This window comes from Candidatus Mycoplasma haematohominis, assembly GCF_902712995.1.
Classification (GTDB): domain Bacteria; phylum Bacillota_I; class Bacilli_A; order Mycoplasmatales; family Mycoplasmoidaceae; genus Eperythrozoon_B; species Eperythrozoon_B haematohominis.
The window spans coordinates 1-57,671 of sequence record NZ_CACTIB010000019.1; the positions used below are offsets into that span (position 1 = coordinate 1).

Annotated in this window: 37 protein-coding genes and 1 pseudogene (1 of these 38 running past the window's edge); 27 read left to right on the forward strand and 11 right to left on the reverse strand. The window is 31.6% G+C overall.

Features of this window, described 5'->3' with window-relative positions:
• The 6 genes and pseudogenes from H6411_RS02970 to H6411_RS02995 form a co-directional block, all read left to right on the forward strand.
• Positions 1-376: pseudogene (locus tag H6411_RS02970) on the forward strand (hypothetical protein); the annotation flags it as partial.
• Between the two features lie 128 nt (positions 377-504).
• Positions 505-1,179: a hypothetical protein gene (locus H6411_RS02975; protein ID WP_216083161.1), complete on the forward strand. Its 675-nt coding sequence runs from the start codon at positions 505-507 to the stop codon at positions 1,177-1,179.
• Positions 1,180-1,193: 14 nt separating this feature from the next.
• Positions 1,194-1,799, forward strand: coding sequence for a hypothetical protein (locus H6411_RS02980; RefSeq protein ID WP_216083162.1), 606 nt, complete (start codon positions 1,194-1,196; stop codon positions 1,797-1,799).
• 136 nt (positions 1,800-1,935) lie between these two features.
• Positions 1,936-3,996: an iron ABC transporter substrate-binding protein gene (locus tag H6411_RS02985; protein WP_216083163.1), complete on the forward strand. Its 2,061-nt coding sequence runs from the start codon at positions 1,936-1,938 to the stop codon at positions 3,994-3,996.
• A gap of 13 nt (positions 3,997-4,009) precedes the next feature.
• Positions 4,010-4,336, forward strand: a complete 327-nt coding sequence (locus tag H6411_RS02990) for a hypothetical protein (protein WP_216083164.1) — start codon at positions 4,010-4,012, stop codon at positions 4,334-4,336.
• Between the two features lie 183 nt (positions 4,337-4,519).
• Positions 4,520-6,595: an iron ABC transporter substrate-binding protein gene (locus H6411_RS02995; protein ID WP_216083165.1), complete on the forward strand. Its 2,076-nt coding sequence runs from the start codon at positions 4,520-4,522 to the stop codon at positions 6,593-6,595.
• A gap of 54 nt (positions 6,596-6,649) precedes the next feature.
• Here the strand turns inward: H6411_RS02995 and H6411_RS03000 are convergent, their stop codons facing one another.
• Complete coding sequence (locus tag H6411_RS03000) at positions 6,650-6,790, reverse strand: hypothetical protein (protein WP_216083166.1); 141 nt, start codon at positions 6,788-6,790, stop codon at positions 6,650-6,652.
• A gap of 149 nt (positions 6,791-6,939) precedes the next feature.
• Between H6411_RS03000 and H6411_RS03005 the strand changes: the two genes are divergently transcribed.
• Positions 6,940-8,691 (forward strand): iron ABC transporter substrate-binding protein, encoded by a 1,752-nt coding sequence (locus H6411_RS03005; RefSeq protein WP_216083167.1) that lies wholly within the window; start codon positions 6,940-6,942, stop codon positions 8,689-8,691.
• Between the two features lie 527 nt (positions 8,692-9,218).
• A complete protein-coding gene (locus H6411_RS03010) occupies positions 9,219-9,686 on the forward strand; it encodes a hypothetical protein (protein WP_216083168.1) in 468 nt (155 codons plus the stop codon).
• Between the two features lie 54 nt (positions 9,687-9,740).
• Here H6411_RS03010 and H6411_RS03015 read toward each other — a convergent pair whose 3' ends face one another.
• Genes H6411_RS03015 through H6411_RS03045 form a run of 7 tightly spaced genes read right to left on the reverse strand, consistent with a single transcriptional unit; the run spans position 9,741 to position 33,058 of the window.
• Positions 9,741-12,866 (reverse strand): hypothetical protein, encoded by a 3,126-nt coding sequence (locus H6411_RS03015; protein ID WP_216083169.1) that lies wholly within the window; start codon positions 12,864-12,866, stop codon positions 9,741-9,743.
• On the reverse strand, positions 12,856-14,949 hold the full coding sequence (locus tag H6411_RS03020) for an ATP-dependent helicase (RefSeq protein WP_216083170.1): 2,094 nt from the start codon (positions 14,947-14,949) through the stop codon (positions 12,856-12,858). The genes H6411_RS03015 and H6411_RS03020 overlap by 11 nt, the downstream gene beginning before the upstream one ends.
• Positions 14,950-14,968: 19 nt before the next feature.
• Complete coding sequence (locus H6411_RS03025) at positions 14,969-18,088, reverse strand: hypothetical protein (protein ID WP_216083171.1); 3,120 nt, start codon at positions 18,086-18,088, stop codon at positions 14,969-14,971.
• The gene (locus tag H6411_RS03030) at positions 18,088-21,546 is read right to left on the reverse strand and encodes a hypothetical protein (RefSeq protein ID WP_216083172.1); all 3,459 of its coding nucleotides are present in this window, start codon (positions 21,544-21,546) and stop codon (positions 18,088-18,090) included. Before H6411_RS03030 ends, H6411_RS03025 begins: the two co-directional genes overlap by 1 nt.
• Positions 21,547-21,570: 24 nt before the next feature.
• Positions 21,571-27,579 carry a hypothetical protein gene (locus tag H6411_RS03035; RefSeq protein ID WP_216083173.1) on the reverse strand — a complete coding sequence of 2,003 codons (6,009 nt, stop codon included), beginning with the start codon at positions 27,577-27,579 and terminating at the stop codon, positions 21,571-21,573.
• 12 nt (positions 27,580-27,591) lie between these two features.
• Positions 27,592-30,900, reverse strand: coding sequence for a hypothetical protein (locus H6411_RS03040; RefSeq protein WP_216083174.1), 3,309 nt, complete (start codon positions 30,898-30,900; stop codon positions 27,592-27,594).
• On the reverse strand, positions 30,890-33,058 hold the full coding sequence (locus tag H6411_RS03045; protein WP_216083175.1) for an ATP-dependent helicase: 2,169 nt from the start codon (positions 33,056-33,058) through the stop codon (positions 30,890-30,892). Before H6411_RS03045 ends, H6411_RS03040 begins: the two co-directional genes overlap by 11 nt.
• A 235-nt stretch (positions 33,059-33,293) precedes the next feature.
• Between H6411_RS03045 and H6411_RS03050 the strand changes: the two genes are divergently transcribed.
• From H6411_RS03050 to H6411_RS03130, 18 genes are all read left to right on the forward strand, one after another.
• A complete protein-coding gene (locus tag H6411_RS03050) occupies positions 33,294-34,124 on the forward strand; it encodes a hypothetical protein (protein WP_216083176.1) in 831 nt (276 codons plus the stop codon).
• 4 nt (positions 34,125-34,128) lie between these two features.
• Positions 34,129-34,944 (forward strand): hypothetical protein, encoded by an 816-nt coding sequence (locus H6411_RS03055; protein ID WP_216083177.1) that lies wholly within the window; start codon positions 34,129-34,131, stop codon positions 34,942-34,944.
• A 75-nt stretch (positions 34,945-35,019) separates the two neighbouring features.
• Complete coding sequence (locus H6411_RS03060; protein ID WP_216083178.1) at positions 35,020-35,592, forward strand: hypothetical protein; 573 nt, start codon at positions 35,020-35,022, stop codon at positions 35,590-35,592.
• Between the two features lie 134 nt (positions 35,593-35,726).
• Positions 35,727-36,779, forward strand: a complete 1,053-nt coding sequence (locus H6411_RS03065) for a hypothetical protein (RefSeq protein ID WP_216083179.1) — start codon at positions 35,727-35,729, stop codon at positions 36,777-36,779.
• Between the two features lie 237 nt (positions 36,780-37,016).
• Positions 37,017-38,213 carry a hypothetical protein gene (locus tag H6411_RS03070; RefSeq protein ID WP_216083180.1) on the forward strand — a complete coding sequence of 399 codons (1,197 nt, stop codon included), beginning with the start codon at positions 37,017-37,019 and terminating at the stop codon, positions 38,211-38,213.
• A 327-nt stretch (positions 38,214-38,540) separates the two neighbouring features.
• Positions 38,541-39,707 (forward strand): hypothetical protein, encoded by a 1,167-nt coding sequence (locus H6411_RS03075; protein ID WP_216083181.1) that lies wholly within the window; start codon positions 38,541-38,543, stop codon positions 39,705-39,707.
• A gap of 180 nt (positions 39,708-39,887) precedes the next feature.
• Positions 39,888-40,337, forward strand: coding sequence for a hypothetical protein (locus H6411_RS03080; RefSeq protein WP_216083182.1), 450 nt, complete (start codon positions 39,888-39,890; stop codon positions 40,335-40,337).
• Positions 40,338-40,498: 161 nt separating this feature from the next.
• A complete protein-coding gene (locus H6411_RS03085; protein ID WP_216083183.1) occupies positions 40,499-41,062 on the forward strand; it encodes a hypothetical protein in 564 nt (187 codons plus the stop codon).
• Positions 41,063-41,246: 184 nt separating this feature from the next.
• Positions 41,247-42,410 (forward strand): hypothetical protein, encoded by a 1,164-nt coding sequence (locus H6411_RS03090; protein ID WP_216083184.1) that lies wholly within the window; start codon positions 41,247-41,249, stop codon positions 42,408-42,410.
• 344 nt (positions 42,411-42,754) lie between these two features.
• On the forward strand, positions 42,755-43,894 hold the full coding sequence (locus H6411_RS03095) for a hypothetical protein (protein WP_216083185.1): 1,140 nt from the start codon (positions 42,755-42,757) through the stop codon (positions 43,892-43,894).
• A 63-nt stretch (positions 43,895-43,957) separates the two neighbouring features.
• The gene (locus H6411_RS05920; RefSeq protein WP_369408494.1) at positions 43,958-44,089 is read left to right on the forward strand and encodes a hypothetical protein; all 132 of its coding nucleotides are present in this window, start codon (positions 43,958-43,960) and stop codon (positions 44,087-44,089) included.
• 122 nt (positions 44,090-44,211) lie between these two features.
• Entirely contained in the window at positions 44,212-44,820 is a 609-nt protein-coding gene (locus tag H6411_RS03100; protein ID WP_216083186.1) for a hypothetical protein, read from the forward strand.
• Positions 44,821-45,012: 192 nt separating this feature from the next.
• Positions 45,013-46,188: a hypothetical protein gene (locus H6411_RS03105; protein ID WP_216083187.1), complete on the forward strand. Its 1,176-nt coding sequence runs from the start codon at positions 45,013-45,015 to the stop codon at positions 46,186-46,188.
• A 172-nt stretch (positions 46,189-46,360) separates the two neighbouring features.
• Complete coding sequence (locus tag H6411_RS03110; protein ID WP_216083188.1) at positions 46,361-47,608, forward strand: hypothetical protein; 1,248 nt, start codon at positions 46,361-46,363, stop codon at positions 47,606-47,608.
• Between the two features lie 163 nt (positions 47,609-47,771).
• Positions 47,772-48,887 (forward strand): hypothetical protein, encoded by a 1,116-nt coding sequence (locus H6411_RS03115; RefSeq protein ID WP_216083189.1) that lies wholly within the window; start codon positions 47,772-47,774, stop codon positions 48,885-48,887.
• Positions 48,888-48,890: 3 nt separating this feature from the next.
• Positions 48,891-50,018, forward strand: a complete 1,128-nt coding sequence (locus tag H6411_RS03120; protein WP_216083190.1) for a hypothetical protein — start codon at positions 48,891-48,893, stop codon at positions 50,016-50,018.
• Positions 50,019-50,021: 3 nt separating this feature from the next.
• On the forward strand, positions 50,022-51,158 hold the full coding sequence (locus H6411_RS03125) for a hypothetical protein (protein WP_216083191.1): 1,137 nt from the start codon (positions 50,022-50,024) through the stop codon (positions 51,156-51,158).
• Between the two features lie 3 nt (positions 51,159-51,161).
• Positions 51,162-52,283 (forward strand): hypothetical protein, encoded by a 1,122-nt coding sequence (locus tag H6411_RS03130; protein WP_216083192.1) that lies wholly within the window; start codon positions 51,162-51,164, stop codon positions 52,281-52,283.
• Positions 52,284-52,286: 3 nt separating this feature from the next.
• On the opposite strand, the gene H6411_RS03135 is transcribed toward H6411_RS03130, so the two are convergent.
• The 3 genes from H6411_RS03135 to H6411_RS03145 all read right to left on the reverse strand — a co-directional run bounded on the left by H6411_RS03135 (position 52,287) and on the right by H6411_RS03145 (position 57,287).
• On the reverse strand, positions 52,287-53,906 hold the full coding sequence (locus tag H6411_RS03135) for an MIP family Ig-specific serine endopeptidase (protein ID WP_216083193.1): 1,620 nt from the start codon (positions 53,904-53,906) through the stop codon (positions 52,287-52,289).
• 68 nt (positions 53,907-53,974) lie between these two features.
• Positions 53,975-55,606, reverse strand: a complete 1,632-nt coding sequence (locus H6411_RS03140) for an MIP family Ig-specific serine endopeptidase (RefSeq protein ID WP_216083194.1) — start codon at positions 55,604-55,606, stop codon at positions 53,975-53,977.
• A 67-nt stretch (positions 55,607-55,673) separates the two neighbouring features.
• Positions 55,674-57,287: an MIP family Ig-specific serine endopeptidase gene (locus H6411_RS03145; RefSeq protein ID WP_216083195.1), complete on the reverse strand. Its 1,614-nt coding sequence runs from the start codon at positions 57,285-57,287 to the stop codon at positions 55,674-55,676.
• 359 nt (positions 57,288-57,646) lie between these two features.
• Here H6411_RS03145 and H6411_RS03150 point away from each other — a divergent pair, with 359 nt between their 5' ends.
• Positions 57,647-57,671, forward strand: the start of a protein-coding gene (locus H6411_RS03150) for a hypothetical protein (protein ID WP_216083196.1). It continues 1,061 nt past the right edge of the window; the window shows 25 of its 1,086 coding nt (coding positions 1-25); it begins with the start codon at positions 57,647-57,649; its stop codon lies beyond the right edge, outside the window.

Consider the following 57,671-nt stretch of genomic DNA (forward strand, 5'->3'; position numbering starts at 1 on the left):
GGCTTCTAATAAAGAAAAAACAGGAAATAGTGCTTCTTTTGAAGAAATAGATATCAAGAAAGTTCAAGGTAACGAACCAGAATTAAGAAACAATAAGGGATATCACGTTAGCTACAACAAATATCACCTATGGAATGAAGGATTAAGAAGTCCTATAGCTTTGAATTTGTTGTTGGACAGCTTAGTTGATATTTTCCAAAGACAATATGATCCGGAATTTAAGGGAGTTAATAATGTAGGGACTGGAGCATCCAGCGGCACTAATGGCGATTACAAAGACAAATATAAGAAAGCTATGGATTGAGGAGATTATTGGAATAAATATTTCATAACGGGAACCAATAAAGAAAATACAGCGTCAGCCAAAACAAAATAGTAAAAGACACTTCTTAAGTGTTTAACGTACAGTTTTCGTTTCAGATAAAGTTAAAAATAACATATATGTAGTTTTTACCTATTTGATAAATAATTTTCTCTATAATCGATAAAGTTCTTATTCAAAAAATGAATATTTCTCAAGTATTAGCAGCTGTTAGTGGCGTTTCAGCTGTTACATCAACAGCAGTAGCTGGAGCTTCTTTAGGAGGATCTTTTGATAGCTCAAAAGTTCATAGAGAGAACGTAAATAAATTTAGATCTATTATTCAAAAGGTTTGTTCAGTCCTTAATTCAAATGAAGAAATCTTTTCTGATCTTTCTCAATTGCCAAGTGTTGTTTGATTTCGTAAAACTGAGTTTTTAGCCAAACCTTTTGACTATAGTTATGAACATCCGAATTCATATGATGAAGCGGGATTTACAAGAGAAGATATTCAATTGATGTGCACAAATTTAGATGAACACATTAAGAAAATACAGAATCAAGTTTTTAAAAATAGTGAATTAGCTAGTTTGATTTCTAGGATGGATAATAAGGTTTTGGAATTGATTTTATGAGGAGTTTTAGATGGAAGTTGTTTGTATTTGGATATTTTGAAAGAAATTAAAGTAAGCAATCCGGATCTCTATGCTAAAGCAGTTTCTATACAAGACCCAAATTTTAGAATCGATGAAAACATCTGTAGGTTTGTAGAAAAGAGCGCTAATTATGAACAGAAGAAGCAAAAGTTTAGATCGGATTTAGAGAGGCAAATTAACGGGTTTCTAGGAGCTCAAACAGAATCTCTGGAAACTAAATAACAAAGAATCGGATAATGAATATTTTTAATTTGATATCCATTATTTCAGGAGCTATAGCTGTTACATCAACAGCAGTAGCTGGAGCTTCCTTTGGAGGAGCTTTTAGTAATTCAAAAGTTGATGTAGAAAATACTAGAAACCTTAAGTCTATTATTGAATGAAGCTGTTTGGTTATCAATTCGAATAAAGATAAATTTGCAGAAGATAACAAAAGTAGAGAGGTTAAACATCTCTGTGAAAATTTAGATGAACATATTAAAGATTTAAGAACTTCTGATATTAAGGGTAGTGAACTAAAAAGTCAGATTTCTAGATTAAACAATAAGGCCTTGGAGACAGCTGTTTGATCGGCTCTTGAAGAGAAATGTTTTTATCACGAAATGCTTTCTATTAAAGCTTCAAAATTTGAAAATATGTCTTTTGGAACTGAACTTGGAGACAGCGCCCAAGAAGTATGTAAGTATGTACCTAAACCTAAGGATTATGAAGAGTTGAAAAAGGGGTTTATGGATAATTTGGAGAAGGAGGTAATTCAAGAAAATGAATTTCAGTCTATATTGAGTAGTGATTCTTATGAAGAAGAGACAGTTGGAACTATTTCAAGTGATCAACAGATATAATTAAACTATAAAAACTATCTTTAAATTTAGCAAATAGAGTTTTTTTGTTTGCATATTTTTCGTTCATTTAATTTCAATCTTTATTTATTAGTTCTTGAGTTCATTTTTAACTTTTAAATAGAGATTCTTTTAGTCTTTGGGTTTCCCGTTTAGCTCCCTTTTAATAAATAAGAAAACCATACTCAAGATCGCAGTTCCTTCAGCCTCTTCTATAGGTATCTTTGGAGGAACTGGATCTACTGTTGAGTACAAGATTATGGTCAACTACAATGGCCAGGCTGACTTGTTACTTAGTCTTCAAATACCTCCGGATTACTATCCTTATCAATTCAAAAAGACTAACCTATATGACTATCTGACTAATGTAGATAAATATATTGTTGTTAATGATCATGTGTCTCAAAACAAGAAAGATATAAAGAAGAGTCTACAGTCCAGAATAAATGCTCTTCTTTCTCAGGTAAAGGAATTTGGATCTTCTCTATGAAATGAAGATCTTTATGACACAGGGATAGTTTTTAGGAATAATCAATTTTGAAATAATAAGAAAACCACACTTTTATTTATTGAACAATTTATTGCTGATGACTATACGAATATTGAAGACGGATATGACCTTTTACCAGTACATAAGAAGTTAATAGTAACTAACTATAGGGCAGCTAGGGATCCTTATACGATTTTTGATGAGCAAGTTTTTGAATGTTTTAAGAATCCAAGCGGAAGCGGTTGTTCTGATAATAAATTAGCAAAGAAATTCATGAGTTATATGGCGAATTATGATTTGGAAGAAATTAACTCTATTTATAGATTTGGGAAATATATTGAGTTCTGAAATAGGTTAGTTGAGGAGAATAAAACTCAAATGCAGACTTTGGGTTTTGAAAATTGAATTACTAAAGAGAAATTATTTAGCTTGGATGATAACGTAGATAAAGAATTAGCAAAGAAGTATGGAACTACTATTTTCACTAAAGAAGAGCTTTGTTTTTTGAATGCTTGGGCAGAAGAAAAAGATGAAAAAACGGAGTGTGCAGATGCATCTAAGTATGGTGAAAAAATTAATGGCAAAAAATTTGAAATTAATTATCAGAAGACAGTCAAACCTTCAAAAACTCACCATCCAGCTCTAGAGCAACAGGTTCTTCCTGGAACTGCTCCTTTAGCCGAAGGATCTCAAAAGGACATTATTGTTTTCCTTTATCAATTTGCAGCTTCAATAGATAAGTACACCAAGAGTTCGGAATTTAGTCATGAATTTGCTAGCGATCTAAGAAAAGAAGCAATGGAAAATGTGTTGAGTAATGTTGGAGAGATAGCTGCAAACTTTAAAGAGAGAATTAAGAATATTAGGGATTACTTTAAAGCAATTGGGGTGGTTGATTCTTCTTTTGATCCTGAAGCAACAAGCCCAAATTGAACAACCACTAACTCAAAAACCTTCACAGTTTTAACTTACCCTCCTAGTGCATTTGGAGCAGGTGAGGCAACCATTCAATCTATGTCTAAGTTTCCTTTTATATATAAAGATATAGGTTTAAAGCAACCAATACCGGCTAATTTAACTGCTGCCAGTCCCGCAGTATCTAAAGCTCATGATGCTGCAGAAGATGAAGACTTATCCCATGAAATATTCTCAGTAGATGACAATGGTTGATGGTGAAAAATAGGTAGCGCCCATCTAGATCCAACTAACCTACTTGAATTCAGAGGGCAATCAGACACCGTTCTTATATTGGCTAATGAAGATGATTGAAATCTTCTTAAAGATCCAAATTCTGGAACTTTAAAAGCTGCAAGTTCTTTGTTGGCTTCTAATAAAGAAAAAACAGGAAATAGTGCTTCTTTTGAAGAAATAGATATCAAGAAAGTTCAAGGTAACGAACCAGAATTAAGAAACAATAAGGGATATCACGTTAGCTACAACAAATATCACTTATGAAATGAAGGTTTGAGAAGCCCTATAGCTTTAAATTTACTTTTAGATAGTTTAGTAGATATTTTCCAAAGACAATATGATTCTGAATTTCAGTCTGTAAATGGAACATCTAACAGTGGTAGCGTCGGAGGAAGTAGCAGCAGTGGAAACAACAACAATAATAAAGACAAATATAAAAATGCTATGGATTGAGGAAATTATTGGAATCAGTACTTTATAAAAGGGGCTAGCAAAACAACAGAAAACCAGACAAAATAAATTAAAAGTTTGTTTGGATAGCGAATACAAATTTTTTATTAAGAAAGAGTTAGCTATTCAAGTTTCTAGACTTAATAGTAAGTTTTTAGAGATGACACTTTGAGGAACTTTGGAAAGCACTTGTATTTTTTATGAAGCTATGAAGGAAGTGGAGCAGTTTGCCCCCGATACTATAAGAAGAAGATTCGAAGCTTTTAAAGATAGAGCTTCTGATATGTGCAGAAATGTTCCGAAAACTAAAGAATATGCAGCTTCCAAAGAACAGCTTAAAAAGTGCATGCAGGAAAATTGACAAATTGTAAAAGAAGGAGTTTGAGATTCTCACTCTAACTATATTTAAAGAAATAAAGGATTATTGGCTCATAAAGTCAGATATAATTCAGTGTGAAAAGCCATCTTTAAATTTAGTAAGTAGATTCTTTTTCTATTTATCCTTCATCAATTCATTTACTTAATTCAAATCTTTATTTATTAACGTTTCAAATTTATTTTTTTGTTTTTTAAATAAGGATTCTTTTAGTCTTTGGATTTCCCATTTAGCTCTCTTTTAATAAATAAGAAGACCATACTCAAGATAGCAGTTCCTTCGGCCTCTTCTATAGGTATTTTCGGAGGAACTGGATCTACTGTTGAGTACAAGATTATGGTTAACTATAATGGCCAAGCTGACTTGCTACTTAGCCTACAGATCCCCCCTGATTACTATCCTTATCAGTTCAAGAAGACTAACTTATATGACTATCTGACTAATGTAAATAAGTACATTGTTGTTAATAATCACGTATCTGACGAGAAAAAGAAAATAAAGGAGAGTTTACAGTCCAGAATTAATACTCTTCTTTCTAAAGTAAAGGAATTTGGATCTTCTTTATGAAATGAAGATCTTTACGATACAGGGATAGTTTTTAGGAATAATCAATTTTGAAATAATAAAAAGACAACTCTCTTGTTTATTGAACAATTTATTGCTGATGACTATACGAATATTGAAGACGGGTATGACCTTTTACCGGTACATAAAAAACTAATAGTAACTAATTACAGAGCGGCTAGAGATCCTTATACGATATTTAAAGAGGAGGTTTTTAATTGTTTTAAGAATAAGGGAAGTTCAGGAGCAGGCAATGGCAATAACTGTAATAGTAATAATCTTGCTAAGAAATTTATGGAATATATGGCCAATTATAACTTGGAGGAAATCAATTCTATTTACAGATTTGGGAAGTATATTGAGTTTTGAAATAGATTGATTGAAGAAAACAAAGAACAAATGAAGACTTTAGGTTTTGAAGAGTGAATAACAAAAGAAAAATTATTTAGTTTGGATGATAAGGTGGATAAGGTACTGGCCAAGAAATACGAAACCACTATTTTTACTAAGGAAGAGTTATGTTTGTTGCATACTTGAGCTGATGATAGTAATGGCAATGCAAAATGTGACACACCTAGTGATTGAAAAACTTCAATAGATAAAGATAAGTTCAAGATAGGCTATAAACCCTTTACTGCTTCTAAACCTTCAAAAACCCACCATCCAGCTCTAGAACAACAAATTCTTCCTGGTACTGCTCCTTTAGCTGAAGGATCTCAGAAGGACATTATTGTTTTCCTGTATCAATTTGCAGCTTCTATAGATAAGTACGCTAAAAGTTCAGAATTTAAATCTGAATTTGCATCTGATCATAGAAAGGATGCGATGACTAACGTATTGAATAATGTTGCTGAGATAGCTGCAAATATAAAGACAAGAATTTCAAAAATCAGGGATTACTTTAAGGCTATCGGAGTAGTTGATTCTTCTTTCAATCCCGAAGGAAACAATCCCAGTTGAACAACAACCAATTCCAAAACCTTCACAGTTTTAACTTACCCGCCAAGCGCTTTCGGAGCAGGAGAGGCAACTATCCAATCCATGTCTAAGTTTCCTTTTATATATAAAGATATAGGTCTTAGACAGCCTATACCTGCTAACTTATTAACTACTGCTACAGCAAGTAAAGTTCATGAAGATCATGATGAAGATGATCTATCCCATGAAATATTCTCAGTAGATGACAATGGTTGATGGTGAAAAATTGGTAGTGCGCATCTAGATCCAACTAACTTACTGGAATTCAGAGGTCAATCAGATACTATTTTGATTCTTGCCAACGAAGATGACTGAAACCTTCTTAAAGATCCAAATTCTGGAACTTTAAAAGCTGCAAGTTCTTTGCTGGCTTCTAATAAAGCGAAAGGAAGCGATAGCGCTAATTTTGAAGAAATAGATATTAGAAAAGTTCAAGGAAATGAGCCAGAACTAAGAAACAACAAGGGATATCATGTTAGTTACAACAAATATCACTTATGAAATGAGGGATTAAGAAGTCCTATAGCTCTTAATTTATTGTTAGATAATTTAGTTGATATTTTCCAGAGGCAGTATGATACTGAATTTAAGGGGACTAATAATGGCAGCGCTGGAACAGGCAGCAGTAGCGGAAGCGCCAATAACGTAAACAGCAAATATCAAGAAGCTATGGATTGAGGGAGTTATTGGCATGAACATTTTATAAATGGCACACACAAAACTACTACTTCGTCGGGTAATCAAAAATAATTAAATTATTTTGTGTTTTTCGGAAATATTTATATATAATAAAGATGTTAAAAATTAATCATGTCTTGCTGCTGTTCTTGCTCTTGCTCACATAACTCATGTGGATGTTCTTCTAGATGTTGTTCATCTTCATGTTCATGCTGTAGTTGCAATTGTTGTTGTTCTCACAATTTTTCTCATCACCATCGCTGCCATGCACCAGCTAATTACTTCTTTGGTTGTTGCCCTTCTTGTGAATGTGAAGGCGCTTGTCATTCTTCTGCTGAATCTGATAAATCTAAAGAAACAAATACAGGTAGCGACGAATAAAGTAATTAAGATTCATTTTTATTTGATGTGCACAAGTGTATCTTCAAGGAAAGACATTTAATTACAAGTTAGTTTTACCTTTATTACTAGTTACAGGAACTGTCTCCTCTTCTTTTTTCGGGGGTAGGCGTAGTTACAAAATAATCACTAATTACAATAGTCAGGCTGATTTACTCTTAAGCTTAGGGATAAGTCCTGATTATTATCCTTACCAGTTAAGGAAGTCAAAACCATTTGACTATTTATCTAATGTAGATAAGTATTTAGTAGTCAACAATAATGTTTCTGACAATAAGAAAAAATTATCTAGGAATTTACAAGCTAAGTTAGATTCTTTATTTTCAAAGATTCAGGAGTTTGGGGATGGTCTATGAGATAAGACTATCTATGATGCTGGTTTATCTCATAGGAATAATGAATTTTGAAATCAAAAGCAGACTTCTTTATTATTGCTCGAGCAATTTGTGGTAGATGATTATCCACAAATTAGTGATGCTTATGACATATTGCCTAGTCATAAACACTTAATAATTACTAATCATAGAGCTTCTAGAGATCCATTTACTGTTTTTGGAGAGAGTGTATTTAATTGTTTTAAAGCTAGTCAAACGGAGAAATGTGATAGTGTTGCTAAGTCATTTAAGCAATATGTGAAGAATTATGACAAGGTGCATGTTAACTCTATTTATAGATTTGGTAGATATATAGATTTTTGAAATCAGTTTGATACTGATGATTCAGAACCTAGCTTTAAGGAGTGATTAGATAGCGAGGATTTATTTAATTCAGATTCTCATTTAGATCATGAGATAGCTCATAGATATGCTGAAGCGATATTCGCAGAAGAGGAATTAGATTTGTTGTCTGAATGAGAAGGAAAATCGTGAACTATTAATTATTTGAATCATAGTCCTACTTTAGTTCATCATGCAGCATTGGAAGAACAGACTATGCCTGGTTCTACTCCTATGGCAGAAGGTAGTCAAAGGGAGTCTATGTTGTTTCTATATCAGACAGCATTCTTGATTGATAAGTTCACTAAGAGTGATTCATTTGAGGAAGCTTTTGCTTCTGATTCTAGGAAAGATGCAATGAAAAATGCTATGAAGAATGCAGCTGAGATAGGGAAAGAAATTAAAGAGAGATTTAAGAATATAAGGGAGTACTTTAAGAAAATAGGTGTAGTAGATAATAATTTTTGTCCCGAGAGCAACAAAAGAATAGATACTAATTCTAAAAGGTTTGGAATAGTAGTATTTCCTCCTGATTCTTTTGGAAACGGAGATAGTATGATGCAGACTATTTCTAGGTATCCTTTCCTATATAAAGATATCGGTTTAAGACAAGCTATTCCTGATACTTTGTTGAAACATGAACACAATGAAGAACATGATCATGAGTCTGAAGAGGAATTATTTGCAGTAGATGATCATGGATGATGATGGAATTTAGGGAATATTAATTTAGGTAATAGTAAGATAAGTGAATTTAAAGATACAGTAGATAACTTGATTGTTTTAGCTAATGAAGATGACTGGAAACTTTTAGAGAATTCTGCTTCTATTAGAGGTATTTCTCATTTATTGAAGAATAGTTCTGCTTTGGTAAATGATTCATATGATTTGTGAAGTGAAGGATTGAAGAATCCTATTGCTCTTAATTTGATACTAGATAGTTTGGTAAATATGTTTCAGAAGGAATATGACAAAGATTTTTCACATAAAAGCGAGTATCAGAAAGCTATGGAATGAGGTAATTATTGGAGTGAAACTTATTTAAAGATTTAGTTTTTTTGAGGTTCTTTGTTTACGAAAATTCATACTTCTCTATAGAAATTCATAACTTTTAATTTCAGGTATTTTCAGGAAACTCTTGCCAGTTTTTTGTGTCAATAGTATTTTTCGACTTTTCTTTGTATGACCATTTCTTGTTGCTATTAATTAGGAGATATTACTTTATGAAGAAAAATATTCTTTCGCTTATTCTACTTTCTAATATCTGCTCACATTTTTGTATTTTTTAAGTTTGTCTATCAATACTAATGCGTAATCAATTTTTTTGTTATCTGATGATATATTTGTATTTTCCGACTTACCAAATTTGAATATTTAAATAAATTAGATAATTTTTCTATATTGATTTTTGCATTTTATTTCTAGGAGATAGAATTTTGAGTAAAAAATTTAATGATAAAGGTTAGTTTATTTTTTTCAATAAGCGCTAAAATGGCGAATTTTCGTTTATTGATATTGAAAAGCAAGTATGGGAGTTAGTAGTTTGGCGATTTTTAAGAAATTTTTGATCAAAAAAATTAATGCGAAATTCTAAAACTGTCTTATTTACTATCTGTGGTTTATTAGGAGTGAATTTTGGAGGTTATTACGTATACGGAGAAATAAAGGCGCGTAACAATACTACTCCATTAAAAACGGAAGTAGGTTTAGATGAATTAAGACATAAAAAGGAAGAAACAGAAGAAGAGTTAAGAAGAGCAGTTCGGCAGATAGAAGAAGAGTACGATTATAAATTTAGGTATGAATGACGTCAAAAGTATTTTTCTGGGTGTAATAGGCTGATGGATGTTGACGGGTGTATCGATGATTATGTGTATAAGTTGGAACCAAAAAAATTTGAATGAGTGCCTCGAGAATATAGAAAAAAATATGGCAGATCGATTTTTTGTGAGGATGAGAGGCATGAATTAGCTCCCCATCCTTCTCGTAAGTATCATGTTTTCACAATAGTGTGTGAAAAGTGAGTTTTTAGCGAATATGATTATTAGATTTGTTTAAATTCTTTTATTTAGAGACATACTTTTGATTTTTAAGGTTGTTAGTTAGACAGAGATTAATTTCTTTTCAAAAACCAAAATCATTTTTTCTTTAACTTTAGTTTTTCAGAGCCCTTCTATTGTTTTTATGTTTTTAGATTGTTGATCGCCAAGTATATAGACGTAGTCTACTGGTTCTTGTTTGTCTATATCGGCGTGTTTTTTTATATTTAAGATTTCTATTTTTGATTTTTTTATTAGATCATCTAAGTTTTGACAGTTGTTGATTGTTTCAAATAGTAAGTCTGTTGTGTTTCTTTTGATCTGGTAATTTACGTTTTTTCTTGTTTGTATTCAGATGTTTAGTTCGTTAAAGATTCTATTTAACAACTCTTTATTGTTTGTATATTCTTGTTGGTGTTTTTTGCATTTGTATATGGTTTCTAAGGTAGATATATAGTCTGGCAGATCTAATTTAAATAGTTCTTGGAATTCTTTGTCTTCTAGGAATATGGAAGAGAGTTTTGAAATCAGGAAATTTTCGTTTGGAAAAGAACAGAGGGATAGGCTTTCGTCCATGAATCTATTTAAGTGTAGTTCTATGTATTTATTTTCATCTGAGGTCACTATTACAAAAGATTTGTTTAATTCTTGAGCAGTTTTTATTTCCGTTTTTAAGTCTTCTATGTAGTTGAGGTATTCTATTTGATCGGGTTCAGATTCTATAGTTGTTAGATCTTTTATTTCTTGAAGTATAGGGGATATATCTTGTGAGTCACTGGATAGGAATAATCCTTTTATTGTGCTGGTTATTGCGTTGTAGAAGAGTTGGGAGTGTTGATGTTGGTTTGCTCAGGAACAGAAGTTGCTGTTTAAGTTCATTATGAATACGTTTTCGTATTTAAATTCGTTCAAGGCGTTCATTTGGTAGATAGCAGTTGAACTTGAGAAGTGAGGTTTTAGTTTTTCTACTGTTTCTTGGGATTTAACTAGTATTACGAAGTTTGAGAGAGTTTGTGTTTTGGATTTAACTCAGTTGATTTCTTCTTCTTGTGAATTAGCTATGTAGGTAATTGGTTTTTCCCCTGGTAAGTCTGGGTTGGTTAGGTTAGAGCCAAGTAGTTTATTTAGGAGGGAAAGGGAGTAGTTGGTTGTTGGAGAGTATTCTTCTGTGAGAGTTCTTTTTTTAGCAATTAGTAATTGTTTTCCTAAGTTTTGGATTTGTGATTTGCTTTTGTATATTTCTGAGTTGTGTTTAGAAATTAGTAATACGCTATCGGTTGCTGCAATTATTTTGCTTAGTCAGCTTAGTTCTTCTTCTGATAGTAGGCAGTAGTCTAGGAATATTAAGTCTGAAATTTTTTCTCGGCACAGTTTTTCTATTTGATTTTGGTTGTGTAGGAAATGTTGATGGGCAAGGATGTCTATGAATTTGTATTCTGGTTTGTGTTTAGTTTCGTTTTTGTATTTTCTGTATATTTCATATACATAATTTATTTCTTTTTTTGTTAATAGATTAGTTAATTCTGGTTTTTGTTGGAAGTCGGATAGTTCGCTTATTCTCTCTATTCTGTCGCAGTCTCTCATCAAGCATATAGCTTTATAGAAGGAGTCTCATGATGTTTTAGGAACAGAGAATTGTTCTAAGTAGGTTTGAATTAAAGCTTTTTTCTGGGTTATTGGATTTATTTTTTGTGTATATGGTCTTTTAGAGATGGTACTTAAGAATTCGTAGAAGGAGAAATTTCTTATTTGGTGTTTAGATAGAGTTTGTTTTCAGTTGCTTTCATCTGGGTAGACTAAAAAGATTTTGTTTTTGGGATTGGATATTTCGCCTTTATATCTTGATATGAATTCTATTGTTTCTTTTTCTTTTACGCTTTCTCATAAGACTTTGTATGTTTCTTCTTCTTTTTTTTCCTGAATAGCGTCATATTTTTTGTATTGTTCGAATTCTGAGTAGCAGTAGACAAATATTTTTTCTGTAGATAGTTGTAGGTCTTCTTCTGTGGGTTCTTCGGGGTGTATTAGAAAGGCATATTTTGGTTTGTGTGTTGGTTTTTCTAGTTTAGTAAGTGCTAGGCTGTAGGAATTTTTTGTATCTAGTGATTTAGATCAAATTCTTTCTTTTATTTCTTCTATGTCTTGTTTGTGGTTTAGTCCTTCAATAATGGAGAGAAATTCAATTTGTTTTCCGTGCATGTATGGTAATTTTCCGCTACTCAATAATTCCAGAAATATATCTTTAATTGTTTCTTTGGCCTGTATTCTTTCTACTGTTTCTTGAATTTCTTTATCTTTTTTGTTGTTTATTAAATCAAGTAGATCTTTGTCTATTTTTTCGAAGGATGATAGGTTGGCTATTTCTAGTCAATTGATAAATATTTTGAATTCGTTTCTGAATATTTCTGGGAATATTAGATTGTATTTTCTTTTTTCTTCTTCTGTGTTGGTGTAGATTCGGCAGTCTTTGTATGATCCGTTTTCTTTCTGTATTTTGTATATTTTTCCTATTATTCAGTAGCTTTCATATGGAGCTTCATTAGTGTTGTTTATTAGTTGATTTATCTCTTCTTCATCTATTTTGATTTGATTATCTGGATTTTCATAGTATTTATTTTTGGTTTCTAGGTAGTCTTTAGCTAGTGATATGTAGTTGTGTTTTTCATCATGAGATAGTCATTCTCAGACCCATTCTTCATCTTTTTCGTAGGTTCAGAATAGGGTTACAACGTGACTGAATAGTTCTTTTATGAAGTTTTTGTTTTCTTGATCTTGTTTTTTAAATGGAGTGTTTCCAAGGACAAAAACAAGTTTTCTTTCCTGAGATATTTTTTCTCAGAGTATTCTGGGTTTTGTTATTCCATTTGGTTGATATTCTTGTATTGTGAAGTTTTGTTTTAAGGTTTCATAGTTTAGATACCCTATTCTGTTGGCTCAATATTTAAATTCTTTGTCTAGAACGCTTTCTAGTTCTTTTCTGAATAAATCTAGGTCTTGAAGCTCGTAAGTAATAATTAGGACTTGAGAGGGTCTATTTATTTTTTCCTTGTTTTCTATTAGGTGGCCAAGTTTTATGGCTGCTAGTCTTGCGGTTTCTTCCCTAGTTCAACCACTAATAAGAGAATATTGAAGAGGAGCGGTTATTACTTTGTATTGTGCTGCGGATAATTTATTTCAGTTAATTGTCATCTTCTATAAATTCTGATTCTTCTTCTGTTAGTAAATCTATAGTTTCGTAGTCATCTGTTTCATTTTCTTCTTCCTCTAGATATTTGTTTTCTTCTGATTCATCTTCAATTATTTCGTGTATTAAATCTTTTATGTCTTTTAAGAATCTAGAGATGCCTCTTTCACTGTCTTTAGCTGAGGAGGAGAGGAATAATCCTTTTTTGGCTCTGGTCATGGCTACATAAGCTAGTCTTCTTTCTTCTTCTACATAGTTGAAACCTCCTTTTTTTGTTTTGTCTATGGATATATTTGAAGGGAGTTTGTCTTCGTCGAATCTCATGAGGAAAACGTAATCGAACTCTAGACCTTTTACTCTGTGTATGGTACTTATTATTAGATCATCTCCGTCTAGGCTTCTTGGATTGAATCTAGTTATTTTTTCTTTTATCTCTTCTATGCTTTTTGAATTTGGAATTATTCCACTTAGGAAACTTCTTAGATGGTCGAATTTATTTGGATGACCGCTGTAGTATTCGAATATTTGACATGTTTTTAAGATTGTTTGTATTTTTTGTTCTGGACTTACTTGTGAGTCTGGTTTCTTAGCTATTTCCTGTATTTTTCTACATATTTGTCTGAAAGCGATTATTTTTTTGTCTATGCTGAATCTCATTATTTCTTGAACAGCAACTTCTCATCCGTTCTTAAATAATTCTTCTATTGTTTTGACCCCTATTCCTCTTCTTGGTTTATTTATTACTCTTTTCATGGCTTTTCCTAGTATCTTGTTGTTGTTTATGAGAGCTATATCTAGTCAACTTATTAGGTCTTTAATTTCTTCTTTATTTAGGAATTCGTGTATTGATGTTTTGTTTTCGTAGGGAATTCTTTTGGCTAGTAATTTGTTCTCTATTAGACCTTTGTGTGATTTATTTCTGGTAAGAATAGCTATTTCTTTTAAGGGTACTTTTTGTTTTTCGTTTAACTCTATTATCTTTTCTATTATTCAGTCTTCTTCTCAGGTGTTGGAGTTGGTTAGGTGTAGGTTTACGGGGATTCCTAGTGAGGGATTGGAAGCATGTAAAGTTTTAGATAAACCATCTTGTTTGTGGTTGAATGATATTAATTTATTTGATATCTCTAGTATTTCTGGTGTAGATCTGAAGTTCATTTCTAGTTTTCTGATATTTACTTCTTTTCCTAGGGAGTAGAAGTGTTTTTTGAATTTATTGAAGATGTCTGGTACAGCTCCTCTGAATTCATAGATAGATTGGTCTGGATCTCCTACGCATAGGATGTTGTTATTGTGTTCAGATAGTTTCTTTAGTATTTCAAATTGAACATCATCTATATCCTGGAACTCATCACACAGAATAGCATCGAATTTGTTTGATCATTTTTTGGCTGCCTCTGGATTTTTTAGTAGTTGGTAGGCTACTAACAATATGTCATCTAAAGTGTATGCATTTAGTTCTTTTAGTTTTTGGTCGTATTTTTTGTAGAGATGGAGAATGTTGTTGTATAGAAAGTTGGAGATTTTTCTTGCTGTTAGTGGTCTTATTATTTCTTCTCTTACTCTGGATAATTCTTCTTCTGTGAAGATAGGCTTATCATTTTTTTTGCAGATTCATCTAAGTTCGCTTATTACTCTTCTTGTGTCTTCTAGACCTCCTCTGGGTATTTCTTCTTGTTTAACTATTTCTAGTATTAGTCTTTTCTCTCTGTTTTCTCCATAGATTTTTTCTTTTCGGATTGTTCCTATTTCTTCTTCTATTAGGTGCATACAGAATTTGTGGAAGGTGGAGATGTGGCATTTATTCTGTATTTCTTTGATTGAAGGTACGTCTTCTAGGAGTTTGAAAATTCTGTTTTTCATATTTTTTGTGGCTGTATTAGAGAAGGTGATGGCTAGTATTTTGGTTGGATCTATGTTTTTTGTTCTGACTAAGTATTCAAATCTTTTTGCTAAGACTAGAGTTTTTCCGGTACCAGCTCCAGCTATTACCAGTGTTGGTGTTAATGGTGATTGGAAAGCATCAATTTGTTGTTGAGTATCTCCGCTTATGTTTTGATAAGGTTTTAAGTTTTTGTTATTTTGGTGCACTACTTGTCTTTATACGTATTTAATTATCCTCTCATATAAGAAAAAATATCTTTTCTCTTATTCCACTTCTTCAATTTTCTGTGCAAGTTCTTATATTTTGCAATTTATCTATGAATATAAGCGCGTAATCAAACTCTTCATTCTGCGCATTTAAGTCTGTGTGCTTCCTTATTTGTTTTTCTGGATTATTTAAGTTTGAAATAAGGCCACTGATGTCTTTGCAGTTATCTACTCTTTTTTCTATTTTTTCTGAGGTTTGTTCTTTGATTTTGTAACTTAAGTTTTTAGCGCTGTAAACCCAGGATATGAGCTCGTTTGAGACGCTTTTTATTAAATAATTCGTGCTTTCTGTTTCTATGTAATATTTACATTTTTCGATTGTTCTCAGAAGATTTATGTAGTCTTGTCAGCTTCATCTAAAGATTTGTTTTATTTCTTGATTTTGTGAGAATATGGATTTGATTTCTGAGATTATCTTGTTCATGTCTTTTGTTTTCATGAGGTTTATTGCTTTTTTAAGGACTAAGTTTGTTTGGAATTGGTTTCATTGATTTCTTAAACAGTTTAGAAATATTTGATTTTCTTGGTAGTCTTCGGTAGTGATGATTACAAAAGATTTATTTTCCTGTTCTGCTTTGTCTATCTTTTCAGATAAGTTTTGGCATCTTTCTTGTTGATTTTTGAAATAGGTTCTTGTTATTAAATTTATTTGATCCAAAGATTCTACTTTTGTTAGGTTAAGTATTTGTTTTAGGAATGGAGAGATATATGGAGTGTTATTGGAGAAAAATATTTGTTTAGAGCAACTGAGTATTGAGTTTTTTAGAAGTTGAAGATCTTTTGGCGAGCTGAAGAGTCTATTCAGGTTAGTTATAAATACGTTTTCTCATGTTCTTAGATTTGTTTCGCTTATATTTATAACTTCTAGATTTGGGAATTGTTGTTTTAGGCATGTTATTTGTCAGTGCGTTTGAGAATGCGTAATTATTGTTGCAGTGGAAAGGCTTTTAATTTTTTTCTCTACTCATTTGATTTCTTCTTCTTGAGAGTGGGCTATGTAGGTTCTAGGCTTTTCCATTGTTGAATGCATTATTTTGTTTTTTATGGTTTGAATGTAGTCCTCTTGTTTTTCTTCTTTTTTGATTTCTGAAATTGTTGTTAGTTCTTTTATTTTTTCTAGAAAAGGAGAGATTTTTTGGGAATTGCTGGATAGAAAGAGCTTGTCGGAAGATTTAAGTATCGCTTTACAAAAGAGCTGAAAGTGAGTGGATGAATTGAAGTCGCTATTTAGTTGAATTATGAATATGTTTTTTCACGTGATGTTGTCTATTTCATCTATTAGTTGTATTTTTATTTTGGGAAAGAGTTTTTCTAATTCGTAGTTTTCAGGCTTTTTATCGGATGCAATAATTATTAAAGAATTAGAAGGGTTTGTTAGTTTAGAGGAGAGTCAAATAATTTCATTTTGAGTTGAATTAGCTATGTGGGATACTGCCTTTGTTCCTTCTAAATTTGGATTTTCTAATTTGGAATTTGTTAGTTTGTTTACTAGAGAAAGCGCATAGTTAGAAGTTTGCGGATAATTATTAATTTTTTTAGGATGTGTTTTTATTGTTACTAACTCTTTTATTGGATCTAATAAGGAAGATATATTTTGAGAATCGCTGGAGAAAAATAGTTGGCCAGTATTACTGTATATCGAGTCGCATAAAAGTTGTAGGTGATATTTAGAGAAGAAGTTTTCGTTTAGATTTGGAATTAATATGTTCTCTCACGTTCTATTTTTTATTTCGCTCATTTTTACTATTTCTATGTAGGGAAATAGCCTTTCAAGGCTGAGTATTTCTGAAGAAGTATTTTCGTAAATAAGAATAGTTGCTGGCCATATTTGAACTAATTGATTTTTGATTCATTTGATTTCTTCTTCTTGGGAGTTGGCCACAAAAAGTATTGGTTTGCGACCTGTTTTGATTGGATTTTCTAATTTGGAATTTGTTAGTTTGTTTATTAGAGAAAGAGCATAGTTAGAGGTTGGCGGATAACTAATAGTAGGAATTTTGACCTTTATAAGTTTGTTGCTGACTTCTTTCGTGTGTATCTGTATTTTTTCTTGTATGGATTTGAGAAGTTGTTTGGTTTTCAGATTTCCTATTATTTCTAAAAATTCATCACATATTTCTGAATGAGGTTGTTTGTAGAAACCTATTAGTTTGAATATTTCTTTTATGTTGTTCTCTTTTTGTATTGGTTCAATGAAGTATTTAGCTAACTTTCTGTGTTGAATGTATATTTGTTCGTATTGAATTGAATTTATTGATTGGAAAAGATGTTTTGGAATTTGGTCATAGCTGCTGTATGTAGCTACTTCTATTCAATCTAAAAGTAATTTGAATTTTTTTTGAAATATTTTTAGGATTAGTAATTGATACTTGGCTTTGTCTGATTGTTTTTCTAGTTGGATACAGAAGTTTTCTAATGGAAGATTTTGTTTTTTTGCTTGCTCTAGTTGTTTAAGTATTAGTTCTTTTTCTGGTGATGTTTGTTCTTCTGGGTGTGGCGCGATGGGATGAAAATCTAAGTCTTTTTTGTTAATAAAAGTGCAATGTAATTCCTCCCAATCTTCCATGTTATTTTTTTCATATTGTCAAAAGAAGGTGGGAATATCTTGGAATAGATTTTTTAGGGCGATGTCATCTATTTCGTATTCAACATTGCTGATATTTCCTATTACGAAGACTGCCTTTTTATATTTATCTAGTTCTTTTAAGGCTATTTTGGACTCGTTATTTCTTATTCATTCATCTCATGCTTCTATGTAAGTCTTAAAGTCTAGTTCGTCTGTTCAGTATTCCTTGCTATCTTTTAATTGATCTGAAAGTTGCTTTTTGAAGATTAATAATTCATTTATGTTGTAAGCGATAATAAGTACTTGTTGAGGATAAATTATTTCTTTTGAGTGAATTAAATTTGCAATTTGTAGAGCTGCTATTCTGTGAGCTTCTGATGCGGTTCAACCGCTAATTATGGTGTACTCAGGAAAATTGTTTTTTGATGGCCAATTTGGAAAATCAATTATTTCGTATTTTTCTTCTGTTTTCTTATTTCTCCATAAATTAAAAAATTTTTTTGTTATTGACATTATCTGTTTTCTTTTATTAGAAAGAAGATTTTTTCTTTAGCTTTGCTTTTTCATATTTGTTGGCATTTTTCTATTTCTTTTGTGTCATCTATGAGTATGTATAGATAGTCAGCTGGATCTACTTCGGAGTTTTCGTGGTTTGTTATACAGTTGCCGTTTGGTTTTAAGTTATCTATAAATTGCTTTAAATTTTTAGATTTGATTTCTGAATTTCTTATTTCTTCTATTACTTGTTGTTTGGTGTTTCTTGTTATGCAGGGCGATTTGTAGATTCAAGCCATTAATTCGTTAGCAATATCTAGTAACGAATTGTTGTTTTTTATGTATTGTTTGCAGTTGTTTATTGTTTCTGTGAAGAATATGTAATCCTGTCATTCCCCTCTAAAAAGAGATTTAAATTTAGGGTCTTTTTCGAATATTAGAGATTGCTCTTCTATTATGCTTTCCAAGTTATTTACTAACGAGAATTGAATTATTTTTTTTATGAATTTATTGATATGAAATTGACATGCTCTATTTTGGAAGCAAAAAGAAATAACTTGATCTTCTTTGTAATTTTTAGGTGTTACGATCAGGAAAGATTTATTTAGGTTTTCAGATTTAGTTATGTGTTTAGACAGTTCTGCAAATTTTTGAGCATTATTGTTGTAGTAAATCTTTTCGGTTGAAATTTTCTCAACAGGTTTCTCAACAGGTTTCTCAACAGGTTTTTCAAAGCGCGAAAAGTTTTTGAATTGGTTTTGAGGTGTAATTAAGAGACTCAGAATTGGAGAAATAACAGAATTGTTGCTGGATAGGTATAGATTTTCAGTATTGGTATTTATGGCTTTAAATAAGAGTTTGGCGTGCTCATATCTTTTGTTTCTTGCTCCGAATAGTTGGTTTAGGTGGACTATGAATATGTTCTTTTTTGTGATGCTTGTTATTTGACTTATTTTTTGTATTTCTATGTTGGGGAAGTTGCTGGTTAAAGATGGCACTCCTTTTTTAGGGTAATGAGCAACGACGATTGTTGTATTGCTTGGTTGTATTAGGTTACATTTAATTCAATCGATTTCTTCTTGATCGGTTTTGGCAATGAAGGTTTTTGCATTCAGTTTTGTAATTCTTTCTTTGATTTCTTCTATTACTTGTTCTGTTGTTTTCTTTCTTATTAAATCTGGTTCATCTTTGTAGTATTCCTGTCTAAGAATTTCTGGTTCTTTGGGTTTTGGTTGAGATTGAGGTTGAGATTGAGGTTTTGTGAATTGAATTTTTGAGATTCCTGAGTTAGTTTTGAAATCAGTTACTTTTGAATTATTGAGAAAGTTGTGATTAACTTGTTTTGGAGGGATTGGTTTGTCAATTACTTCTGTGTATTTAGGTTTTTCTCTTGGTATGGCGATAGTGGAGTAAGTAGTGGAAGATTCATATGTTTGAGATTTTTTATAGAGTCCCGAAGATGGCGAGTAGACTCTAAATTTTTTTGTTTCGTATTCGCAGTATGCAAATATCTTTTCTTTTGCCAGGCTTAAATCTTGTTGCGTTGGCTCTTTTTCTGATGTTATGAAAGCTATTTTAGGAACATATTTGCTTGCTGTAATCTTGATCTGAGCTATCTGATAATTAATTTTTTGGGATTCATTTTCTATTCTTTTTTGTATTTCTTTTTCGTATATTGTTTTTGTAAATGGATGAATGATGTCTAATAGTGTGTTTAGTGTTCGGGGATGCGCTTTACTTTGTACTATTTTCGTAAATACATTTTTTATTGAAGGTTCTCGTTGAACTTGCTTTATTTTCTCTTTTATATTTTCCTCTGTTGGGCTTAGCGGAGATAAATAACTGTATTGTTTTATTTCATTAAGTAATTCTTTTGGTATTTGACTGAAACTGCCAAAGTTTGATATTTTTAACCAATTTGTGAAAAATCTGTATTCATTTATGAATATTTGGGGAAGTAGGCTGTTGTATTTTTTAGTTTCTTCTCATGTATTTGTGTAAATCAGGATGTCTTTATATGAATACCCTTGTCTTTGAAGTTTTAATATTTCTTCTATTATTGTTGGCGGATCGAAAACTTCTTTTTTTAGAATTTCTTGAGTTTCATTAGGTTTTGTGGCGCGTGCGTTATAGATTTCGAAGGAATTGCTTTTTTCAGGAGAATAAATAAATATTTTTTCTCTTGCAAGGTTTAGATTTTCTGAGGTTGGAGCTATTTTTTTAGTTAAGAAAACTATTTTTGCTTTTTTAGTATTGTTATTTACTTTGCCGGCTATCTTATAAGTTTCTTTTTTTGATTTTTCCAGTATTTTTCGCTGTATTTCTCTTGAATATATTTTTTTGGTTATTGGATTAATTAGGTTTAGAAATTCTTTTCTTATTTCTGCTTTTTCCCTTTTAACTACTATATTTTGAAATATGGTTTTTATTAAGCTTTCTCTTTGTACTTTTTCAATTACTTGTTTTGTTTGATAATCGGAAAGTGTGAATGAGTCTATGTATTGGTATTCTCTAATTGAGCTAAGTAACTTTCTGTTTATTTGATTGAAATTGGCTAAATTTGAGATCTCTAATCAATCTATGAAAAATTTGTATTCGTTTTTGAATAGTTCGGGAACTAATTCATTGTATTTTTTTGTCCCTAGTTGAGTTGTTGTATAGATAAAGATGTCTTTGTAAGAGTAACCTTCGTGTTGTAGTTTGTATATTTCTCTAAGAAGAACATTGTGATCACTTAATTGTTCAGATGTTTTTTTGGTTTGGATTGTTTTTTTAGTTTCGATTTCTTTTTTTCCTTTTGAAGCAGGCTTCGCATAAACACTTTGAGCATTTTTTTGCTTAAATGTTGAGGGAGTTTCTTCTTTTAAGAGCTTAGAGGCTAGTTCTTCTATTGAGTCGTCTTGTTGGGGTGTAGCCGCTTGAGTTGAGAAATCTAATGAATTTTTATTTATGTGTATGTAGTCTGTTTCTTCATTTCATTGTTTCATGTCATTTCTTTCGTATTGTCAGAAAAAAATGACGACATTTCTGAAGAGTAGTTTGATGGCGTTAAGGTTTACAAAGTAGCTCTGGTCTTTTATGTTTCCTATGAGGAAAACTAGTTTTCTTTCTTGAGCTATTTTGTAGTTTTTAACTACTATTCTTTGTTTTGATTGTTCCGTTTTTTCTTTTTTGAAGAAATTATTTTGTAGTTCTGTATAGGAGGTGTAGCCTACGTGGTTGGCTCAGTGTTTATGGTTGGGTTCTAGAATAGTTTGGAATTCTTCTTTGAATAGTTTTAGGTCTTGTGGATTGTAGGCAACTATGAGTATTTGCTGAGGTCTTTCTATTTTTTCTTGTTCTATGAAGTTGACAGCTTTTATAGCTGCTAATTTATTGGTGTTTTGTTTGTTTCAGCCATGTATTATTGAGGATTTGTAGGGGCTTTTTAGTACTTCTATTTGAGAGGATGTTATTTCTTCTCAATTAACGTTCATTAATTGGAGGTTTCAGTTTAGAAATTAAGAAAGTATAAACAGAAGAACTTTATCTCTGGCTCTACTCTTCCATAATTTTTCGTAGGTTTCTGAATCTTGGTTGTAGTCGTCAATTAGTACCAGAACATGATCGAACGTTTGAGGTGAATTACTTATATCTATGTATTTTTTAACGTAATTAATTTCCGGTGTTAGTCTAGAAGAAAAATTTTCTACGCTTGAGGAGTTGGTTAATAGGCTGGATATTGAATTTACTGTATTTTGTTTTTCTTGTAGTGTTAGATATTTAGATTTGTATATTCAAGAATATATTTCATTTGATAGGTTGGAAAGAAGGTTGTAAGTGTTTGTTTCTTCTTTTAAGTATTGTTTGCATTTATTTATTGTTTCTAGTAAGGTTATGTAGTCTGGCCATTCTGCTTTAAATATTTTTTTGAATTCTGTGTCTTTTAGGAACATGAATTTAAGTGACTTGAGTATTTCTTCCATGTTGTTTGTTTGTGTTAAAGAGATGATTGTTTTTATAAATCTGTTTATGTGGAATTGTGTGCTTTGGTTTGGGAAACAGTAGGTAAGTATTTGGTTTTCTTGGTAGTCTCTTGTTGTTAGGACTATTAAAGATTTGTTTAGTTCTTGAGATTCTCTTATTTTTTTGGAGAGAGTTAGGAATCTAGATTTATTGTTTGTGAAAGTGTATTGTTCTTCTTGGTATTTGGTGTAAGTTGTTGGTTGGTAGGAGATTTCTAGTTGTTTAGTTTCAATCTGTGGAGTTTCAATCTGTGAAACCGATGCTGTAATAGTTAAGTCTTGAATTTGTTGTAGGTAGGGTGAGATGTTAGGAGAATCGCTGGTTAGGAATAGTCTTTTTCTTGAACTAGTTATTGCTTTGTAGAAGTATCTTGAGTGGATGTGATGATGACTTCATGCGCCAAAAGATTTGTTTAGTTGCATTATGAAGACGTTGTCTCATTTTTGGTTTTCTATTTGCATCATTGGAAGAACCTTTATTCCTGGAAAGTAGCTATTTAGAAGTTTTATTTCTTCTTGTTTTTTTGTTGCTACTAGGATTACTGAGTTGTCTGGATCTGTTAATTTAGACTTAACTCACATGATTTCTTCTAGCTGTGAGTTAGCTATATAAGTAATTGGTTTTTCTCCGGGTAAATCTGGATTTTCTATTTTTATACCTGTTAGTTTGTTTAGAAGAGTTAGGGAATAATTGGAGGATTGGGAGTATTCTTGTTTCAGTAATCTTCCTTTGAATATATTTAGTTGACTTCTTAGTTCCTGTATTCTTATTTCTTTGGTGTATATATCTGATCTGTTTTTGGAGATGAATAAGACATGGTTGACGTATTTAATTATTTGTGATATTCAATCTAGTTCTTCTTCAGCTAGTAAGTAGTAGTCAACAATTATTAAAGCTTCTATGTGTTTATTGCAGGCTTCTTCAAGTTTTTTGTCTGTATTTATTGCGTACTCTCATATATAGAAAGAATCAATAAATTTGAAGTCTCCTGTTTGAGGTTTTGTGTATTTATATTTGTGGAAAATCTTGTATATCTCTTTTATTTCTTCTTTGCTTCATAGAGAAGTTAGTTCTTTATCTGCTTCGAATTCAAATTCTTTGGTTATCTGGGTTTTAATTCTGTCTATTTTGTACATGTAATTTATGGAGTCGTAGTATTGGTCTCATTTTTCTTTGGGTACTTTAAATTCTTGAAATATTTTTTCTATGAAAGCTTTCTTGTTGACTATTGCTCCAAAGCTTTGTATTTTTTGAGAAATTGCGCATAGCAATCCGTCTATGAAACAGCTGTTGATGTCATATTGGAAGGTTGCTTTTCTTCAGAAAATTGGTTTTGTGGAAATTATGAATATTTTTTCTGGATCTATATTCTTACTTATTAGATCTTCTATTTTTGATTTGACATCATGTAGTATTTCTTCTCCTGTTAGCCCTTCTAGTAAGGTTTCTCGGTAGTTAGATAGGGCTTTTTTCCTTTGTTCTATTGAATTTATTGATTCACTTGTTTCTTGTAATTCATTTATTTCTTCTATTTTTGTAGGTAAGTAAATGTTTGTAGTTTCTATTTTTGTTAAGTTTTTAATTTCTTGTAAATATTGAGAGATGTTAGGAGAATCGCTGGATAGGAATAGGTTTTTCTTAGAGCTTGTTATTGCTTTGTAGAAGTATCTTGAATGGATGTGATTGTGACTTCAGGTACCAAATGATTTATTTAGTTGGATAACGAAAACGTTTTCTCATTTTTGATCTTTTAATTCACTTATTGGAAGTATTTTGTCTTCTGGGAAATGTTGTTTTATGTAATAGAGTTCTTTCTTTTTATCTTGGGTTAAGAGAATTATGTAGTCAGATATATCTTTGGTTTTTGATTGTATTCAACCTATTTCTTCTTCTAGGGAGTTGGCTATGTAAGTAATTGGTTTTTCTCCTGGTATATTTTGATTTTCTATTTTTAGACCTGTTAGTTGATTTAGAAGAGATAGGGCAGAGTTTGAGGTTTGTGAGTATTCTTCGGAGATTGTTATCGGATTAAAGATTTGACATTTATTTCTTATATTTTTTATTCTTCTTTCTTTTTGGTAGAGGGAAGAGTTGTGTTTTGATATGAATAAAGTATTTTTTGCATGTTTAGTTATTTTTTCTAGTCAATCTAATTCTTCTTCTGCTAGTAAGTAGTAATCGATAAATATTAGGCATTCGACGTATTTTCAGCAGGCAACATGTATTTTATTGTCACTACTTAGTCATTCTTGTCTGTATAAAACATCTATGAATATGTACTCATTTGATTTTGGAGTGTTGTATTTGAATTGTTGATGCAGGTTATATATGATTTCAATTTCTTTTGGATTTCATAGTTGTCTTAGGCTCATGTCGCCTTGGAAAACTTTTAATTGTGTGGCTTGGTTAGTTCTTCTGTCTTCTTTGTACATGTAGTTCATGGAATCGTAGTAATAGTCTCATTTGTTTTCTGAAATATTGTTGCTTTCGAAGTATTTTTGAATTAGAGATTTTTTGATAGATATCGGTTGATAATTGTTCTTTCTTCCTGAAAGAGTTTCTAGTAAGTCATTGAAAGTGAAGATGTTTATTAGCGAATCTGGGATTTGTTTTTTTCAGAATGTTGGATTATTTGAAATTACGAATATTTTTCCTCTTTCAACTCCTGATTGGATTTGTAGGTTTATTTTTTCTTTTACGCTTTGTATTATTTCTTCGTCTGTTAGTCCTTCTAATATGGTTTCTTTAGAGTTATAGATTGCTTGTTTTCTTATTTCTGATGAGTTAATAGGAATACTTGTTGTTTGAGGAATACTTGTTGTTTGAGGAATACTTGTTGTTTGAGGAATACTTGTTGTTTGAGGAATACTTGTTGTTTGAGGAATACTTGTTGTCGCCAATATTGGCCTTTCAATTTCATTTGATTCTTTAATTGGAGTTTCTAATTTAGTTAGGTCTTTAATTGTTTTTAGATAAGGAGAAATATCTGGAGAATCGCTGGATAGGAATAGGTTTTTCTTTGAACTGGTTATTGCTTTGTAGAAGTATCTTGAGTGGATATGGTTGTGACTTCAAGTTCCGAATTGTTTATTCAGGCGTATTATGAAAACATTGTCATATTTTTGGTTTCCTATAGCGCTTATCTGAAAGACGTTTGTATTAGGGAATAATTGTTTGATATGAGAAATGTCTTTTCCTTCATGTGAAGCTACTAGGATTACAGAATTTGAGGGATCTGTTAATTTGGATTTGATTCATTCATTTTCTTCTTCTAGAGAGTTAGCTATGTAGGATATAGGCTGATTTCCTATTAGATTTGGGTTGTTTAGGTTTGAATTAGTTAGTTTGTTTAGTAGAGTTAGAGCGTAATTAGTAGTTGTTTCGTATTCTTCTGAGATTGGTCCGGCGTTTAGTATTAGGAAGTTGTTTCTGAATTTTCTTATTCTTTTTTCATTTGCATATACACTTGAGTTGGTTTTTGAGATTGCTAGTACCTGATCTACATATTTAATTACTTCTGTTATTCAATCTAGTTCTTCTTCTGATAGTAGGTGGTGTTCAATAATTATTAATGCTTCTATGTGTTTAATACATGCTTCTTCAATTTTTTGTCTAGTGCTGAAGTATTCTGGATAGTGGAGAACATCTAGGAAGTTGTATTCGTTTAGTAAATGTCTTTCTTCTTTTTGGTATTGGGAATAGATACTGTGTAGTTCGTTTATTTCTTGTCTACTTAGTTCACTTTTTAAGTACGGATTTTCTTGTGCGTCATATAGAGATGTAATTGGCCTTCTTTTTTGTTTGGATTCTTGATTTATTAAGTTAATTAGTGTGTAATAGTTGTTTCATAGTTCTACTGGAATAGATAGTCTTTCTAAGTGTTTTTGAATTAAGGCTTTTTTGGTGGTTATTGAAGTTAGTTTTTCTTGGCAGTTGGAGATTGTTTTTAGGAAGTTTTCTGGAGATTCTATTTTTACTTGATAGTTGGATAAGTTTTGTGATCACGTGTAGGGTATAGAGGAGATAACGAATATTTTTTGTGCTGGTATGTTTTGACTTATTAGGTTTTCTATTTTTTCTTTGACATCATGTAGTATTTCTTTTTCTGTTAGGCTTTCTAGTATTGCTTTTCCTTTGTTTTGAATAGCTTGTTTTCTTATTTCTTCTGATTTATTTAAGTTGTTTGTTGGTTCTTGATTTGGTAGATTTGCTATTTCTTTGGCTTGGACGAAAGGAATTTTTAGGGCTTTGTATTCTTGGGGTTTTTCTGAGAAGCTAGGTCAGCAGAAGATGGTTTCTTTAGCTAAAGTTAGCTCTTTTGCTGTTGGTTCTTCTTTTGTTATTAGGAATCCGAAAGTTGGTTTATCAGTTATTTCTTCTGATTTGGTTCTGGCTAGTTGATAATTAATTTCCCTTGATTTTTCTTCTATTTTCTTTTTTATTTCTCTTATGTTTTGTTTTTGAGTGTAGTATTGGGTTATTTCTAGAAAGGTATTTCAGGTTTCTGGGTTTCTTTTTTGTAGTTGAGTTATTAGACCTAGGGTTTCGAATATTTCTATTATTTGGTTTGTAGATTGAATTTTGCTTATTATTTCTTGAGCTATTGATTTATTTTGCAGGTATATGAATTCATGTTTGTAGCTGTTTACTGAGTTGAGTAGTTCTGGAGGGATTTGTTCATAGGTTTCTAGTTTGGCTATTTCTAGTCAATCTATGAATATTTTGAATTCATTGTGGAATAATTCCGGGAGTATTCTGTTGTATTTTATTTTTTCTTCTTCTGTGTTTGTATAGATGCAGCAGCTTCTAAAGGAGTATCCTTGTTTTTGTAGTTCTTTTATTTTTTTGCTTATTCAGAAGCTGTCAAATGGTATTTCTTCTGTTTCACTTATTAATTTATTTATGTCTTGATCATCTATTTCAGTGTGTTCAATTACGTTTTGACTTATCTTAAGATCTATTTCGAATTTATTTATTACTAGATATTGTTTTTGTTCTGGATCGAATTTGTCCATGTCATTTCTTTCGTATTGTCAGAAGAAGGTGTCTACGTGCTGGCATAGTACTTTTATGAATTGTGAATTTACTGGGTATGGATGACCTTTTATGTTTCCTATGAAGAAAATTAGTTTGCATTTTTCGGCTATTTGTTTAGTTAGCGCAACTTGTTTTTCTGTTCCGTCTGGATTTTTTTGCTTGACTAGAAAATTATTTTTTAGGTTTTCGTAGGATAAATACTCTATTTGGTCTACTCAATTTTGGTTTTCTGGGTTTAGGGCGTTCTTTAATTCTTCTTTAAATAGGTTTAGATCTTGTGGGTCGTAGGCAACTATTAGTAACTGTTTAGGTCTTTCTATTTTTTTGGTATCTATTATGGTTTCTATCTTTATTGCTGCTAATTTTTGGGTTTCTTGTTTATTTCAGCCGTAGATTATTGAGGATTGGTAGGGTTTGTTTAATACTTCTATTTGAGAAGCAGTTAATTGTTCTCAATTTGTGCTCATGGAGGTAAAGAATTAGAGGTTGTCTTTTATGAATAAGAGCATTTTTTCTTTGACTTTTGTTCCTCATATTTTTTCGCAGGAGACTATATGTTTTAGGTTGTCTATGAGTATGAGTATGTAGTCGAATTTTTTGTCTGTTATTTCTGTGTATTTCTTTATTTGAGTGTCGTTTCTGGATACTTCAGATATGAATTCATTTAGATTTTTGCAGTCATCTATTGTGTCTTCTATATCTTCTATTATTTGTTTTTTGGATTCATCATCTAGATTCTGTCCGCTTTTTATTCAGATCTTTATGGTCTTAAATACGTTTTGGAGTAGGTTTGTAGGATTTTGTTCTTCTTTTATGTGTTGTTTGCATTTATTTATTGTTTCTATTAGGGTCATGCAGTCTGATCATTCTCCTCTGAATAGTTTTTTGAATTGAGGGTCTTGTAAAAATAGGAATTTAAGATCTGAGAATATGATTCTTACGTCGTTTATTACTGATAGAGTGAGTATTTTCTTTATGAATTTGTTTATGTGGAATTGTAAGTTTTTGTTTTGAAAACAGTAGGAGAGAATTTGATTTTCGTGATATTCGTCTGTTGTTAGTATTAGGTAGGATTTACCGCAAGATTCTACCTCTAGTATTCTTTTGTTTATTTCTATACATCTCTCTTTGTTGCTTTTGAAGTGGTAACTTTCTACTTCGTATGGGTATTCAAAGATTTTTGTTAGTTCTTCTTGTTTTTGTTCGACTTCTGGCTCTGGTTTTTGTTCCTTTTCTGGAATAGGTTTAGTTTTTAGTTCTTCTTCATGCTCTGATTCTATGGTTGTCAATTCTTTTATTTCTTGTAGGAAAGGGGAAATTTTTTTAGAGTTGCTTGAGAGGAATAGTTGTTTGGAGGAGCTTGTTAGGGCTTTGTAGAAGAGTCTGGAGTGGATGTGTTTGTGACTTCATGTTCCGAAATTATCATTTAGGTGCATGATGAAGACGTTTTCTCATACTTTGTCTTCTATATCTTGTATTTTTAGTATTGTTGTATTTGGAAATTCTTTTCTTAGGGGAGTTATGTTTTCTTGGTTTGGAACTATGATTGTTGCATTGGAAAGGTTTTTTATTTTTGATTTAACTCAGTCTATTTCTTCTTTAAGGGAAGTTGTGATGTAGGAGATTGGTTGTTTTCCTTGTACGTTTGGGTTGGTTAGATTTGAATTAGTTAATTTGTTTATGAGAGAAAGGGAATAGTTGGAGGTTTGAGAGTATTCTTCTGATAGTTTTTTGTTTTCGAAGATATTGAATTGGTTTCTAAAGTTTTTTATTTGTTCTTCGTTTTGATAGATAGAAGTGTTTTGTTTTGAGATTATTAGAACGCTTTCTATGTATTGGACTATGTTGTTTAGAACTGATAATTCTTCTGGAGCTAATAAGTGATAATCTGTGACTATTAGAGCGCCTATTGTTTGGTAGCAAGCTTTTTGTATTTCTGATCCTTCTTTGTCTTTTAGTATTGTGTGAGCATTTAGATAGTCTATGAAGTGTTGGTTTTCTTTTTTAATGTCTTTGAATAGTTTGTAGGTTTGTTCTAGAGTTTTTAGTTCTTCTGGGTTGAGTGAATTCTTTAGTGAGCTTTTTTCTAGATTCTTTATATTCTTATTTTTTTCTTCTTCTTGTTTGTATAGGGAGTTGATTATTTGGTAGAACTTATTTCAGTTTTTTTCTGGAACTGAATTTTTTTCTAAACAGGTTTGAATTAGGATTTTTTTGGTTATTACCGGTTCGATTTTTTTGTTACATTCCGTGAGGATATTTAGAAAGTCATAGAAGGAGCAGCATTGGATGTCGTCGTATTTAATTAAGTGATTTTGTCATTTTTGTGGATCTGACGAGACTATAAATATTTTTTCTGTTGGAGTATTGTGTTGACAGAGTATGGCAACTCTTTCTTTTATGTCGTGAATTAGTTCTTCTTCTGTTAGACCTTCTAGTAGAGTAGGTTTGTCTTTGTAGTTGTAGATTGCATCTTGTCTTGTGTTTGTGTTGGATATGAATATGGTTGGAGTGGATTTATGGGCTATAGGGTCATATTCTTTGTAAGTTAAGTTTTCGTGAGGGAAGTAGGAGAATATTTTTTCTTTGGCTAGAGATAGTTCTTCCGATGTTGGTTCTTCTTTTTTTGTTAGGAAAGCGAATTTGGGTTTTGGATTGGATGCTTCTGATTTGGTTTTTGCTAGTTGGTAATTTATTTCTTTTGATTTTTCTTTAATTCTCTCTTTTATTGCTTTTAGATCTTTTTTGAGGGGGTAGTTTTTTATTATGGATTGGAAGATTTTTCAGATTTCTGGATTTGAGTTTGAAAATTGTTGGGAGATACCTAATTCTTGGAATATTTCTTCTATTTTTGTTATGTTTTGTATGTTCTTAATTACTTTCTTTATTTCTTCTTCGTCTTGTATGTAGAGGTATTCATACTTGTATTTCGTTACTGAATTTAGTAATGGTTTTTCTATTTGTTCGTAATAGAAGTAGTTAGCTATTTCTAGTCAATCTAAGAGTATTTTGAATTCATTTTGAAATACTTCTGGGAATATTAGGTTGTATTTTCTTTTTTCTTCTTCTGTGTCAGTGAAGATGAGACAGTCTTTATATGAGCGACCTTGTTGTTGTATTTCTTGGATTTTTTTGACTATTCAGTAGCTGTCAAATGGTATTTCTTCTGTGGAGTTGATGATTTTATTTATTTCGTTGTCATCTATTTCTATTTGGTGTTGGGGGTAGATTTGTATTGCGTTTTCTATTGTTTTTTTGTTGATTGAGATGTATTCATCTGGAGAGCCAAAGGATGACATGTCATCCTTTTCATATTGTCAAAAGAAAATTATTACGTGCTTAAATAGGATTTTTACAACTGCTTTTTTTATTTGTTGAGGTTGGCTACTTATGTTTCCTAGAAGGAAGACAAGTTTTTTGTCTTTGGCCATTTGCATATTGTTGACCTGTAGTTTTTCTGTTCCATCAGACATTTTTCTTTTTGACAGATATCTTTTTTCTATGTCTTTGTATTCTTGATATTCAATGTGGTTTATTCAGAATTTTTGATCTTCTTCTAGAGTATTTTTGAGTTGTAATTTGAATAGGTCTAAGTCTTTAGGATCGTAGGAGCAAATTAATATTTGTTCTGGTCTTTCTATTTTTTTAAGTGATATAAGGTTTCTTATCTTTATAGATGCTATTTTGTGAGTATCCTTTTTGCTTCAGCCGCTAATTATTGTTGGTTTAAAGGGGTTTTTGAGTACTTCTATTTCAGAAGGAGTTAATGCTTCTCAATTAATCTTCATCAATTATTTCATCTTCGCTAATTAGTTCCGCCTCTTCTTCTGATCATTGCCCTTCGTTTTCTTCATCATCTTCATCGAAATCAACTACTATTTCTTCTTCATTTAGGTTTATACCTTCTCCGTCTTCTAGCTCATCCATTAAGTCATCTCTTTCATCTATATCTTCTAAGTTGTCTATTAATGGATTGGGTATTAGATGTTCTACATCTGCTAGGAATCTAGATTTACCATCATCTTTAGCTGAGGTGGAGAGGAATAATCCTTTTTTTGCTCTGGTCATGGCAACATAAGTTAGCCGTCTTTCTTCTGCTATGTAATCTATGTTTTTTCTGTTTCTTTCTTGTTTTTTTATGCAGATGTTTGATGGTAGCTTTCCTTCATTTAGTTTCATTAAAAAGACGTAGTCGAACTCTAGTCCTTTTACTCCGTGTATTGTGCTGATCATTAGGTTGTCTCCGTCTAGACTTCTAGGGTTGAAATTTATTATTCCTTCTTTTACTTGTTCTATGTTTTTGGCATTTGACATCGTACTTTCCAGGAAGCTTTTTATACGGTTGTATTTACTTGCATTTTCTTCGTAGTATTCAAATATTTTTACTTCTTTTAGAATTGCATGGATTTTTTTCTGTATGTCTACTTCTGAGTCTGGTTTGTTAGCTATTGCTTTTATGGTTAGGCAGGTTCTTCTAAAGTCAATTATTTTTGGATCTGTGCTGTGTTTCATGATTTGTTGGTAGGCTATTTCTGGTCCTGCACTGAATAGTTCCGCAATTTTCTTATCTCCTAGTCCTCTTCTTGGTTTATTTATGACTCTTTTCATAGCGGAACCTTGTACTTTTACAGATCCTCCTACAGCTATGTTTAGTCAGCATATTAGGTCTTTTACTTCTTCTCTTCTTAGGTCTTGATTAATAGTTTCTCTGTTTTCGTAAGGAATTCTTTTCCTTAGTAACTTAAATTCAATCTCTTCTCTGTGCTTTCTATTTCTGGCTAAGACTGCCATTTCTTTGAAGGGAACCTTATATTTTTCATTTAGCTCTAATATCTTGTTTATTATTTGGTTTTCTTCTGATTCATTGGAGTTTGTTAGGTGTAATTTAACTGGAAGACCTATTGAAGGGTTGTAAGCTCTAAGAGTTTTAGATAGTTCGTCTGTTTTGTGGTTTGGTTCAATAAGTTTGTTTGATACTTCTAGTATCTCTGGAGTAGATCTGAAGTTTAGTTCTAGTTTTCTGATGGTTACTTCTTTTCCTTGCGTTTCAAAGTAGTCTTTGAATTTAGTGAAGATATCTGAAACAGCTCCCCTGAAGCCGTAGATGGATTGGTCTGGATCTCCTACGCATAAGATACTTGCATTCTTGGAACATAGTTTTTTTATTATTTCGAATTGAACATCATCTATATCCTGAAACTCATCACATAGAATAGCGTCAAATCTAGATGATCACTTCTCTGCTACTTTTGGATCTCTTAGGAATTGATGGGCAGTAAGTAGGATATCGTCAAATGAGTACATACCCATTTCTTTAAATTTTTGGTCATGAGCTCTATAAAGCTTAAGCATCATCTCATGAGGGAATTTTTCAAGTATTCTTCCAGGATCTCCAGTTACAACTTCTTCTGCGACATCTATTAGTTCTTCAACAGTAAATTCATCTCTTTCGTCTTTTTTACAGATTCATCTCAGTCCTGTAATTATTTCTAAAGCATCTCCTGAGCTACTAATAGGTAATTCAAGAAGATTTATTAGGTCTTTCACTATCAGTCTGTTTTTTTTATCGTGACATATTTTTTGTCTTTCTTTTCAGTTAACTGATATCTCCTCTGTCAGCAGATCAATTGAGATTTTGTGGAATGTACATTTACGACATCTACTCTGAACTTCTTTATCTATTTGCCCATCTTCCAGCAACTTAAATATTCTCCTTCTCATGTTGGTTGTAGCTCTTCTTGAGAAGGTAATAGCTAATATTCTGGTTGGGTCTATGTTTTTTTCTCTTACTAAATATTCAAATCTTTTGGCTAGAACAAGAGTTTTTCCTGATCCGGCTCCAGCAATAACCATTGTTGGAGTCAGAGGGGCTCTGAAAGCTTCGATTTGTTGGGGGGTGTCGCCACTTATATTTTGTGGACGAACTACTCTTCTGATTTCAGACATTAAATATCTTTATTCTTTATATTTATACGGGAAATTTAATAATTGCTTCTCACTAATGTTGCTTTTTCAACACAAACTCAGATAGTTAGGTATATATTGAAGTATAAATTTTTTGTTTGGCAGGAATATTTCGTCTTCCTCTCAAAAGCATTTCATTTAAGCAATCTGTAGTAAATTATTTTTTGTTAATTTAAGCTTAAAAAAGTCTAGAATCTAATTTAATTTAAAAAACCAAATGTTAAACGAAGAGCTACTACTGTCTATCAGTCCAGAGAAAAGAGCAAGAGAGTATGTTCAAACCTGTGAAGGTTTATTAAATCCTAATTTATTTAAGGTTGCCCATATACCAACGACTATAGAAGTTAGTGATGTGGATGATATTCCTCAATCGCTAGTTAAGTTAACTACTGTTTATTTATATAGAGCTTTGAATTTCAAGGCTGATCATGAGGATGTTTTCGCAATACCTTTGCAAGTGGCAGATGAGAATAGTGATGATCCTGATATTCCTATTTCTAAAGGCTGAAGGGATAAAGCTAATGAATTTCTATTTCAGATTAAGGGATTAGATGATCAGTCTATTGTTGCAGCTATTAGATTAACTGGATTTCATTCTTATTATCCAGATGAAGAGATAACTTTGGATAAGTTGATTGTTGGAGATAAGAGCGTAGCGAATATTAGACAACTAGTTAGCAGAATGGCTGAATTCGGTTCTTCAGTTGGTTTGAAGCATGATCCTTCTGAGTTTGTAAGTATACATTGAATTAGATCAGTAAGGATACTAATTCCCGGTGTATACAGTCACTTTTTAGATGGCGATACTTTCTGAAAATTAACTGTTTTTTCTCCAGGAGAGGTACTAAGTAAAGAGGAGACACTTGAGTTACTTATTTATTACATGTTTCTTTCTAGAGCTAGACAATTTTCAAATTGGTTTAGTAAAGTGACTAAGTTAGGAATATTTGATGCTAGGACTAATAATACTTTTGTTGTTAATTTAAGTGATATTTCTCAGGATGTTTTAAAGGTTGTAGCAGATCAAGTGATTGTATTTAATAAGTAGAGTTATGTCAGATTGTATAGCAGTTACTCCTGAAGAAAGAGTTTTCTTCTATGAACAGCCTGGTAATGGTGTATTAGATCCTGCTTTATTTACTACAACAAAGTTACCAACTACTTTGGAAATAGGAGATGAGGAATTTACCTCTTCTTTATTGATAAGTATTGCTTCTGTTTATTTATTTAGATTTATTAAGTTAGAGGCAGAACCAGAGGTTATCTTTAAATTGGCTTTGAAAATAGCGAACACGTATAGTGATGATCCTGAAATTGACTATACAGAAAACTGAAGACATAACTCTAAGGTTCTTTTGAGTTATGTAAGAGGATTAGACGATGATTCTATAGTTTCAACTGTTAGATTGGCTGGATTTAATTCCTATTATTCTGATGTTGATGCTGGAATAGAGTCAGTTAATGTAGGAGCTAAGTCTATGAATGATATTAGGGATTTGTTTGAAAGAATATGTGATTTTTCTGATTTAGTTGGTTTGGTTAATGACGCTTCAGAATTGGATTTTTCTAAGGTAAGAGCTGATTGCGTATTCATAAATGTAGTTGATAGACATTTTGTGGCTGGAGATACTTTCTGACATATAAAAGCTTTTAGACCTGGAGAAGGATTAAATAAAGTTGAGACTCTAGAGTTGTTGGTCTTTTATTTGTTTGGCCTTAGATCAGATAAGAATAAGGAGTTATTTAAAGATATTAAGAAATTAGGAATATTTGATGCCAGAACAAATACTACTTTTGTAATAAATGTAAGTGATATTCCTAAATCCGCAATAGATGAAGCTTCTCAGAAAGTAATCGGATTTAAGTAAGTTTTTGTGTTAAAAATATAGGTTCTTTTTAAGTTTCTTATCGTGCGACTTTCAACCCTTAGTAGTTTGGAGGCTGTGCTTAGCACTGCCAGTATTGATTCTTTAAATCATAGGATTAAGTGGCCTGATCTTAAAGGGGTTCAGAGAGAAAGCAAGAGTTTTTATTTTTCTCAAGATGTTTCTAATACTGAGAAATATAGAGACAAGTTAATAGATACATGACTTACTTTTAAGCTTTGAGTTACTCCAAATAGAAGAGTTTGAAATTTAGAAAACACTTTTAGGACAATAGAAAAAATAAATCCTAACGATAATAACTTTGATAAGGTTGACAAGACTAATCATAGGAAATATTTGATTAAGAAATGAAAGAATAAGGAGAATAAAAAAGTATTTCTCTACACAATTGAGGAAACAGATAAATGAAAAGGAGACGAAAAAGAGAAGTTTTACGATAATTGAACAAGCACAGAATACGGAGAACTCCTATGTACTAATTTGTTCAATAGAAGAAAACTTTGACTAGATATCTTGAAGACAAGGGGAAATGGGAATTTAGTTGCTGGAGTTTCTACAAGGAGTCAGTTGGTTAAATATGATGATTGAACATCTAAAGAGCTTACACCAACAAATCCTCTTTTTAGATAACTTTAGAACCTTGATTATCTTGTTTCATTAATCACAAATTCATTATCTACTTTTTGCTTTTTTATTTCTTTTTTAGCTGAAAATATGAAGTCAATTTGTAGAATGCGGAGCCACAAAGTGAATACTTTCGCTCCATGAATCTACAGAAAACATTTAAGTTTCCCATCTGAGGAATAACCTTTCTTACTATTGGTTCAATAGGAGTAGGAGCAAAAATTTATTTCAGGGATATTCAGCATTTAAGAATTCTTGTTGGTGATTTAACTTTTAGAGAGTTGTTGCTTAATAAGGAATTTATTGTTGTAGAAGACAGCTCTGATTCTGATTTAGTTAAGAGCATTCTTATACAAGATTTAGATCCTATAGAAACTAGAAAACTATATCCTAAGCATTGATTATCTGAGGATAGTTCTTTTATAGCTATTACTTCTAAAAATAATGTGATTATTAATCCTGAACCAACAGCTACAGAACCTCAGAAAGTCAGGAGATATTCTTGAATTAATATGAATTATCCATCTAAATTAGCGGAACAAGAGATAAAGAAAGAATGTAAAAAGTTATTGGATGAGATTTTTTCGCATGATTTATTGGAGAAAGTAAAGAAGTTTTGTACTATTCCAACTATTGAGAATGTATTGATTAGGAATGATTTTGAAATATTGGAGACTGATAGTGATGAAGATGATGAGATTTGAAAAGAAGTAATAGCTGGAGGTTGATTTTCTATCGATGCAGATACTGGAGTTAAGTATTGAGAGTCTCAAAATTTAGTTAAAGAAGAGAATTCTAAAAAAATAGCAGGAGATAAAGGAATTACAAAGGTTGAAGAGGTTACTGAAGAGCATATAGCTATATTGAAGAGAGTATGTAAGATTTCTCTTTCTAAAGGATTTAGACGAAAGAATTTTCCACTTAATACTGATTTCTTGAAGCAAGCAAATGGTTTAGGAGAAGTAGATGAGTTTCAGGAAACAGCTTTGTTTTGTTCTAAACCTAGAAGTGCCAGGGATTATATAGAGAAGACCTTATTAAGAAAAGTAAAAAATAAAGTTGTTTCTGGACACTACTGTTTTCCTCCTGTAGATAAATTAAAGGATGATTATGTTTGAATGACTAATTCTCCTTCTTGAGGTAGAACTTTCTGATGCGGAGTAAGGGAATTATCAGATTATAAGAGGATTTAATTTGTGATTTTTGGTATCTATTTTTTACAGAATTTTCTTTTTAAATCTCTGAATAAAAGTATCTTAAATTTGTTTCTTGGTCGGCTAAATATTTGATTTTTAAAACCATTACTTAATCTAGTTATCTAAATATAAGGCTTTTGATCACCTAAGCTTTTTGTCTTTATTTTTTAATTTCAATATGAAAAATATGTTCCTTCTTAAAATGGCCGCACCACGTATGTTTTTCAAGAGAACATGAGAATATTTGATTACTTCTTCAACCGTTACGGAATTCCTTTATTAGTCGTTGGTTCTACAGGAACTGGGATAAAGCTTTATTTTGGAAAAGTAGGTTATCTTACTTCTGGAAATTCAGAAATCTTTAGTTCTTTAGAAGGACTAGAGCAGTTAGATAATTTTCAGGCAGATCAACCACAAGATATTGGTGAACAACCAAAGGCGCCTGCCGAACTACCTCCTCCAGTTAAACAGCCAGAACCTTCCGTTCCTGAAATAGTTACTTTTGCTAAGAAAATATCTGGAACCGGATTTAAGTTAATTAATGAGAATACTTCGGATGATGTAATTAGGAATATTATGTTTCAAAGGCTTTATCCCAATAAAGATGATGCTTTTTCTTACAGAGCAGATCAACTTTTTAAAGGAAGCATTAGCTTTAGCTTTAAGACTAAAAATTTTGAATCTAAACATAAAAAACATTTAAAGACAATATCTAAACCAGACAACAAACAAGTAAATGACTTTAAACAGTCTTGTTTAGCTGCATTAAAGATTGAATATACAAATGATAAAGATGGAAATAACCAATTATCTAGATTGAGAGAGTGATGTACAGAACCAAAAGTTAAAGATGTACTAAGTAGACATAAATTTAAAGTTTTCTCTGATCCTAAACATGACAAACAAGTTGAAGCAGGCATAAGAAAAATATTGGCTGGCTGATTTAAGAAAGAGAAAAATCATAAATGATGGGAAAAACAAAGTTTCTTTTCTAAAGATGAAATTAAGCAGATTCTTAATGGGAAAGAAAGTGTAGGAATTAAGAATGAAAAGGAAGTTACTGTAAATCAAATAAGGATTGTTAAAGATAAGTGTTTGAAGGAGCTAGATAAGAATTTTGAAAGAGAAAACTTCTATTTAACTAAAGATTTCATTGATCAGATGAATAATAAGTCATCACTAAAAGTAGATGCGTTTCAAGAAGTAGCAATATTTTGTTCTGTTCCTACTGAAGCAAAAGATTATGTTAAAGATGCTATGCAAGGGGTGTTAAGAAATCATTTTGATAGCAAAATTAAGAATGATTATTGTTATGTAAATGGAAAGCAACCAGCTTATTATGCAAAAGTATCAACTGCTGATCCTTTCGAAGGAAAAACCTTCTGATGTGCAGTAAGGCTGTTATATGAAACAAAACCTAAAAAGCCTTAATAAGTTAATTTAAAAATTTGTTAGTTCTTTAGAAAAGTATCTTGATTTCAAATGATTCTCAAAGAGAAGTTTAAGAATTATTTTTTATAAATTTAAGAAAAAAATAAAGAGGAAAATTTCGTAAAGGCAAAAAGAGCGCAGAGCACTTTGAATATCTGTGGGGTTGAGAAATTAGAGCAATTTTGTTTTTCTATTTATAAATAAGACACTTGATTTATATATAAAAACTCTCATGAGTTAAGGATTTTTGTCTTTATTTTTTAATTTCAATATGAAAAATATCTTCCTTCTTAAAATGGCCGCACCAAATATGATTTGCAAAGCGCCATGAGAATATTTGATTACTTTTTTAACCGTTACGGGATTCCTCTATTAGTTGTCGGTTCTACAGGGACTGGAATCAAGCTTTACTTTGGAAAGGTAGGCTATCTTACTTCTGGAAATTCAGAAATCTTTAGTTCTTTAGAGGAGTTAGAGAATTTAAATAATTTTCAAGCAGATGATCCTAATACACAGCCTTCTTTGCCTCCTAAACCAAAAGTAAATACTTTTTCAGATCAGATAGACAAGCAGAAATTCACACTCTTTACTGAATCGACTACAGAAGAGGTAATTAGGAATGTTATGTTTCAGAGGTTGTATCCAAATAAGGATGATGGCTTTACTTATGGCAAAGATCAACTTTTTAAAGGAGGTGTTAGTTTTAAATTTAAAGAAAAAACATTCAATTCTAAAGACGGAACTAAGCATCTAAAAACAATAGAAAAACCTGATAGTACAGAGGTAAATAAATTTAAGGAAGCTTGTCTTAAAGCTTTACAAACAGAATATACAGAAGCGAATGGAGGTAGCGATCAAGTTGCTAGATTAAGGGAATGATGTACAGAACCTAAGGTTAAAGATGTGCTAGGTAGACATAAATTTCATGTTTTTTCAGATGATAAATATAAAGCTAAGGCAGATGAGAACATTAAGAAAATAATTTTTGGTTGATTTAAGGAAGATGGCAATCATAAGTGATGAGAGAAACAAAGTTTCCTTTCGGAAAATGAAATTCAACAAATTTTGAACGGAAAATCAAATGGATTTAAGGAAGAATCAGAAATAACTCCAGAAAATATAAAGATTGTCAAAGATAAATGTTTGGTCGAATTAGATAAGAAATTTGAAAGAGAGAATTTTTATTTAACAAAGGATTTTGTTGATCAAATGGCTGATCAACCTTCCCCTAAACCAAAAGTTGATGCATTTCAAGAAGTAGCATTATTTTGTTCTGAACCTACAACAGCAGAAGATTACGTAAGAGATGCTATGCAGGGAAATTTCAAGGCAGATTTTGAAGACAAAGATAAGAAAGATTATTGCTATTTTGATAATAAGCAAATTACTGATTACAAAAAAGTATCAACTACTGATCCATTTGAAGGAAAGACTTTTTGATGTGCAGTAAGACTATTGTACGAAACTAAAAATCCGCCTAATAATAAGCATTAATCTATAAGTTTTTTCAGAACCTAGACATTGTTTTGTTGTTTAAGTTCGTTGATAGGTAAGTTGTTGATTTAACTATAAGAGACTTATTTACTGACGTTTTTTGTTCTTATTTTTTATTTTTTGTCTTAAAAACATGTTCCTTCTTAAAATGGCCGCACCACATATGTTTTTCAAGGGAACATGAGAATATTTGATTACTTCTTCAATCGTTACGGGATTCCTTTATTAGTTGTTGGCTCCACAGGGACTGGAATCAAGCTTTACTTTGGAAAGGTAGGCTATCTTACTTCTGGAAATTCAGAAGTATTTATTTCTTTAGAGGGGATTGATGAAGCTCAAAACTTACCTATTGTTGATTTAAATGCTGATCAGAAATTGCCAGCCATTACTCCTGTTGTTGAACCTAAAAAAACTACTTTTGCAGACAAGATAGATAGTACTAAATTTAAGGTTTTTTCTGACCAAACTACAGAGGATGTAATTAGAAATGTTATGTTTCAGAGGCTATATCCAAATAAAGATGAGGAGTTTTTTATAGTGATACTCAATTATTTAAAGGAGGAATTCGTTTTGGTTTTAAGGCTAAAGTTCTTAATACAAAAGACAATAAACATCAACTTAAAACAATAGAGAAGCCAGATAATAAAGAAGTAGAAAAATATAAGCAAGCTTGTTTAACTGCTTTAAGAACGGAATATCCAGAAAGTAAAGATGAAAGTCAAGTTGCTAAGTTAAGAGAATGATGTACAGAACCAAAAGTTAAAGATGTATTAGGCAGACATAAATTTAAGTTGTTTTCAGAGAAAAAACATGCAGGCCAAATTGATGACAGCATAAGAAAAATATTGGCTAGTTGATTTAAGAAAGACGGAGCAACTAAATGATGAGAAAAGCAAAGTTTCTTTTCTGCAGATGAAGTACAGCAAATTTTGAAAGATAAAGAAGAAGAGGGAATTAAGGGAGAATCAGAAGTAACGCAGGAACAAATAGAATTTGTTAAGAAAAAATGTTCAGATGAACTGGAAAAAGAATTTAATAGAGAAAACTTCTATTTAACTAAAGATTTTATTGATCAGATGGAAGATCCATCTAAATTAAAAGTCGATTTATTTCAAGAAGTAGCTTTATTTTGTTCTGTTCCTACAACTGCTAAGGATTATGTAAAAGATGCTATGCAAGGAGTTTCTAAAAAAGATTTTCTAGATAAAGATAAGACAGACTATTGTTATGTTGCTGATAAATCACTTACAGATTATGAAAAGGTATCAACTATTGATCCTTTCGGAGGAAAAACTTTTTGATGCGCAGTGAGGCTATTGTATGAAAATAAAAATCAACAGAATAAATCCCACTAGATAAGACTTCAAATAATTTTTTACACAGATTATTAAATAGGTAAATCGTTGATTGAACTATATAAGACTTTATTTACTTGAGTTTTTTGCTTATATTTTTTAATTCCAGTTTGAAAAACATGTTCCTTCTTAAAATGGCCGCACCACAGATAAATACAGGCTTTTTTATGGCTTTTAAGGCAATATGAGAATATTTGATTACTTCTTCAATCGTTACGGGATTCCTCTATTAGTTTTAGGTTCTACAGGAACTGGAATAAAGCTTTACTTTGGAAAAGTAGGCTATTTGACCTATGGAGATTCACAAATTTTTAATTCTCTAGAAGGGGAAGAAAATGCTGATAGATCTTCCCAGGCAGGCATAAATATTGTTTCTCAACCAACAGCAATCGTTCAACCTCCTAAACCTAAAAAAACTACTTTTGCAGACAAGATAGATAGTAGATTTAAGGTTTTTTCTGAGCAAACTACAGAGGAGGTAATTAGGAATGTTATGTTTCAGAGGCTATATCCAAATAAGGATGAAGATTTTTCTTACAGCGCAACTCAACTTTTTGCAGGAGGTATTAAGTTTGACTTTAAAGCCAAATCCCTTTATACAAAAGACAATGCTAAAGAACTAAAAACAATAGAGAAACCTGAAAATACAGAAGTAGATAAATATAGAGAAGCTTGTCTTAAGGCTTTAAATACAGAATATCCTAGCGATAAAGATGAAAGTGGCCAGATATCTAAGTTAAGAGAATGATGTACAGAGCCTAAAGTTCAAGACGTATTAAGTAGACATAAGTTTCATGTTTTTTCAGATAGTAGATATGAAAAAGAAATTGAACCAAGCATAAAGAAAATACTTGTAGGTTGATTTAAGAAAGAAGGAGAAACTAAATGGTGAGAGAAACAGAGTTTCTTTTCAGAAGATGAAGTAAAACAAATTCTGAAAGGCAAAGAAGAAGGATTTAAGAGTGAATCAGAAATAGAAAAAGAACAAGTAGAATTTGTTAAACAAAAATGTTTGCAAGAACTAGATAAGAATTTTGAAAGAAAAAATTTCTATTTAACTAAAGATTTCATTGATCAGATGAATGATCCATCTGATCTAAAAGTAGATTTATTCCAAGAAGTAGCAATATTTTGTTCTGTTCCTACTACAGCGGAATCGTACGTAAATGAAGCTATGCAAGGTATTCTAAAAACTACTTTTACTGAGAAAGAAAAGGAAGATTATTGTTATATTGAAGGAAAAGAGCCTCAAGATTACAAAACAATATCAACCACTGATCCATTTGAAGGCAAGACTTTCTGATGCGCGGTAAGGTTGTTATATGAAACTAAACCTAAAGAGTCTTAATTAGAAAAATTTTGCTATTTGTGTTTTAAAGAGAGAAGCAAATCTCTTCAGTAAATTAGTTTCTTACCCTTCTATTATTGAATTTTTAGAAGATAGTTAAAGAACCGAAAAAAGTAGGAGAAAGATATTGAGAATAGAGCAAAAAACTTGAAGAAGATTAGGGAATATCTAGTTAGCAAAACTCCATTTATTTTTTATAGTCAAGATTTTTATACCATAGTTTTTGTCATTAAGTATTTTTCAGATATTAAATTTTTTTATTTTTGTTTAGTTTTTTTCTTCAAGATAGTCTTCCTAAATAAAATGGCCGCTACAAATTCTAAAAAAATGGAATTTACGGAATTATGTTGAGACAAAAAACAAAACTTGCGAGTTTACTTAATTTCTTAGGAATTACTACTCTTACTGCTGGTTCAGTAGGGGGAGGAATAAAGATTTATTTAAGGGAATTTGCTTCTAAACTTGATGCTAATAGTTCATTACCAGTTTTTCAATTAATAAAAATTGATGATTTAGAAGAGATCATACCTAAAGTAGCAACTTTTAAAAGCGCTATAGAAGATAAAGGGTACAAAGTTATTGATAATAGTTCAGAACATAGACAATCTAAATTATCTCTATTACATAAATTAGATCCTCATCTTACTTCACTTCATTACAAAGCAAACGATTTATTTCCTGGAAGTTCTGATCTTGTTTTAACTTCTCATGAGATAGCTAAAGGGAAAACAGTTTCAGAATCTGGTCAAAGTTTAGATTTTGTTATTAATGGAATTCAGTCTCCTGAAAATACTGCATCTACCAAGCACAAGCATGATTGCGCTACAGCTTTAGAGAAACCCTATGATGAATCTAAAAAAGATCAACTAGATAAATTAATTGAGTGGTGTACTGTAATTCAAACTAATTCAGATCTGTTAACTAGAAATGGATTTACTTTACTAGATACAGATTCAGATAAAGATAACGACGATTGGAAAAAAGTAATTTCTGGCGGATGATTAACTAAAGGATTTAAGAGTGATTCTTATAACTACTGAGAAAAACAATCTTTCTTTAGTGCTTCAGATTTAGAACAATTAATTGGCAAATCTTCGAATATCAAAGAAATAAAACAAGTGAGTGATGTTGAAGATAAGCATATAGCTTTATTTAAAGAAAGATGTAAGGTTGAACTTCAAAAAACTCCGGAGATAAAAAACTTTCCTTTATCTACTTATTTCTTGCAGGGTGCAACAAGTCCTAACAAATCAACTCTTTCTGTAGATAGCTTCTTTGAAGCTACTTATTTCTGTACAAAACCTATTACAGCAGAGGAATATTTGAAAAATAATTTGAAAGCTAAAACACATGTACAAAGTGCTGATAGAGGTTTAGTTTGTTCTTTAGATGAATTAAATAACTATGAGTGATATACCTACCAACCAGCTCAAGGTAAAGGCTTCTGATGTGGTGTTAAAGCTATGTACGGAGGAAAAGAATAAATATTTTTTTTAAGGTTTAGATTTTTTAAAGTATAAAATTTCTGGAAATTTAATTAAACGATTGTGGCTTTCATAGGTTTATTTGTTGGTCTTTTCGCTTTATTGGGTTTAGGTATTTCTTCTACGGTTCTTTTAGCTAACTCTGGAGTTGGTAGTGGTTACGGCACCCCCCCTCTGAAAATCTTCAATTATTAGAAGTAGAAGCAGAACCTACTGTTTCTGTAACTACTAACGATCTTTCTAATGGTGGTATTAGAAGCGCTTTAAAATGCGATAAATCTGGTTTAGAGGGTCGAGAGAAAAAGTTTTGCGATGATGTGTGAGATTGATTATGGAAATTACCCCCAGACTTAGATGAATTAACTAGATCGGAAAATAAAGAAAAAAAACAGAAGATACTTGACGAACTTAATAAGGAAAAAGGTAAAAAGAAGTCCGGGGAAAGCAAACTTGATTCAAGGAAGGCAGAAGATTCGGGATTTTCCTGGGATGGAATTCTAGATGGATTAGGTTGTTGGTTTGGTTTAGATGGGAGAAATAAAGATGTTTGCAATGATGTTTATTTATGGTTGTTCGAGTTAAAGGATAAAAACAAGTATGGTTTTTCAATTTTTGATGGACTTAATAAAGGAGAAAGAAAAATTAAATTTTATGATTTCGAAAGAAAAATAAAAAAATCAAAGCCTAAGCCTCCTAAAGAAACGCCAAAGAAAAAACCTGAAGTCCCTCCAGCTAAAGTTATACCTCTACCTAAATCTCCAGAAGTTCCGCCAAAAACAAAAGAGAAAAGTGAAGTTAAACCAGGAGGATTTGGTTATTACGGATGGCATATAGATTGAAAACCTTCCACCCATAAAAAACCTAGAAACAAAATTAAAACAGGATCTTATGGATACTACGGTTGACATATGGATTGGAGAAGGTAGGTTTTTAAGTTAGCTCAGAAGAGATTGTTTTTTGTTATTCAAGGATCATTAATAAGTAGTTATGTAACTATAAATCCTTCATTCACCTAAGTTTTTTGTCTGTATTTTTTAATTTCAGTTTGAAAAGCATGCCCCTTCTTAAAATGGCCGCACCACAGATAAATATAGGCTTTTTATGGCTTTTGAAAGAACATGAGAATATTTGATTATTTTTTCAACCGTTACGGGATTCCTTTATTAGTTGTTGGCTCTACAGGAACTGGAATCAAGCTTTATTTTGGAAAGACAGGTAATTTATATTTTGTTGATTCAGATTCTTTGAATTCTGGAGATAAGGTAAATCCTGATTTGCCAATTGCTGATACTCCATCAATTCCTGCAACAGTATTACAACCTGCTAAACGAAAAGTAGTCACTTTTTCTGAAAAGATAGACAATAAGAGATTTAAGGTATTTACTCAAGACACAAAAAAAGAAGTAATTAGAAATGCGATGTTTCAAAGGCTATATCCAAATAAAGATGATCATTTTTCTTACAGTGAAAATCAGCTTTTTACAGGAGGAGTTGTTTTTGATTTCAATGCTAAAACTTTTGAATCCAAAGATAAGACTAAACATTTAAAGACAATAGCGAAACCAGATGAAGGAAAAATAGAGGAATTTAGGAATGCTTGTTTGCAGGCTTTACAAAAAGAATATCCGGAAGATGAAGAAGAAAAAAATAAAAACCAAGTAGCTAAGTTAAGAGAATGATGTACAGAGCCAAAGATTAAGGATGTATTAAGTAGACATAAGTTTCATGTTTTTTCAGATAATAACTATAAAGACAAGGTTGATGAAAGTATTAAACAAATAATTTTTAGCTGATTTAAAGCAGAAGGAGATAAGAAGTGATGAACAAAACAAAGTTTTTTGGATGAAGAAGATGTGAAAAAAATTCTTGCAGGAAAAGAAGATAAGGGTTTCAGTGATGCATCAGAAATAAATGGAGATCATATAAAGGTTGTTAAGGACAAATGTCTAAAAACTTTAGAAAAAGAATTCGAAAGAGAAAACTTTTACTTAACTAAAGACTTTATTGATCAGATGGATGGAAAACCAGATGAAAAACCAAAAGTAGATTTATTCCAGGAAGTAGCTTTATTTTGTTCTGTCCCTACAACAGCTGAAGATTATGTAAAGAATGCTATGCAGGGTAATTTCAAAGAAGATTTTGAAGAAAAAGATAAGGATGATTATTGTTATGTTGAAGGGAAAAAACCTGAAGATTACAAAAAGATATCAACTACTGATCCTTTCGAAGGAAAGACTTTCTGATGCGCAGTTAGATTGTTGTATAAAACCAACAATCCACCTAAAAAACCTTAGTAATTTTTTTTAATTATTCATAAGTTATTAAGAAGTAGCTGAGTAATCATAAGACCTTCAATTACCTAAGCTTTTTGTCTTTATTTTCTAATTTCAGTTTGAAAAGCATGTTCCTTTTTAAAATGGCCGCACCACATGTCAATAACGACTTATTTATGACTGAGAAATCACTATGAGAATATTTGATTATTTTTTCAACCGTTACGGAATTCCTCTATTAGTTGTTGGCTCTACAGGAACCGGGATAAAGCTTTATTTTGGTAATGTAGGTTATTTTACTTCCGGAGATTCTCCTATTTTTTATTCTTTAGAAGAGGCAGATCCATCTAAAGATTTAATTTCTGTTCCTGAAGAGCCAGATAAGTTACAACCGCAAGAACCTTTACAAGTTCCTGACAATAAAGAAGCAATTGTTTCCCCTCCTGCTCCGATTGTTGTTGAACCACTTAAACCCTCTGTTCCAAAAATAATTACTTTTTCAGACAAGATATCTGAAGCTGGATTTCGGCTTGTTACTGAAAATACTACTGATGATGTGATTAAAAATGTTATGTTCCAGAGACTATATCCAAACAAAGACGAAGGGTTTTCTTATAACCCTGGCCAATTATTTACAGGTAGTATTTCTTTTTCATTCAAATCAAAAGTATTTAAATCCAAAGACAACAAAAAGCAATTAAAGACGATAGAGAAACCAAGTAATGATTTAGCTGCTAACTTTAGACAATCTTGTTTAGATGCTCTAAAGATTGAATACAAAGATGATACATCGGGAAAAAATCAATTATCTAGATTGAGAGAGTGATGTACAGAACCTAGAGTTAAAGATGTATTAGGAAGACATAAGTTTCAGGTTTTTTCAGACAATAGATACAAGGGAAAAGTTGATGACAGTATCAAGAAGATACTTGTTGGTTGATTTAAGAAAGAGGGTAAGCATAAATGGTGAGAAAAGCAAAGTTTTTTCACTCCTGAAGAAGTTAAAAAAATCCTAAACAAAAAAGAAAATATAGGAATTAAGAGCGAAAGAGAAGTGACTCAAGACCAAATAAAGATTGTTAAAGATAAGTGTCTGAAAGAATTAGAGAAGAATTTTGAAAGAGAAAATTTCTATTTAACTAAAGATTTTGTAGATGATATGAGTTCTAAATTAGTTCCAAAACCAAAAGTAGATTTATTCCAGGAAGTAGCTATGTTTTGTTCAGTTCCTACAAATGCTAAAGATTATGTAACTAATGCCATGCAAGGAGTTCTTAAGAGAACTTTTGATCATAAAAATAAAAGTGATTATTGTTATGTAAATAATATGCAACCTACTCATTATGCAAGAGTATCAACAACTGATCCTTTCCACGGAAGAGCCTTTTGATGTGCAGTAAAACTGCTTTATGCTCCTAAACCCGCACCTAAAAAGGCTTAGTTAATTTTTTTTATAAAGTTGGCGCGCATTATATCAGAAATTACCTCATTAAGGAATTTTCCGACAGCATTTTTTTTGATTTTTATTTAACTTTTAACTTCAAATTGAACTTTCTCCATAAAATGGCCGCTACCAACCATAAATACAAAGATTTTATAGGACTATGTTGGATAAAAAAGCACTTGTTAGCTTATTGAATTTCTTAGGTATATCTACCCTAACTGCTGGTTCAGTAGGTGGGGGAGTAAAAATCTATTTGAGAAGCTTTACTTCTAAATTAGACACTAATTTATTTGCACATAGTGAAACATTTAGAAACAGGACTTTCTTAGAGTTAATTAAATCTGTCGGATTAACTCCTATTGATGACACAACTGAAGAATCTAAAGTTCAGTTAGTTCTTTTGCATAGATTAGATTCTCATATAACTCCTTTTGCTACTAAAGATAATGAGTTATTTGATGGTAGTAAAAAAATAGACATTAAAAAAGAGAATAAGATTTCTGGAACTGCTGTAACTGAAAGAGGAAGTTCAGAACCATTTGAAATTCACCTTTGAAAAAAACCACAAGTTAGGGCACATAAAAAAGCATGTCAAGATGCTCTTGCAAAAACCTATGATTCTTCCGCAAGTGCAGAACAATTGAAAAAATTAGCTAGATGATGTACTGTAATTAATAACACAGAAGAGTTATTAACTAGAAGCGGCTTTACTATTTTAGATACAGAAACTAACAAAGATGATGAAGTCTGAAAAGAAGTAATATCAGGTGGATGATTTACAGTAAGTAAAGACAATTCTGATTTTAAATACTGAAATAAACAGTCTTTCTTTACAGGCAATGATTTAAAGACATTATTGGGAGAGAGTTTAAATCAGGAAATAAAAAATAAGGCGCAAGTTGCTTCAGGTCATATAGATTTATTCAAAAATAAATGTAAAGCATCATTAGCAGAAGCGCCTGTAATTAATAATTTTCCTTTATCTAATTTCTTTAGGGATGGAATTTCAGAGGGTACAAGGAATAAATATTCTGTAGATAATTTCTATGAAACTGCTTTCTTCTGTGTCAAACCCATTAAAGCAGATGATTACATTAAGACAGTTCTTCACGGAAGAACACGTGCATCTATTCCTAATGAAGGGGCAACTGGAAACAGAATTTGTTCTCTAGAGTCTACAGATCCTTATGACTGATATACAAATCAACCAGCAGAAGGTAGAGGTTTCTGATGTGGAGTTAGAGAATTGTATGCCGGACACGAAAAGGCTAAATAGATCATGAAACACAAAAGTTTACTGTTTTCAACTTGGTTTAGTACTCTAGGTGTTCCCACTCTAGTTGCTGGTTCAGTAGGTGGAGGAATCAAACTTTATCTTCGTCACTTCTCTTCTGACTTAAATACTCTTCCATTCTTAGAATTGGTATCAGATGATGCGACTTTGTCTAGAACCTTTTTAGATGAAATAAAAGGAAGAAATTTAATTCCAATTGATGATAGTTCTTCAGCAAACCACATTCAAACCGTTTTGTTGCATCATTTAGACTCAAGAGCAAATCCTTTAACTCATAAAAAAGATGATTTATTTACAGGAAGCAGAGAAGTAAATATTTCTAATGCAAAAACAATAGAGGGAACTTTTACTACAGTTACAGATAGACAGGAAAAATTTGTAATTCATACTTTACAAAAGCCTAGTATTTATTCTCATAGAAGCGCATGTAAGGAAGCTTTAGAAAAATCTTATGAAGCATCTAGAGATAAAGAACAATTAGATAAATTAGTTAAATGATGTACTGTTATTGCTACAAATAAAGATTTACTTACTAGAAATGGCTTCACGCCTCTGAATACAGAAGATGCTACAGATGATGATCATTGAAAAACAGTAATATCTGGAGGTTGATTTACTAAACATCAAGAAAAAACAAACTTTAAGTATTGAGAAAAACAATCTTTCTTTAGTACAGATGAATTAAAGACTTTATTAGGAACTGAATTAGATCAAGAAATAAAAGATAAAGCAAAAGTTGATGATTCTCATATTGATTTATTCAAAAAGAAATGTGAAGCAGTTCTTAAACAAGAACCTTCAATAAACAATTTCCCTCTTTCTACTCTTTTCAGAGAAGGAATTGATCAATCTAAGAAGTCTGATTATGCTGTAGATAGTTTTTATGAAGCCACTTTCTTCTGCGTTAAACCTATGAAAGCAGAAGATTATGTTCGAGATATTCTGAAGGCTAAAACTAGATCTACAAGTGAGGATTCAAAAGGAACAGGAAGTAGGATTTGTTCTCTGGAATCTTCAACTTCTTATAGTTGATATACCTATCAACCTGCTGAGGGCAAAGGTTTCTGATGTGGAGTTAGAGAGTTATATGCTGGTTCAACTAGAGCGAAATAGATTATGAAACATAAAAACTTGTTGTTTTCAACTTGGTTTAGCACTCTAGGTGTTCCTACCCTAGTTGCTGGTTCAGTAGGAGGAGGAATCAAACTTTACCTTCGTCACTTTTCTTCTGACCTAAATACTCTTCCGTTTTTGGAATTGGTATCAGATGACGTTATTGCTCCTAGAACCTTTTTAGATGTAATAAAAACTAGAAATTTAACTCCTATTGATGACAAAACTACTAATGCGCAATTACAGACAGTACTATTACATCGTTTAGATTCGCGTGTAAATACTTTTGAATTTAAAGACGAAGAATTATTTAAAGGTAGTAAGAAAGTAAAAGTTGAGCAAGGCGATAAGGTAACAGGAACTTTTACAGCAGAACCAGGAAGAATAGAAAATTTTGAGATACATGTTTGAAAACAACCAACAGCCCACACAGCTTATAAAAATTCTTGTAAAGCGGCTTTGGATAAGACATATTCACATGAAACGGATGCAGAAGAACTAGAGAAGTTAATTAGATGATGTACAGTAATCCCTAATAATGAAGAACTATTAACCAGAAGTGGTTTTGAAACTTTAAATACTGATACTTCTATTGATAAAGATAATGAAGATTGAAAAAAAATAATATCTGGTGGCTGGTTTACTAAAAGTACAGCAAACGAAACTTATAAACACTGAGAAAAACAAGGATTTTTAGACAATGGAGAATTAAAGAAATTACTAGGAGAAAACTTAGATAAAGAGATAAAAACAACAGATCAAGTTACCAAAGAACATATTGATTTATTTAAAGGTAAGTGTGAAGCAGTTCTTAAAAAAGAACCTTCAATACAAAGTTTTCCAATATCTACTCTTTTCAGAGAAGGAATTAATTCAAACAAGAAACCTGCTTATGCGGTAGATAGCTTCTATGAAGCTACTTTCTTCTGTGTTAAACCCATGAAAGCAGAAGATTACGTTACAAACGTTTTAAAAGCTCAGGCACGTAAAGTAGAAGATAGGGATAAAGGTACCGGAAACAGAATTTGTTCTATAGAAGGTAACCAAGCATATGAATGATATACCTATCAACCTGCTGAAGGTAAAGGCTTCTGATGTGGAGTTAGAGAGTTATATGCTGGACAAGTCAGAGATAAATAGATCATGAAACACAAAAGTTTACTATTTTCAACCTGGTTTAGCACTCTAGGAGCTCCTACCCTAGTTGCTGGTTCAGTAGGTGGAGGTATCAAACTCTATCTTCGTAATTTTTCTGGAAATTTAGATGGAGTTTCATTACCTTTGATGTCTAATTTTTCTGAAGTTAATCCAAAGGTTGTTGATGTAATTGCCACTTTTAAAAGTGAAATTGAGAAGAGAAATAAAAAAATTATTGATGAGAATACTGATAGCAATAAAGCCAAAGTTGCTTTACTTCACGTATTAAATCCAAATATAAGTACGCCGCATCATGTTCAACAAAATTCATTATTTAATGGAAATAGCGCTTTTACCCTTAATACACATCAGATAGCTTCTGGTCGTTTAAACAACGAAGATTTTGTTGTAAGTTGATTGGAACAACCTTCAACAAGTATTGTTAATAAATATAAAAGAGAATGCAAAAAAGCTTTAGATCAACCTTATGACCAGTCTAAAAATGTTGATGAACTAAATAAATTATTGAAATGATGTACTGTTATTGAGACTAATAAAGATTTATTGGAAAGAAATGATTTCACTTTATTAGATACAGATGTTGATCAGACTAAAGATGATAATGATTGGAAGACAATAATATCTGGAGGATGGTTTACAAAAGGGGACAATGTAAATTATTGAGATTATCAGAAGTTTATTATTGGTTCAGATTTAGAAACTTTAGTAGGTAAAGCAGATGCTTATAAAGAGATAAAGAAACCAGAAGAAGTAACTACGGATCAAATTAAGCTATTCAAAAATAAATGTAAACAAGTATTAGGCGAAGCTCCTGAAGTAAAAAACTTTTATCTTTCCAATTACTTCTTATCAGGAGCAAAAGAACCTAAGTCAAAACTTTCTGTAGATAGCTTCTACGAAGCTACTTTCTTCTGCACTAAACCTATCAAAGCAGAAGATTATGTAACTAAAACTTTAAATAGAAATGTACATAAAGACAAAATAAAACAAGGTCTAGTTTGTTCTATACAAGAGGATACATATGATTTCTACACTTATCAACCTGCTAAAGGTAAAGGTTTCTGGTGTGGTGTGAAAGTTTTATATGGAACAAGTAAATATAAATAAAGCTTAATTAGTTCTTCAATCTCTATCCCTACTTAAAGCTGTTCTTTCTCCTTGAGATAAGTAGTATTTGGTTACTTGGCTTTTGTAAGAAGATAGTTGGCCTGTTGCTCCTTCTATTAGGTCATATTTAGGATAGATTATTTTTCCGTCTTTGTATATTCCTTTAGATCTAATAGGTTCTACAAGACTAGTTAAAACATTAGATCTACTGTTTAATCCCAGAACGTTTCCTTCCTCATCTGTAACTAGAGAACCTGAAGATCCTTTACCTAGACCTGTGTGTTGTAGTGCATAGTAGTAACCTCATGGGTGAAGATATTCTTCATCTCATGCTCCTGTGTCTGTATTTATGTAAACATCACTGTGTTCTTTGCCGGAGTCGTAATATCCTACTACTTGTTGACCGGATGCATTTTTTACGTAGTAGTATGAGTATCAAGAGTAAGATAGGTGAGATCCTTTTTTCTTTTTAGGAGAGAAGTTTCCATAACTTCTATATTCGTTTGGAGCATTACGAGGATATCCGGCTATAAAGTAATTCATTCTTTCTTCTCTTATTTTTTCAGCTGTTTTTCTTGCTGCTATTTCTTCAGCAAAAAAGTTAAGTGATTTATTTCCTTCAGTAACTTTTTCTCTGTCATATTTGTTGTAGAAGTCTCTTGTTATTAATTGAGCTGTTCTTTCATCTTTGAAGTCAACTTTCAACACTGCAAAGTCTTTGAAGTAATTTGGTCTTTTGTGTGAATAACCTAAATCGTGTGGATTTAATCCTAAGAAGTTGATTGGCGTATAGAAAAGTTTTGCTTCTTTTGTTTTGAAGTAAAGATATTCACTATCCTGACCGTCTTCTGAGTTTCGCATTTCGTATGAGTTTATTGTTTGTTTAGGCTCTGCATCTCATTTTTTTGGATCCATTTGCCATAATCTTTCTTCATCTGTAATTGCAGATCAATCCATTGTTTTTTCTTTGAAGAATCATAGAAGTGTCTTGTCTTTGGATTCAACATTGTCTAGACAACCTCTTCCTGGAGCATTAGGTAAAAGTTGTTCGTAAGGGTTTTCTCCAAACTGAACATCTGCAATTACGTGAGAGTTTGTTGCGATGAATCATGTTGTTGGATATGTCTGACTGCCTTTAGGAAGTACGTAATCTAAGAATCAGCCTGTTCCTCAACTGCATTTATTTCTTACTTTGATGCTGTAATCTTGTATTACCTTTATTCTCTCAATTCCTTTTGATGTGTCTATTTCTTTACTTCCTTCTTTTTCTCAGTCTTTAAAGAAATCAGGTTCATAAGACTCGTCATATAGCTTTAATCCAGTTTTGTAGCCTTCTTTTTTAGATTCTTCTAGGTCTGCCAATAGAGCTGCATTGCTAGAAGCTAGTTGGGAACTATTAGTTAGATATTTATTGAAAGTTGAGGAATTTGGTATTGCTGGATCGCTTGTAAGAATTGATGTATTCTTAGGAGAGCCTTTTTCTGGTTTATTTAGTATTTCTGATAGATTTTCTGGAATATCTAGTTCTAGTATTTCTAGTCTATTTTTATTTTTGTAGAGATAACTTCAAGCTAACCCCCCCCCTAGAATTGGAATTGTTGATAGTAGAATTTTTCTTTTCATAATTAAGTAGAGAAAGGATAGTCCATTAAATCATCTTTATTGCTTGGATAACAAAAACACTACCAAATTTAGTTCTCATCACGGTTCCAATTTCTATCTCTACTTAAAGCTGTTCTTTCTCCTTGAGATAAGTAGTATTTGGTTACCTGGCTTTTGTAAGAAGATAGTTGGCCTGTTGCTCCTTCTATTAGGTCATATCTAGGATAGATTATTTTGCCATCTTTATATACACCTTTGGATCTAATTGGTTCTATAAAACTAGTTAAAACATCAGATCTACTGTTTAGTCCTAGAACATTTCCTTCTTCATCTGTAACTAAGGAGCCAGAAGAGCCTTTACCTAGTCCTGTATGACTTAGTGCGTAGTAGTAACCTCACGGATGAAAATGCTCTTCATCTCATATTCATGCACCTGAATTTATGTAAATATCACTATGTTCTTTCCCAACATCGTAGTACCCTATTATTTGTTGACCTGATTCATTTTTTGCATGGTAGTATGAATATCAAGAGTAGGATAGATAAGTTCCTTTTTTCTTGTCAGGAGAGAAATTTCCATAACTTCTATATTCATTTGGAGCATTTCGAGGATATCCAGCTATGAAGTAGTTCATTCTTTCTTTTTTTATTTCTTCAGCTGTTTTTCTTGCGGCTATTTCCTCAGCGAAAAAGTCAAGTGATTTATTTCCTTTAGTAACTTTTTCTTTGTCATATTTGTTGTAGAAGTCTCTAGTTATAAGTTGAGCTGTTCTTTCATCTTTAAAGTCAATTTTTAATACCGCGAAGTCTTTGAAATAGTTTTGTTTTTTGTGTGAATAACCTAAATCATGTGGATTTAAGCCCAAGAAATTAGTTGGCACATAGAAAAGTTTTGCTTCTTTTGTTTTGAAGTAAAGATATTCGCTATCCTGACCGTCTTCTGAGTTTCTCATTTCATATGAATTTATTTTTTGTCTAGGTTCGTTGCCTCATTTTTCTGGATCCATTTGTTGTAGTCTTCTATCTCCATCTGGAATTTCAGTCCAATCTGTGTTTTTTTCTTTGAAAAGTCATAGAAGTGTCTTGTCTTTTGATTCGCCATTATCTAAACAACCTTTTCCTGGAGCGTTAGGTAAAAGTTGTTCGTAGGGGTTGTCTCCAAATTGAATATTTGAGACTACATGAGAATTGGTTGCTATAAATCATGTTGTTGGATATGATTTCCCATTTTTAGGTAGGACGTAATCTAGGAATCAACCTGTTCCTCATGTGCATTTACTTCTTACTTTGATGCTGTAATCCTGTATTACCTTTATTCTTTCTTTTCCTATTGATGTGTCTATTTCTTTACTTCCTTCTTTTTCTCAATCTTTAAATAAATCAGGATCATATGGTTCGTCATATAGCTTTAGTCCGGTTTTATAGCCTTCTTTTTTAGATTCTTCTAGGTCTGCCAATAGAGCTGCATTACTAGAAGCCAATTGGGAGTTATCAGTTAGATATTTATTGAAAGTTGAGGAATTTGGTATTGCTGGATTGCTTGCAATCATTGGAATATTTCTAGGCGTATCTTTTCTTTGCTCGCTTAGTATTTCAAATAAATCTTTTGGAATATTAAGTTCTGGTATTTCTTTATGTTTATCTCTGTTTTGATAGAAATAGCTGAAAATTAACCCCCCCCCTAGAATTGGGATCGTTGATAGGAGAATTTTCTTTTTCATAGTTTGTTTGACTCTTAGTCAGAGAGTAATTTATTAAATAGTTTCTACATAACTAAACATTGACAAATTAATTTGTGTCAGTGTTTCAATTTCTATCTCTACTTAGAGCAGTAGATTCTCCTTGAGACAAGTAGTATTCGATCACTTGGCTTTTGTAAGAAGATAGTTGGCCAGGTGTTCCTTCTATCAAGTCGTATCTAGGATAGATTATTTTGCCATCTTTATATACACCTTTGGATCTAATTGGTTCTACAAGGGTTCTTTCTTTACTTTTTCTAGAGCTTAGACCCATTACGTTTCCATCTTCATCTGTAACAAGAGCGCCAGAAACACCTTTACCTAATCTTGTGTTTTCTAATGTGTAATAGTAGCCTCATAAATTATGTGGAACATTATTTCATTTAGTGTCATAGTCGTTGCTTTCATCTTGCCATTTTCCTACGTTTGAATGACCCATTATTGGTTGATTATGTTCGTTTCTCATATCGTATAGCCCCCAATCCGCGTTCGATAACTTATTTGCTCTCTTATTTCTTACTGAGAAGTTGCCGTAACTTCTGTATTCATTAGGTGAATCATCTGGATATCCTGCAACGAAATAGTTCATTTTTTCTTCGTGCATTTGAGTGCTTGTTTTTCTTGCCATCAATTCTTCTGCAAATAAGTTAAGAGCTTTATCACTTTGACTTCCTTTTACTTTGTCATATTTGTTGTAGAAGTCTCTAGTTATAAGTTGAGCTGTTCTTTCGTCTTTGAAATCTATTGCTAGAACTGCAAAGTCTTTGAAGTAATTTTTTTCTCCGGATTGATATCCTAGAGATTCTGCATTTACTCCTAGATAGTTGATTGGAACATAGAATAGTTGAACATCTTTTTCTTTGAAGTACAGGTACTCACTATCTTGATGTTTTGATGCATCAAGCATTAAAGAAGAATCTATTCTCTGTTTACTTTCTTTAGTTCATATTTCAGGATCTAGTTCTTCTATTTCTCTACTTTCATCGCTTATTGATGTTCAATCTCTATTTTTTTCTTTGAATAATCATAGGAGTGTTTTTTCTTTTGATTCTCCGTCATTTAAACAACCTTCACCTTTAGGTTGGGGAAGTGGTTGACCATATGGACTGGTCTTAAATTGCATATACGATACTACATGGGCGTTGGTTACTACGAATCATTTTGTTGGGTATGATTGACCTTCTTTAGGCAGAACATAGTCTAGAAATCATCCTGTTCCGGTTCTTAGACCTGTTTTGCATGAGGTTCTAAGTTTTACGGTGTAATCCTGTATTACCTTTATTCTTTCTTTTCCTTTTTGTGTATCTATTTCTCTGTATTCGCTATCTCAGTTCTTGAATAGATCATCATCGTATTTTTCGTTGTATCCTGGTATTTCTGTTTTGTAGTCTGGTTGCTTAGATTTCTCTAGTTCCTCTAATACTTCTTTATTAGAAGAGGCTTCAGGAATACCGTGAACATAAAAATTTGTTTTTGGAATTTTTCATATTTCTTGCGGTGGAAAAATATCTGGAGTTTCTGATAGTTCTGAGGAAGCGAACCTGAATGGTATTTTCGCCTTTTCTGGAATATCAGGATTATTTTGAGTTTGACTAGACAAACCAACTGCTATTCCGCCCCCTAATATAATCGGCGCCGTAGCAATAAGATGCTTTTTCTTCATAGTGTTTGTATATCTATATAAATTGCTTATTTATATGAACTTTCTAGTTTTTACCTTGTTTCTTTTCTTATGGGATAGAGATATTTGGATATTCGACTTATGTCGGAAGATAATTATTTATTACGGTTAGTTTTTATATTTATAGGATCTGATTATTCATTATCAATTCAATAAATATGTTTTTATTGTTGATTTATGTGTGATATTTGTTTTGATTTTGATGATGAAGACAAAAGGAGGCGTTATAGATATATGCGGAGTTGTTAAGGAAGAGTATTTTTTATAAATTTATTTAATTTCTATTTTTTTAGAAAGGCGAGCCTGTCTATAATTGCCAACTCATTTTTAATAAATGCATTATGTTGTCAAATAAATTTATGAAGT